The 57,671-nt window shown below is 69.4% G+C and carries 52 protein-coding genes and 1 tRNA gene (2 of these 53 running past the window's edge); 38 read left to right on the top strand and 15 right to left on the bottom strand.

Features of this window, described 5'->3' with window-relative positions:
* From AORI_RS74175 to AORI_RS74160, 4 genes are all read right to left on the bottom strand, one after another.
* On the bottom strand, nt 1-722 hold the 5' portion of the coding sequence (locus AORI_RS74175) for an acyl-CoA dehydrogenase family protein (RefSeq protein WP_016336917.1). It extends 448 nt beyond the left edge of the window; 722 of the gene's 1,170 nt are visible here — the first part of the coding sequence; the start codon lies at nt 720-722; its stop codon lies beyond the left edge, outside the window.
* A gap of 76 nt (nt 723-798) precedes the next feature.
* Nucleotides 799-2,199 carry a cation:proton antiporter domain-containing protein gene (locus AORI_RS74170; protein WP_016336916.1) on the bottom strand — a complete coding sequence of 467 codons (1,401 nt, stop codon included), beginning with the start codon at nt 2,197-2,199 and terminating at the stop codon, nt 799-801.
* Between the two features lie 11 nt (nt 2,200-2,210).
* Nucleotides 2,211-3,476 (bottom strand): NAD(P)/FAD-dependent oxidoreductase, encoded by a 1,266-nt coding sequence (locus AORI_RS74165; RefSeq protein WP_016336915.1) that lies wholly within the window; start codon nt 3,474-3,476, stop codon nt 2,211-2,213.
* A 38-nt stretch (nt 3,477-3,514) separates the two neighbouring features.
* Complete coding sequence (locus tag AORI_RS74160) at nt 3,515-4,903, bottom strand: NAD(P)/FAD-dependent oxidoreductase (RefSeq protein ID WP_016336914.1); 1,389 nt, start codon at nt 4,901-4,903, stop codon at nt 3,515-3,517.
* 204 nt (nt 4,904-5,107) lie between these two features.
* Between AORI_RS74160 and AORI_RS74155 the strand changes: the two genes are divergently transcribed.
* The 4 genes from AORI_RS74155 to AORI_RS74140 all read left to right on the top strand — a co-directional run bounded on the left by AORI_RS74155 (nt 5,108) and on the right by AORI_RS74140 (nt 10,693).
* Nucleotides 5,108-6,502 (top strand): NAD(P)/FAD-dependent oxidoreductase, encoded by a 1,395-nt coding sequence (locus AORI_RS74155; protein ID WP_016336913.1) that lies wholly within the window; start codon nt 5,108-5,110, stop codon nt 6,500-6,502.
* Nucleotides 6,503-6,521: 19 nt separating this feature from the next.
* Entirely contained in the window at nt 6,522-7,907 is a 1,386-nt protein-coding gene (locus tag AORI_RS74150) for an FAD-dependent oxidoreductase (protein WP_043849147.1), read from the top strand.
* A 155-nt stretch (nt 7,908-8,062) separates the two neighbouring features.
* Nucleotides 8,063-9,037 carry an alpha/beta fold hydrolase gene (locus AORI_RS74145; RefSeq protein ID WP_043849146.1) on the top strand — a complete coding sequence of 325 codons (975 nt, stop codon included), beginning with the start codon at nt 8,063-8,065 and terminating at the stop codon, nt 9,035-9,037.
* 705 nt (nt 9,038-9,742) lie between these two features.
* Nucleotides 9,743-10,693 carry an NAD-dependent epimerase/dehydratase family protein gene (locus AORI_RS74140; protein ID WP_016336910.1) on the top strand — a complete coding sequence of 317 codons (951 nt, stop codon included), beginning with the start codon at nt 9,743-9,745 and terminating at the stop codon, nt 10,691-10,693.
* A gap of 143 nt (nt 10,694-10,836) precedes the next feature.
* Here AORI_RS74140 and AORI_RS74135 read toward each other — a convergent pair whose 3' ends face one another.
* From AORI_RS74135 to AORI_RS74120, 4 genes are all read right to left on the bottom strand, one after another.
* On the bottom strand, nt 10,837-11,535 hold the full coding sequence (locus tag AORI_RS74135) for a class I SAM-dependent methyltransferase (protein WP_016336909.1): 699 nt from the start codon (nt 11,533-11,535) through the stop codon (nt 10,837-10,839).
* The gene (locus AORI_RS74130; RefSeq protein ID WP_016336908.1) at nt 11,532-12,770 is read right to left on the bottom strand and encodes a glycosyltransferase; all 1,239 of its coding nucleotides are present in this window, start codon (nt 12,768-12,770) and stop codon (nt 11,532-11,534) included. The genes AORI_RS74135 and AORI_RS74130 overlap by 4 nt, the downstream gene beginning before the upstream one ends.
* 6 nt (nt 12,771-12,776) lie before the next feature.
* Nucleotides 12,777-14,777: an ArnT family glycosyltransferase gene (locus tag AORI_RS74125; protein WP_016336907.1), complete on the bottom strand. Its 2,001-nt coding sequence runs from the start codon at nt 14,775-14,777 to the stop codon at nt 12,777-12,779.
* Between the two features lie 155 nt (nt 14,778-14,932).
* Nucleotides 14,933-16,120 carry a cytochrome P450 family protein gene (locus tag AORI_RS74120; RefSeq protein ID WP_016336906.1) on the bottom strand — a complete coding sequence of 396 codons (1,188 nt, stop codon included), beginning with the start codon at nt 16,118-16,120 and terminating at the stop codon, nt 14,933-14,935.
* Between the two features lie 246 nt (nt 16,121-16,366).
* Here AORI_RS74120 and AORI_RS74115 point away from each other — a divergent pair, with 246 nt between their 5' ends.
* Complete coding sequence (locus tag AORI_RS74115; protein ID WP_016336905.1) at nt 16,367-16,786, top strand: enediyne antibiotic chromoprotein; 420 nt, start codon at nt 16,367-16,369, stop codon at nt 16,784-16,786.
* A 168-nt stretch (nt 16,787-16,954) separates the two neighbouring features.
* Here AORI_RS74115 and AORI_RS74110 read toward each other — a convergent pair whose 3' ends face one another.
* Genes AORI_RS74110 through AORI_RS74100 form a run of 3 tightly spaced genes read right to left on the bottom strand, consistent with a single transcriptional unit; the run spans nt 16,955 to nt 20,205 of the window.
* Nucleotides 16,955-18,049, bottom strand: a complete 1,095-nt coding sequence (locus tag AORI_RS74110) for an LLM class flavin-dependent oxidoreductase (protein WP_016336904.1) — start codon at nt 18,047-18,049, stop codon at nt 16,955-16,957.
* Nucleotides 18,046-19,044, bottom strand: a complete 999-nt coding sequence (locus tag AORI_RS74105; protein WP_016336903.1) for an acyl-CoA dehydrogenase family protein — start codon at nt 19,042-19,044, stop codon at nt 18,046-18,048. Before AORI_RS74105 ends, AORI_RS74110 begins: the two co-directional genes overlap by 4 nt.
* 9 nt (nt 19,045-19,053) lie before the next feature.
* Nucleotides 19,054-20,205 carry an acyl-CoA dehydrogenase family protein gene (locus tag AORI_RS74100; protein ID WP_043849145.1) on the bottom strand — a complete coding sequence of 384 codons (1,152 nt, stop codon included), beginning with the start codon at nt 20,203-20,205 and terminating at the stop codon, nt 19,054-19,056.
* A gap of 167 nt (nt 20,206-20,372) precedes the next feature.
* Between AORI_RS74100 and AORI_RS74095 the strand changes: the two genes are divergently transcribed.
* The 22 genes from AORI_RS74095 to AORI_RS84075 all read left to right on the top strand — a co-directional run bounded on the left by AORI_RS74095 (nt 20,373) and on the right by AORI_RS84075 (nt 41,751).
* Nucleotides 20,373-21,512: a steroid 3-ketoacyl-CoA thiolase gene (locus AORI_RS74095; RefSeq protein WP_016336901.1), complete on the top strand. Its 1,140-nt coding sequence runs from the start codon at nt 20,373-20,375 to the stop codon at nt 21,510-21,512.
* A gap of 2 nt (nt 21,513-21,514) precedes the next feature.
* Entirely contained in the window at nt 21,515-22,726 is a 1,212-nt protein-coding gene (locus AORI_RS74090; RefSeq protein WP_016336900.1) for a CaiB/BaiF CoA transferase family protein, read from the top strand.
* Between the two features lie 37 nt (nt 22,727-22,763).
* Nucleotides 22,764-23,504 carry a 3-oxoacyl-[acyl-carrier-protein] reductase gene (gene fabG / locus AORI_RS74085; RefSeq protein ID WP_016336899.1) on the top strand — a complete coding sequence of 247 codons (741 nt, stop codon included), beginning with the start codon at nt 22,764-22,766 and terminating at the stop codon, nt 23,502-23,504.
* Complete coding sequence (locus AORI_RS74080; RefSeq protein ID WP_016336898.1) at nt 23,501-23,887, top strand: ApeI family dehydratase; 387 nt, start codon at nt 23,501-23,503, stop codon at nt 23,885-23,887. Before fabG ends, AORI_RS74080 begins: the two co-directional genes overlap by 4 nt.
* A complete protein-coding gene (locus AORI_RS74075) occupies nt 23,884-24,348 on the top strand; it encodes a 3-hydroxyacyl-ACP dehydratase FabZ family protein (protein WP_016336897.1) in 465 nt (154 codons plus the stop codon). The genes AORI_RS74080 and AORI_RS74075 overlap by 4 nt, the downstream gene beginning before the upstream one ends.
* Nucleotides 24,349-24,382: 34 nt before the next feature.
* Nucleotides 24,383-24,637, top strand: coding sequence for an acyl carrier protein (locus AORI_RS74070; protein WP_005155526.1), 255 nt, complete (start codon nt 24,383-24,385; stop codon nt 24,635-24,637).
* Nucleotides 24,638-24,640: 3 nt separating this feature from the next.
* Nucleotides 24,641-25,843: a beta-ketoacyl-[acyl-carrier-protein] synthase family protein gene (locus tag AORI_RS74065; protein ID WP_016336896.1), complete on the top strand. Its 1,203-nt coding sequence runs from the start codon at nt 24,641-24,643 to the stop codon at nt 25,841-25,843.
* On the top strand, nt 25,840-26,952 hold the full coding sequence (locus AORI_RS74060) for a beta-ketoacyl synthase N-terminal-like domain-containing protein (RefSeq protein ID WP_016336895.1): 1,113 nt from the start codon (nt 25,840-25,842) through the stop codon (nt 26,950-26,952). The genes AORI_RS74065 and AORI_RS74060 overlap by 4 nt, the downstream gene beginning before the upstream one ends.
* Complete coding sequence (locus tag AORI_RS74055; protein ID WP_016336894.1) at nt 26,930-28,045, top strand: beta-ketoacyl synthase N-terminal-like domain-containing protein; 1,116 nt, start codon at nt 26,930-26,932, stop codon at nt 28,043-28,045. Before AORI_RS74060 ends, AORI_RS74055 begins: the two co-directional genes overlap by 23 nt.
* A complete protein-coding gene (locus tag AORI_RS74050) occupies nt 28,042-28,881 on the top strand; it encodes a beta-ketoacyl synthase N-terminal-like domain-containing protein (RefSeq protein ID WP_016336893.1) in 840 nt (279 codons plus the stop codon). Before AORI_RS74055 ends, AORI_RS74050 begins: the two co-directional genes overlap by 4 nt.
* Entirely contained in the window at nt 28,878-29,675 is a 798-nt protein-coding gene (locus AORI_RS74045; RefSeq protein ID WP_016336892.1) for an alpha/beta fold hydrolase, read from the top strand. The genes AORI_RS74050 and AORI_RS74045 overlap by 4 nt, the downstream gene beginning before the upstream one ends.
* Nucleotides 29,672-30,592 (top strand): thioesterase family protein, encoded by a 921-nt coding sequence (locus AORI_RS74040; protein WP_016336891.1) that lies wholly within the window; start codon nt 29,672-29,674, stop codon nt 30,590-30,592. The genes AORI_RS74045 and AORI_RS74040 overlap by 4 nt, the downstream gene beginning before the upstream one ends.
* Nucleotides 30,589-31,221: a 2-hydroxychromene-2-carboxylate isomerase gene (locus AORI_RS74035; protein ID WP_016336890.1), complete on the top strand. Its 633-nt coding sequence runs from the start codon at nt 30,589-30,591 to the stop codon at nt 31,219-31,221. The genes AORI_RS74040 and AORI_RS74035 overlap by 4 nt, the downstream gene beginning before the upstream one ends.
* Nucleotides 31,218-31,340: a hypothetical protein gene (locus AORI_RS84650; RefSeq protein WP_255355367.1), complete on the top strand. Its 123-nt coding sequence runs from the start codon at nt 31,218-31,220 to the stop codon at nt 31,338-31,340. The genes AORI_RS74035 and AORI_RS84650 overlap by 4 nt, the downstream gene beginning before the upstream one ends.
* Nucleotides 31,337-32,065, top strand: a complete 729-nt coding sequence (locus AORI_RS74030; protein WP_016336889.1) for a class II aldolase/adducin family protein — start codon at nt 31,337-31,339, stop codon at nt 32,063-32,065. The genes AORI_RS84650 and AORI_RS74030 overlap by 4 nt, the downstream gene beginning before the upstream one ends.
* 10 nt (nt 32,066-32,075) lie before the next feature.
* Nucleotides 32,076-34,853: a cytochrome P450 gene (locus AORI_RS74025; RefSeq protein ID WP_016336888.1), complete on the top strand. Its 2,778-nt coding sequence runs from the start codon at nt 32,076-32,078 to the stop codon at nt 34,851-34,853.
* Between the two features lie 23 nt (nt 34,854-34,876).
* Complete coding sequence (locus tag AORI_RS74020; protein WP_016336887.1) at nt 34,877-36,547, top strand: (2,3-dihydroxybenzoyl)adenylate synthase; 1,671 nt, start codon at nt 34,877-34,879, stop codon at nt 36,545-36,547.
* 344 nt (nt 36,548-36,891) lie between these two features.
* Nucleotides 36,892-38,214, top strand: a complete 1,323-nt coding sequence (locus AORI_RS74015; protein ID WP_016336886.1) for an acyltransferase family protein — start codon at nt 36,892-36,894, stop codon at nt 38,212-38,214.
* Between the two features lie 75 nt (nt 38,215-38,289).
* Nucleotides 38,290-40,029, top strand: a complete 1,740-nt coding sequence (locus AORI_RS74010) for a CoA transferase (protein ID WP_016336885.1) — start codon at nt 38,290-38,292, stop codon at nt 40,027-40,029.
* On the top strand, nt 40,026-41,243 hold the full coding sequence (locus AORI_RS74005) for an aminotransferase class V-fold PLP-dependent enzyme (RefSeq protein WP_016336884.1): 1,218 nt from the start codon (nt 40,026-40,028) through the stop codon (nt 41,241-41,243). The genes AORI_RS74010 and AORI_RS74005 overlap by 4 nt, the downstream gene beginning before the upstream one ends.
* A 26-nt stretch (nt 41,244-41,269) precedes the next feature.
* Nucleotides 41,270-41,551 carry a hypothetical protein gene (locus AORI_RS74000; protein ID WP_016336883.1) on the top strand — a complete coding sequence of 94 codons (282 nt, stop codon included), beginning with the start codon at nt 41,270-41,272 and terminating at the stop codon, nt 41,549-41,551.
* Nucleotides 41,552-41,556: 5 nt separating this feature from the next.
* Nucleotides 41,557-41,751, top strand: coding sequence for an ankyrin repeat domain-containing protein (locus AORI_RS84075; RefSeq protein ID WP_016336882.1), 195 nt, complete (start codon nt 41,557-41,559; stop codon nt 41,749-41,751).
* 166 nt (nt 41,752-41,917) lie between these two features.
* Here AORI_RS84075 and AORI_RS73990 read toward each other — a convergent pair.
* Nucleotides 41,918-41,990 (bottom strand) — tRNA-Arg (locus AORI_RS73990).
* 184 nt (nt 41,991-42,174) lie between these two features.
* On the opposite strand from AORI_RS73990, the gene AORI_RS73985 reads away from it, so the two are divergent.
* Both AORI_RS73985 and AORI_RS73980 read left to right on the top strand, forming a co-directional pair.
* A complete protein-coding gene (locus AORI_RS73985; protein ID WP_420806993.1) occupies nt 42,175-43,302 on the top strand; it encodes an epoxide hydrolase family protein in 1,128 nt (375 codons plus the stop codon).
* Between the two features lie 151 nt (nt 43,303-43,453).
* Nucleotides 43,454-44,371, top strand: coding sequence for a cation diffusion facilitator family transporter (locus AORI_RS73980; protein WP_016336880.1), 918 nt, complete (start codon nt 43,454-43,456; stop codon nt 44,369-44,371).
* Nucleotides 44,372-44,403: 32 nt separating this feature from the next.
* Here the strand turns inward: AORI_RS73980 and AORI_RS73975 are convergent, their stop codons facing one another.
* Together AORI_RS73975 and AORI_RS73970 are read right to left on the bottom strand one after the other, a co-directional pair.
* Nucleotides 44,404-45,102: a DUF305 domain-containing protein gene (locus AORI_RS73975; protein ID WP_016336879.1), complete on the bottom strand. Its 699-nt coding sequence runs from the start codon at nt 45,100-45,102 to the stop codon at nt 44,404-44,406.
* An 8-nt stretch (nt 45,103-45,110) separates the two neighbouring features.
* Complete coding sequence (locus AORI_RS73970) at nt 45,111-45,902, bottom strand: DUF3105 domain-containing protein (RefSeq protein ID WP_016336878.1); 792 nt, start codon at nt 45,900-45,902, stop codon at nt 45,111-45,113.
* Nucleotides 45,903-46,105: 203 nt separating this feature from the next.
* On the opposite strand from AORI_RS73970, the gene argS reads away from it, so the two are divergent.
* From argS to AORI_RS73935, 7 genes are all read left to right on the top strand, one after another.
* On the top strand, nt 46,106-47,761 hold the full coding sequence (gene argS / locus AORI_RS73965) for an arginine--tRNA ligase (protein ID WP_016336877.1): 1,656 nt from the start codon (nt 46,106-46,108) through the stop codon (nt 47,759-47,761).
* Nucleotides 47,762-47,767: 6 nt separating this feature from the next.
* Entirely contained in the window at nt 47,768-49,201 is a 1,434-nt protein-coding gene (gene lysA, locus AORI_RS73960; protein ID WP_016336876.1) for a diaminopimelate decarboxylase, read from the top strand.
* A 3-nt stretch (nt 49,202-49,204) separates the two neighbouring features.
* A complete protein-coding gene (locus AORI_RS73955) occupies nt 49,205-50,515 on the top strand; it encodes a homoserine dehydrogenase (protein ID WP_043848355.1) in 1,311 nt (436 codons plus the stop codon).
* A complete protein-coding gene (thrC, locus tag AORI_RS73950) occupies nt 50,512-51,573 on the top strand; it encodes a threonine synthase (protein WP_016336874.1) in 1,062 nt (353 codons plus the stop codon). The genes AORI_RS73955 and thrC overlap by 4 nt, the downstream gene beginning before the upstream one ends.
* Nucleotides 51,570-52,451: a homoserine kinase gene (thrB, locus tag AORI_RS73945; protein WP_016336873.1), complete on the top strand. Its 882-nt coding sequence runs from the start codon at nt 51,570-51,572 to the stop codon at nt 52,449-52,451. The genes thrC and thrB overlap by 4 nt, the downstream gene beginning before the upstream one ends.
* A 419-nt stretch (nt 52,452-52,870) precedes the next feature.
* Complete coding sequence (gene rho, locus AORI_RS73940) at nt 52,871-54,826, top strand: transcription termination factor Rho (protein WP_016336872.1); 1,956 nt, start codon at nt 52,871-52,873, stop codon at nt 54,824-54,826.
* A gap of 81 nt (nt 54,827-54,907) precedes the next feature.
* Nucleotides 54,908-55,465 (top strand): AAA family ATPase, encoded by a 558-nt coding sequence (locus tag AORI_RS73935; RefSeq protein ID WP_016336871.1) that lies wholly within the window; start codon nt 54,908-54,910, stop codon nt 55,463-55,465.
* Nucleotides 55,466-55,697: 232 nt separating this feature from the next.
* Here AORI_RS73935 and AORI_RS73930 read toward each other — a convergent pair whose 3' ends face one another.
* Complete coding sequence (locus AORI_RS73930) at nt 55,698-56,234, bottom strand: hypothetical protein (RefSeq protein ID WP_016336870.1); 537 nt, start codon at nt 56,232-56,234, stop codon at nt 55,698-55,700.
* A gap of 222 nt (nt 56,235-56,456) precedes the next feature.
* Here AORI_RS73930 and rpmE point away from each other — a divergent pair, with 222 nt between their 5' ends.
* Nucleotides 56,457-56,684 carry a 50S ribosomal protein L31 gene (rpmE, locus tag AORI_RS73925; protein ID WP_007028345.1) on the top strand — a complete coding sequence of 76 codons (228 nt, stop codon included), beginning with the start codon at nt 56,457-56,459 and terminating at the stop codon, nt 56,682-56,684.
* A gap of 81 nt (nt 56,685-56,765) precedes the next feature.
* Nucleotides 56,766-57,671, top strand: partial view of a peptide chain release factor 1 gene (gene prfA / locus AORI_RS73920; protein ID WP_016336869.1) — the 5' portion only. The gene runs 165 nt beyond the window's last position; 906 of the gene's 1,071 nt are visible here — the first part of the coding sequence; the start codon lies at nt 56,766-56,768; the stop codon falls past the right edge of the window.

The raw sequence follows: 57,671 nt of genomic DNA, 5'->3' as shown, positions 1-57,671 counted from the left end.
ACCAGTGTGCCCACCGAAGACGCCGAGGCGACCGGGAGCAGCGGCGCCCGGTAGATCGAGGACGACGCCCCGCCCTGGCCTTCGAGCACCGCCGGCAGCGGGAGCACCCGCTCCGCGGGGATGAAGACGTCCTGGGCCACGGTCGAAACGCTGCCGGTGCCGCGCAGGCCCGAGGTGTCCCAGTCGTCCACGATCAGCAGGTCCGAGATCGGCACCAGCGCCATGATCGGGTACGGCTCACCCTCCGGCGGCACGAGGATCGCGATGATCTCCTGCCACTGCGCGTGCAGGGCCCCGCTGATGAAGCCCCACTTGCCGTTCACCACGACCCCGCCGTCGACCGGCGCGGCCATCGCGGACGGGCTCAGCGTGCCGCAGACGCGCACGTCCGGGGTGGCGAACACCTCGTCCTGCACCGCCTCCGGGAACTGGCAGGCCATCCAGGTCGGGATCCAGTACACCGAGGCCACCCAGGAGGTCGAGCCGTCGGCCCGGCCGATCTCGGTGGCGACGTCGACCAGGGTGCGGGTGTCGGCCTCGTAGCCGCCGTAACGCTTGGGGCGGCGCAGCTTGAAGACGCCGGCCTCGGCCAGTGCTTCGATGGATTCCTCGTGCACCCGCCGGTTCTGTTCCTGCCAGGCCGAGTGCTTCTTCAGTGCGGGTGCCAGTTCGGCCACGCGGCGAACCAGTTCCTCCCGCGTCGGAACATCGGTGCTCGACACCTTGACCTCCTAGATCGTCGACTGGTCCAGCTTCGCAGCGGGCGGACGCCGGGTCGTCTTCCCGTTTGCCGGGGCGTCAGGCCGCCGCACGTTCGGAGGTGCGGCCGGGGAAATCCACCACGTTCCGGCCGTCGCGGCGGCCGAACCAGGTCGCCAGCGGCGCCGCCATCGCGGTCGAGACCAGCGCCATGATCACCAGCATGGTGAACAACGTCGGGGACAGCACGCCGAGGTCGAGCCCGATGTTGAGCACCACCAGCTCGGTCAGGCCGCGGCAGTTCATCAGCGCGCCCACCTGCAGCGACCGGTTCCAGTTCTCGCCGACCGCCCGCGCGGCCAGCGCCGAGCCGCCGAACTTGCCGGCGACGGCCACGAGCAGGATCGCGGCACACCAGAGCCACGCGCCGCCGCCGGAAAGCAGGCCGAGGTCGGTGCGCAGTCCGCTGTAGGCGAAGAACAACGGCAGCATCAACGCCGTCGTCAGCCCGCCCGCCTTGTCGTGCAGCCAGGTCGCCATCGGGTTGTCCCGGGGGAACACCACGCCGAACACGAACGCGCCGAACATCGCGTGCACGCCGATCCACTCGGTGGCCATGGCGCACAACAGCACCCCGACCACCGAAAGCGGCGCGACCCGGTGCAGCCGCGCCGCCGAAGCCCCGGCCACGAACTTCCGCAGCAGCGGCCGGACCACCAGGCCGAGCAGCGCCACGAACGCCGCGGTGAGCACGACCGTCAGCACCACCCCAACCAGCGACGACGCCGTGGTCAGCGCGATCACCAGCGCCAGCAGGCTCCACGCGGTCACGTCGTCGACCACGGCGCAGGTCAGCGCCACCACGCCGATCTCGCTGCGGAACAGCCCGATCTCGTGCAGGATCCGCACCAGCACCGGCAACGCCGTGATGCTCATCGACACCCCGAAGAACAGCGCGAACGGCAGGAATCCGCCGCCTGTCCCGAACCGGGTGTAGGCGAGCATCGCGAGCCCGACGCCGAGCAGGAACGGCAGCGCGATGCTGACGTGACTGACGACCAGCGCGAGCCGTCCGCGGCCGCGCAGCAGCCTGGTATTGAGTTCCAGCCCGGCGAGGAACACGAAGAAGATCACGCCGAGCTGCGCCACGACATTCAGTTGCGGCACCACCGCCTTCGGGAGCAGCACGGCCGCGCCCGAAGGCCACAACGCGCCGAGCACCGACGGGCCGAGCAGGATGCCCGCGGTGATCTCGCCGATCACCGCGGGCTGCCCGATCCGCTGGGCGAGCCACCCCACCACCTTGCAGACACCGATCACCACGGTGATCGCCAGCAGCAGCTGCACCAGCGAAGGCCCGGTCGCCTCCTTCGCGACGGCAGCCTCGACGCCGCCTTCGCCCTGCCCCAGCAGGACGATCGCGGCCACGACGGGGACCACGACCAGTCCTATGTAGACCAACAGCGCCCGGCGGCCGGGACGGCGTTCGATCTCCACCATGTCCCTTCCGCTCAGGGTTCGGTGACGTTCGCGACCAGATCGTCGAGGTTGATCTTCAACAGCGGGTGCTTGCCCGACAGCCCGGAGATCAGCGTGACGAAGTCGGTGCTGGGGGCGTGGAGCTGCTCCGGGTCGACGATTTCCTGCGCGAGGTCGTAGTAGTACTCCTTGTACTTCGTCCGGTCGTAGAACCGCTCGACGAAATTGCGGATCTCGTCGAAGAAGGCCCGGTAGTTCCCGGCGTACCGGTCGAGCGCCTTCTCCTCGATGGCCGGGTGCTCCAGGATCCGGTTGACCACTTTGGACAGTGAGCTGCCCGCGAGCGTGGCCAGCGCGACCCCGGTGGAGAACAGCGGGTCGACGAACGCGGCCGCGTCACCGACGAGCACCCAGCCGTCGCCGTAGAAGGTTTCGTTGGTGTAGGACCAGTCCCGCGCCGTCCGGTACCCGGCGTGCTGACGGGCGTTGGCCAGCAGCCCCTTGAGCCGGGTGGTCTTGTCCCGCTCCCGCAGGAAGAGCTGCTCCAGCGACTGGTCGTCGGCGTTCGCGAGATCCGACTTGGTCACGTAGCCGACGCTCATCGTGCCCTTGTCGATCGGGATACCCCAGAACCAGCCGTCGGCGGTGCCTTCGATGAGGATGTTGGTCCACTCGTCACCGGGAAGCCGGTCGCAGTTGTCGTAGTAGGTCCAGACCGCGACGTTGCGGAGCTCGTTGTGCCAGGTGATGTCGCTGAACTTCCGGCCGATCACCCGCGACTGGCCGGACGCGTCGACGACGAGCGACGCGCTGGCCTCGTAGTCTCCTGCCGAGCCCCGCAGGGTGAACCGGACGCCGGTGACGCGGCCGGTGTCGGACTGGATCACGTCCTTGACCGTCGTCTCCTCCACGACGTACGCGCCGAGCTCACGGGCGCGGTCGAGGATCAGCGTGTCCAGGTCGGCGCGGCGCGTGTGGTAGGCGTAGGTGCCTTCCGCGGCCTTCATGAACGAGAAGTTCCATGGCACGTCCCGGTTACCCCACACCAGGCTGCCGCCGTACTTGCGCTCGAAACCGCGGGCCTCCATGCGGTCGAGCAGGTCCAGCTCCTGCAACGGGCGCATGCCGACCGGGATCAGGGATTCGCCGATGTGGTAGCGGGGAAAGCGTTCGCGTTCGAGGACCAGGACCGTACGCCCCTCTTTCGCGAGGAGACCGGCGCAGGTCGCGCCCGCCGGGCCGCCGCCGATGACGATGACGTCGAACCGCTCGGGCATACCGTGGAGCGTGGCTGACATGAGAAACCCTTCCTGGGCCGATGGAGGAGTGGAGGCGCTCACGCGCGTCGGATGCCGATGTGCGGCTCGTAGCTCAGGTACAGCCCGTTGATCGCCTTCTCGGGCTTCTCCGGAGCCTGCTTGTGCTCGTGGACGCGGTTGAGGTTGTCCAGCGGGTTGTGCTTGCCGCTCTCCTCGCCGAGCAGGTGGCCCTGGATCCGGCGGTAGACCTCTTCGGTGTCCTCGAGGTCGGCGATACCGGTGACGAACCGGTCGAACGCCGCCTGCACGTCCATCCCTTCCCAGTCCTTTTCGGACAGTTGCTGTGCGCGGAAGAAGTGGTGCTCCTTGCCGCGGTAGCTCTCGTAGAAGGTGGACACCAGCACCAGCAGCCGCTCGTAGGCGCGGCGGTAGACGACCTCGTAGAAGTCCCAGGCCTCGCGTTCGCCGATCTCGCCGCGGATGACGCTGCTGATCGCGGCGGTGCCGATCAGGGCGCTGTAGGTGCCCAGGTGCACACCGGTCGACAGCAGCGGGTCGAGGAAGCAGGCTGCGTCGCCGGCGAGCAGGAAACCGGGGCCCTGGAACCGCTCGGCCGCGTACGAATAGTCCTGCTCGACCTTGACCTCGGTGACCTGCTCGGCCTCGATGAGCAGCTGCTGTATCGCCGGACAGTCGCCGATCGCCTTGTGGTACACCGGATCCACGCCGCCGAGTTCGTTGCGCGCGGCGTTGAAGGAATCCCTCCCGGTGACCAGCCCGACGCTCATCGTGCCGTCGGGCAGCGGGATCCCCCAGAACCACCCGTCGCCGACCGAGGCGACGGTGATCGCGCCGCTCGGCCCGCGGTCGAGCTGCTTCGCGTCCTTCCAGTACGACCAGGCGGCCACGTTGCGGAAGACGTTGTGGAACTTGCGGTTCTTCAGGTACTTGGTGGCCATCACGCCGCCGCGGCCGGAGGCGTCGACGAGGTAGTCGAACTCGATCCGCCCGCTGTTGGCCGGGTTCTTCGCCTCGGCCCAGTGCGCCGCGACGGGGCGGTCGCCGTCGAAGTCGAGCTTCTTCACCGCGATGCCCTCGGTGACGTCGACGCCGACCTCGCGCGCGTGGTCGAGGAGGATCTTGTCGAAGTCGGCGCGGATGACCTGCCACGCGCTGGTGCTGCCGTCGCGGCCGTGCGGCCGGAAGCGCACTTCCCATTCCTCGGGGCCCCAGAAGTAGTAGGCGCCGCCCTTGGGCTGGAACCCGGCCGCGGCGATCTTGTCCCAGACCCCGAGCCGCTCCAGGATCGGACGGCACGAAGGCAGCAGCGATTCGCCGATGTGATAGCGCGGGAAGTGATCCCGCTCGAGAAGAGTGACCTCGAAGCCCTCTTTGGCCAGAAGCCCGGCCGCGGTGGAGCCCGCCGGTCCACCGCCGATCACGAGGATCTGGGTCGTTGCGCGCATGACACCTCTCCAACTACGCCGACAGCCGGAATTACCTGCCCGAAGCTAACAACCGCGAATGGAGATCCACTCAAGAACCGGTTGCCCTGTAACGCTTTCCCGAAAAAGCAGTCGAAGAGACGCTGCCGGCCGGAAGGCGGACGACGATTCTTCCCGTGTCGGACTCCGACGGCCCGGCCGAAGACCTAATGGAGGAATCCCGCGATGGGCGAATACCTTGGCGAACGCGCCGTCGTGCTCGGCGGCGGCATGGCCGGCCTGCTGACCGCCCGCGTACTTTCGGAACGCTACCGCTCCGTCGTGATCGTCGAGCGTGACACGATCGTCGGCGTCACCGGCACCCGCCGCGGTGTGCCGCAGGCGCATCACGCGCACGCGCTGCTCGCACGCGGCCAGCAGATCCTCGAAGACCTCTTCCCCGGCCTGCAGGCCGAGCTGACCGCCGACGGCATCCCCAGCGGTGACCTGTCCGGCAGCCTGCGCTGGTACTTCAACGGGAAACGGTTGCAGCAGAAGAAGTCCGGCCTGCTCAGCGTGTCCGCGACCCGCCCGGAGCTCGAAGAGCACGTCCGCGGCCGTGTCGTCGCACTACCGAACGTCGAGGTCCGCGAGCGCACGGTGATCCAGTCGCTGGTCGCGACCGGCGACCACTCGCGCGTCACCGGTGTCCGTGTGACCGGCGAGGAAGCCGAGCCCGAGACGCTGCTCGCCGACCTGATCGTCGACGCCACCGGCCGCGGCAGTCGTTCGTCGGTGTGGCTGGAGGAACTCGGCTACGAGCGCCCGGCCGAGGAGAAGATCAAGATCGACCTCGCCTACACCTCGCGGCTGTTCGAGCTGGACACCGACCCGTTCGGCGACGACCTGGCGATCAACCCGGTCGCCTCGCCCGCCAACCCGCGTGGCGCCTTCTTCGTGAACCTGCCGGGGAACGTGGCCTTGCTGTCGCAGACCGGACTGCTCGGGGATCACCCGCCGCGTGACGCCAAGGGATTCCTCGAGTTCGCCAAGACACTCGACGCGCCCGAGATCTATCGGGCCGTGCGCAACGCGAAGCCGATCAGCGAGATCGCCAGCTTCAAGGTGCCCGCCAGCGTCCGCCGCCGGTTCGACAAGCTGCGCCGCTTCCCCGAGGGCCTGCTCGTGATCGGGGACGGCGTCTGCGCGTTCAACCCGGTGTACGGCCAGGGCATGACCGTCGCGGCCATGGAGGCCGCCCAGCTGGCCACGCATCTCGACGCGGGCGGCGTGCGGCCGCTGCGGTTCTTCAAGGAGATCAGCCCGATCATCGACGTGCCGTGGGACATCTCGGCGGGCGGCGACCTCGCCTTCCCCGGTGTCGAGGGCCCGCGGCCGCTGAAGGTCAAGATGGGCAACGCCTACATGGCGAAGCTGCACTCCGCGGCGACCGTCGACGGCCGGTTCACCGAGGCGTTCTTCCGGGCCGCGGGCCTGGTCGACCCGCCGACCGCGCTGATGCGGCCGAGCCTGGTGGTCGGCGTGCTGCGCACCGCTCGGCGCGTCAAGGCGGCGGCGCCGCTCACCACCACGGCCACGATCGGTCAGGTCCCGCCCGCGTCCGACGACCTCGCGGCCTGAGCACCAAGGAGCCATGGTCATGAACGAACCCGTCGGCAAACGCGCGGTGGTGATCGGCGGCAGCGTCGCCGGCACCCTGGCGGCGAGAGTGCTTTCCGAGTTCTATCGCGAGGTCGTGGTCGTCGACCGCGACGAGGTGCTGGGCGTGGACAAGCCGCGGCGCGGCACCCCGCACACCTGGCACGCGCACGGACTGCACGCGCGCGGCTACTTCATCCTCGAAGAGCTCTTCCCGAACCTGCTCTGCGAACTGCGGGACTCCGGGATCCCGGTCGGCGATCTCGCGCGGATGAAGTGGTACTTCAACGGGAAGCAGGTGGAACCGGCCGACAGCGGGCTGCCGTCGATCACCGCGCTGCGCCCGGTGCTGGAGCATCATCTGCGCGAGCGCACGGCTGCACTGCCGAACGTCACCTACCGCGAACGCACCGACGTCCACGGCCTGCTCGCCACGCGTGCGGGCAACCGGATCGTCGGGGTCCGCGTGCAGGCGCGCGACGGTTCGGCGGAGGAACGGCTCGGCGCGGACCTGGTCGTCGACGCCTCCGGACGCGGTTCGCGGACGCCGGTGTGGCTGGAGGAACTGGGCTTCGAACGGCCGTCCGAGGAACGTGTGAAGATCGGGCTGGCGTACACCACGCGGATGTTCCGCAAACGGCCGGAGATGTTCGACGGCTGGCAGTCGATCAACCCGGTCGCCTCGCCCGAGCATCCGCGAGGCGCGTTCTTCGGGCAGGTGAACGAGAACGAGTGCATCCTTTCGCTCACCGGGATCCTCGGCGACCACCCGCCGACCGACGCGCGCGGCTACCTCGACTACGTGAAGTCGCTGCCCGCGCCGGAGATCTACGAAGCGGTGAAGGACGCCCAGCCGTTGATCGAGCCGGTGACGTTCAAGTTCCCGGCGAGCTCCCGGCGGCGTTACGAACGGCTCAAGCGGTTCCCGGAACGGCTTTTCGTGCTCGGTGACGCGTTCTGCAGCTTCAACCCGGTGTACGGCCAGGGAATGACCGTCGCGTCGATGGAGGCCATGGCGCTGCGTGCGCATCTTTCGCGAAGGTCCGAACCGGACTCGCGGCGGTTCCTGCGCGAGATCGGCAAGGTCGTCGACAACCCGTGGGAGATCTCGACCAGCGGTGACCTCGACTTCCCCGGCGCGGAAGGGAAGCGGACGCTGAAGGTCAAGATGGGCAACGCGTACATGGCGAAACTCCAGTACGCGGCGACGATCGATCCGGACGTCACGGCGGCGTTCATGCGGGTGGCCGGGCTGGTCGATCCGCCCACCGCGCTGATGAAACCGGGCCTGATGCTGAAGGTGCTGCGGGCCAACCGGCGACGTCCCGCCCCTCAGGCGACGGTGACCGAGCTGCCGCGTGCCGATCGCGAATCGCGCGCTGCCTGAATAACCTCGTGAGCGGTAAGGACGGTTAGAACCGTCCTTACCGCTCACGAGGTTTCTTTTTCTTTCCTCCGCAAACAGCGAGATGCGTCGGCCTGCTCTTCCGGCTGATCATTGAGGTGTCAATGACCATTTCCCTGGCGGTGGGAGAGAAATTCATGCGCAAGTTCAAGAGGGTCATGACCGCGCTGGCCGCGGTCGCGGCGGTGGTACTGCTGGGGGGAACGGCGACGGGGGCGGCGGCGAACACGGGGTGGAGGCATTCGGACGCGGCGCTCGCCCGCTCCCTGCCGGGCGGGTTCCAGAGCTCCTACGCCGACGTCAACGGTGTCCGTCTGCATTACGTGGCCGGTGGTTCCGGCAGCCCGGTGGTGCTGCTTCCCGGCTGGCCGCAGACCTGGTGGGCGTTCCACAAGGTGATGCCGGCACTGGCCGAGCGCCATCGCGTGATCGCCGTCGACCTGCGGGGGATGGGCGGATCGTCGAAGCCGCAGTCGGGCTATGACAAGGAGACGCTGGCCGCCGACATCCACGCGTTGCTGGCCAAACTCGGGTACGCCAAGGCGGATCTGGTCGGCCACGACATCGGCGCGATGGTCGCGCACAGCTATGGGATCAAGTACCCGCAGGCGGTCGGGAAGCTGGCGCTGATGGACGTGGTCGCTCCCGACAAGAGCCTTTACCAGCTGCCTTTGCTGCCCAGCGCGCCCGGCCAGTTCTCGCCGTGGTGGTGGACGTTCAACCAGCTGCAAGGCCTGCCGGAGCAACTCGTCTCGGGCCGCTCGCGGTACGTCGTGGACACGATGATCGACCAGCTCTCGGTGGTGCCGTCGGCGGTGGACGACTTCGACCGGAGCGTCTACGCACGGGCCTACTACACGCGTGAGGCCGTCCGGGCCGGGAACGGCTGGTACCGGACGCTGAACCAGGACATCGCGGCCGGCTCGGCGTACGGGAAGCTCACCATGCCGGTACTGGGCCTCGCCGGGGAGTTCAACCACCAGTACTTCGTCCAGGTGATGCCGTCGAAGGCGGTGGATCCGCAGGTGGTCAAGATCGCCGGGGCGGGGCACTACCTTTCCGAGGAACAGCCCGCTCAGGTCATCGGCTCGCTGACGAAGTTCCTGGGCTGAAACCGAAGGCCACGTGGCTTGCGTCGACCTCGGACGGGTCTTGAGCCCGGCCATGCCCCAGTGTCCACTGTGGTCACCTCTCGGCGGCTGAATGTCCGATTAATGACGACATGGGCGATTCTTTCGAGGGGTCGTGAGTGGTAAAGGTCGTTCTAACCCTCTTTGCCACTCACGACGCCCACCTGCAACTGCGCACAGTGCCCAAATCGGGCAACGCGATCCATGCTGACGTCCCTTGTGGACAGTCGTGTCCCGGTCCGCTACCGGTGACCTTATCCGGCTTGACTGATCAGACCGGCATCCGCTAAAGACCACCTTGAGTCACATGGTAGTGGGTTCTATTGAGCGGCAAGGCAAAGTGGCGTGGTCGCGGACGGGTCGCTGGTGGGGTGAAGGCTCCCTTCGCCGCGTCTGATGCAGTGAAGGGAGCCTTCACCCCGGTCACTCACCCGCGCCGTCCACCTCACCTCCGGCGTCCGTGTCGCGAAAGCTGGGCATCGGTGGCAAGCTGCGCGCCGAAGACTCCATCACGCCACCTTTGACGTTTCCCTCAAGATCAACTCAAGCGATGTGGCATCGGGCTGAAACCGCCTCCCGATACTGCCTTTCGGGGCAGTATTGGAGGCGTCCGGGAAGAGCCGCCGATGGGATTCTGCGAAAAGGAAAGTCCTGGAATTCCCAGCCTATCGGGAAAAGGTGGCTAAAATGAAGGTTGGTGTTACCGGTGGCACCGGGTTCATCGGGCGCTACGTCTGCGAGGAGCTCGCCGCACGAGGGCATACGCCGGTCGTGTTCGACCATCGTGGCGAGGGGGACGGCGGGCCGTGGGAGGTCATGCTGGGCGACATCCGCGACGCGACGGCGCTGACCGAGCTCGCCGCGCATTGCGACGGGATCATCCACCTGGCGGCCGTGCTGGGCACCCAGGAGACGATCACCAATCCGCGGCCCGCGGTGGAGACCAACGTCATGGGCGGCCTGAACTTCCTCGAGGCCGTCGCCCAGTACGACCTGCCCGGTGTGTACATCTGCGTCGGCAACCACTGGATGAACAACAGCTATTCGATTTCGAAGACGACGGTCGAGCGGTTCGTCCGCATGTTCAACGCCGACCGCGGCACCCGCGTGAACTGCGTCCGCGCGGTGAACGCCTACGGCCCGCGCCAGAAGGCCGCGCCGCCGTTCGCCGCGGGGAAGGTCCGCAAGATCACCCCGGCGCTGATCTGCCGGGCGCTGTCCGGGATGCCGGTGGAGCTCTACGGCGGCGGACGGCAGATCTCGGACATGGTGTGGGTCGGCGACGTCGCCCGCACGCTGGTGGCCTCCCTGGAGGCCGCCGCCGAGGGGCGGGTGCTGGAGGACACGGTCGAGATCGGGCCGGCCGATTCGGTCACCATCCGCGAGGTGGCGGAGCTGGTGATCGACCTGTGCGAGCAGCGCGGCCACTCGCGGGTGGGCATCACCGACCTGCCGATGCGGCCCGGTGAGACGCCGAACACGCCGGTCACGGCGGACGTCTCGACCCTGCTCACGGTCGGCATCGAGCCGGAATCCCTTGTCACGCTCGAAGAAGGCATGGCGAAGACGGTGGACTGGTACCTCGAGCACCGCGGTACCGCCTGGGACGTGCCTGGGCCCGGTCTTCGCGCTGCCTGAGCGGTCGGGCCTTGACGCGAAAGCCACTTTCGCAACGTTCAACGTTGCGAAAGTGGCTTTCGCAACGTCCAGGACCCCTGAAGCGCGTGAAGGCCCCCTTCCCTCGGCTCAGCCGAGGGAAGGGGGCCTTCACGCGCAAACCGTCAGGGCTTGTGCGCCTTCAGGATCAACGAGACACCGCGCCGCGAGCGGGTCGGCAGGTAACGCTCGGCCGTGACGATCGCGGTCAGGGCCCGGTTGACCAGCCAAGGAGTGTGCTCGTTGAGCTCGTTGCCGCGCGCCGTGCGCCGCCGCAGCGCCACCACCGGCCGCAGCAGGACGTTCCAGCTCCACAGCTCCTCGACGACGAAGCCGGCGTCCTCCATGACCTTCCGCAGCGAAGCCCGGTCGTACCGCCGCACGTGGTGCACCGCGACGTCGTGCGCCGACCACAGGTCCATTCCGGACGGGACGCTGATCAGCGCGGAGCCGCCGGGCCGCAGCACCCGGAACAGCTCGGCGGCGGCCTGGTCGTCCTCCCGGATGTGTTCGAGGATCTCGAACGCCACCACCAGATCGAACGACGAGGACGGCAGCGGCAGGTCACGGGCGTCGGCGTGGATCGCGTCGAGACCGCGTGAGCGCGCGATCTCGACGGCGTTCTCGTCGTAGTCCGTGGCGACGACGTCCCAGCCGCGCGAGCGCAGCACCCGCGTGTTGCCGCCGCCCGCCGCGCCGATGTCGAGCGCGCGGCCGGGCGGCCCGAGCCGCTTCAGTTCGTCGGCGAGCAGATGCCGCTTCTCCCGGAACCACCAGTGGCGGTCCTCCATCTCGGTGATCCGGGCGACGTCCTCCGTCTTCACCGGCTCTCCTTCCGATGCCGGGCGAAGACCCAGCGGTCGAGGGCCACGAACCGCAGCAGCGTCATCAGCCCGTAGGCGACGATGAGCACGAGCAGTTCGACGACCGGCCCCGAGCCGGGGGCGATCAGATGCAGCCCGGTCACGGCCAGCGTGGTCAGCAGATACGTGGTGGCGAACAGGATCGCGGCCCGGGTGTGCAGGCCGAGCCGGTGCCCGCCGCCGCGGTTGAACGTCCAGCGCCGGTTCGCCTCGGTGTTGGCCACCCCGACGAGCACCAGCGCGACCAGGTTCGCCCCCGCCGGCGTCAGCGGGACACGCAACGGGAGGTACAGAAGCGTGTACAGCACTGTCGAAATGACACCGATCACCGCGAACCCGAGGAATTTCGCGAGGGTCGCGGCCCGCGGCTCGGCGAGCACGGCGTCCGGATGGGTGGCGCGCAACTGCGGGATCTCCGGCACGTCCACCCGTCCTCTCCCGGCGGCGATCGCCCGGCCCACGCGGACCAGGCCCTTCAGGTTCCCCATCGCGGTCTGGGTGACCTTGACCCGCGAATCGACGTCCTCGACCCAGTCCAGCGGCACCTCGTGCACCCGCAGGCCGTTGTGCTCGGCCAGCATCAGCATCTCGGTGTCGAAGAACCAGTGGTCGTCCTCGACCGCCTCCAGCAGCCCGGCCACCGCGTCGCGCCGGGCCGCCTTGAATCCGGCGGACGTGTCGGTGCTGCGCAGCCCGAACACATGCCGCGTGATCGCGTTGTAGGTACGGGACACGATCTCGCGTTTGAGGCTGCGGCGGATCCGCGAGCCCCGGCCGAGCCGGGTCCCGATGGTGATCTCGCAGTGCCCGCTGACCAGCGGCGCGATCAGGGGGAGCAGGCTCTCCAAACCGGTCGAGAGATCGACGTCCATGTAGGCGACGATGTCGGCGGTACTCGATCCCCAGGTCGCCTTGATCGCCGCGCCCCGGCCGCGGACCGGGATCCGCCGCGCGGAGATGCGCGGATTCCGCTCGGCCAGTTCGGTGGCGATCTCCCAGGTCCGGTCGGTACTGCCGTTGTCGGCGATGGTGATCGACCAGGGGAACGGGAAGTCGTCGCCGAGGTACGCGCTCAGCGTGGTGATGCAGCCCAGCAGGGCGCGTTCCTCGTTGAGCACCGGGATCACGATCTCGACGGTCGCCGTCGTGCGGCTTCCCGGAACGACACGGGGTGCCGCGGTGAGTTCAGCCGTCATGGGGCATCACGCTCCCGGCTTGCAGTCGAACAAGGCGGAGGTGAAACCCATCCACGGGTTGGCGGTGTAGGCGGGCGGCGGGATCCGCACGCAGTTGCGCACCACCCAGTCCTTGCGCGCCAGCGCGGTCGGGCTGTCGTAGGCGAACCCACCGAACAGGACGTACCGCAGCTGTCCACTGTGGACGGCGTCGGCGAGGCCGCCGGCGGTCGGCATCGGCATGGTGCCGACGAAACCGCCCATCGGCATCACGGACAGGCCCGCCCGGATGTAGGGCGAGGCACCGGTGCCGCCGACCGTGGCCAGATCGAAGCGCTCGCCGCGCTTGTTGGCCTTGAGGAAGCCGAGAAGCTTCGGGTCGGCGTCGGAGGGCATCATCTGGAACATGATCGGCGGGGGCAGCGGCATGGCCTGTCCGCCTGCCGCGCCGGGCTTCGGGCCGCCCGCCATGAGCTTGGTCAGGTCGATGCCGGTCGAGAGCGCGTTCGGGTTCGGGCCCGCGAGGGGGTTGAAGTTCTGGAACATCGCCGTGCGCGGATCCGTCGGCGGCTGGAAGGTGGGCGCCGCCCACGCGACCGGCCCGGCCAGCAGCGCGACCCCGGCGACGGCACCGGTCACGACGGCGAACTTCCCGGTACGGCGCACGAGCACCAGCACCGCGGCGGCGACGGCGGCGATCGCGACGACGGGCCGCAGCCACGGCACGTAGTCACTGGAGCGGTTCATCAGCACGAACGCCCAGGCGCCGGTGGCGAGCAGGCCGACCGGCAGGGCCCACGTGAAGCGGCGATCCGTCCAGGCGAGGTGCAGGCCTGCCGCGGCGATCGCGGCGATGGCGGGCGCCAGGATGCTCGTGTAGTACGGGTGGATGCTCTGCGAGAAGCTGAGCGCGCCGGCGAAGAGGACGAGCCAGCCACCCCACAGCAGCCAGCCCGCGCGCGTCTTGTCCGTGCGCGGCGCGCGGCCCGCGGCGACCAGGCCGACGACGAGCAGCAGCACGGCCAGCGGCAGCAGCCACGAGATCTGGCCGCCGATCAGGTCGTTGAACAGCCGGAAGACGCCGGTTTCGCCGCCCTGGTCGACCGGCGTGACCTTGCCGTCGGGCAGGACGGGCAGCTCGGCCGACTTCCCGGCCTTCGCGGCGTCCGCGCGGTCGAAGAGGTTGTAGGACCAGACCATCTGCCACACCGAGTTCGAGGTGCTGCCGTCCATGTACGGGCGGGAACCCGCCGGGGTCAGCCCGACGATCAGCATCCAGATCGACGACACCGCGGCGGTGACCGCTCCGGCGCCGAGCAGGTGCAGCACCCGCCGTCCCGGCGAGGCCGGCGCGGCGACGAGGTAGACGATCCCGAGCACCGGGAGGATGGCCAGTGCCATGGCGAGTTTGATGTGGAAGCCGACGCCGACGAGCGCGGCGGTGAGCAGCAGCCAGCGAGGGGACGCCTTCTCCAGCGCGCGCCAGAACGCGTAGGTCGCGACGAGCAGCGTCAGGATCAGCGTCGAGTCGGGCAGGTTGACCCGGGTTCCCGCGATCGTGATCGGGGTCGCGGCGAGCAGCACCGCGGCCAGCGCGGCGGGCGCGTGCCCGGCCCAGCGGCGCACGAGCACGAACAGCACGTACACCGAGACGGCTCCGGCGATGACGCCGGGCAGCAGCAGCGCCCAGGTCTCGTAACCGAAGACACGGACGGAAAGCGCCTGGAGCCAGAGCGCGCCGGGTGCCTTGTCGACACTCATGAACCCGGCGGGATCGTAGGCCCCGTAAAGGAAGTTGTGCCAGTTCGCGGACATGCTGCGCACCGCGGCGGCGTACGCGTAGTGCGCGGCGTTCCCGCCGATACCCCACCCGTAGGCGACGCCGGCGACGAGCGCGCTCAGGACGGCGATGCGCTTGGCGGCCAGTGCCGACAGCCCCGTCTTGGTCTTCTTCTTCGGCGTCCGCGCGGGCGGGGCGGCGCCCCGTGGCGGGGCGCTCGTGACCGGGGTGCCTAGGTCTTGGGACACGTTCTACTCCCTTCCCAGGAATAGGAGATGACGCGGCTCACGGACGTGAGATACGCACCGCGAATTCGTGATCGTCTCAAAAAGTGTCGCACCACGGTTTCGCGCGCGTCTTATCCCAGCCTGCTGGTTTTAACCGGACGGTCCTTTGAGGACAGTCACCGGCGCAGACGGACGGGAAGGGATTCGAGGCCGTGCATCACCATGCTGACGCGCCAGCGGAGACTCTCCGCGGGGACGGCCGCGCGCAGTTCCGGGAATCGCGTGAGCAGGGCCGAGAGCGCGATTCCGCCTTCGAGCCGGGCCATCGGCGCGCCGAGGCAGTGGTGGATGCCGTGTCCGAAGGCGAGCTGCGGATTGTCCGCGCGGTCGAGTGCCAAGGTGTCCGCGCCGGGGAACCGGGCGGGATCGCGGTTGGCGGCCAGCAAGGACACGATGACCAGCGAACCGGCCGGGATCGTCACGCCGCCGAGCTCGACTTCCTCGTTGGCGTAACGCATCGCCGCGTGCACAGGGCTCTCGTAACGCAGGAATTCCTCGACCGCGGCGGGCATCCCGTCCGGGTTCGCGCGCAACGCGGCGAGCTGTGCCGGGTTCTCGAGCAGGGCGAGGGTGGCGTTGCCGATGAGGTGGACGGTGGTCTCGTGCCCGGCGATGAGCAGGAGGAAGACCATCGACGTCAGCTCGTGTTCGGTGAGCCGGTCTTCGCCGTCGTGCACCGTGACGAGCGCCGAAAGCAGGTCGGTGCCGGGGTTCGCGCGTTTCTCGGCGAGGAGTTTCCTGACATAGCGCAGCATTTCGGCGGCGGCCGCGTCGAGTTCGTCGACGGGCAGCGCGCTGGCGGTGAGGATCTCGGTCCAGCCGTGGAAGGCGCCCGCCTCGTCTTCGGGCACGCCGAGCATCTCCGTGAGGATGCGGATCGGCAGCGGAAGGGCGAGCGCCTTGATCAGGTCGACCTCGTCGAAATCGGCGACGGCGTCGAGGAGTTCGGCCGTGATGGCCTCGATCCTGGGGCGCAGCTGGGCGATCCGGCGCACGGTGAACGCGGCGGACACCAGCTTCCTGAGCCTGGTGTGGTCCGGCGGATCGAGGTTCAGCATATGCGTGTTCATGCCGAGCCGGACGTCCTCGGACAGCCCGCGCCGATCGCCGACGGCGCCCGTGCGCCCGCTCAGCCCGGGATGCGCGAGCGCCTGGCGGACCTCGGCGTAGCCGCTCACCAGCCAGCCGGCGGTGCCGGAGGAGAGGGTGATCCTGCGGACCGGGCCGCTTTCGCGCAGTGCGGCGTAGGCGGCGTGCCTTTCTGGCGCGCCCCCGAACAGGAAATCGGAGCTGGAAGAGGTCACCGAATCAGGTTCCCGTGCGCGCCGCCGTGCCTTCTTCTCCTGACTTGCCCGCCGCCTATGAATAACGCACGAAGCGCGCGAGTTTATTGCACCTTTTTTCTTACGGCCTACTCGAAAACTGCTCGAAGAAATGGTTGACGATCTACGTTCGATGATCGTAACGTTGTTACCAGGACGCCGGGGGGCAACGGAACCCGCGCCTGGTGAAGTCGGAAAATTCCCAGCAATGAATCGGAGTTGATTACTGTGTCCGCAAAGCTTGCCGCCAAGTTCGCCGGTTCCGCCATCGCCGCTCTCGGCCTGATGGCCGTCGTCGCGCCGGGTGCCTCGGCCGCCGCGGCCGTGACGGTGACGCCGTCGTCGGGGCTCTCGGACGGTGCGGTGGTCCAGGTGACCGGAACCGGGCTGACGCCGGGCGCGACCTATCGCGTCGGCGAATGCGCCCAGGACGCGACGGGCCAGTTCCCTTGCAGCCCTTCGCAGCAGTCGCTGGTCGCTGACGCGGCCGGCAAGATCTCGGCCTCGGTCACCGTGCAGAAGAACTTCACCGGCGTGCTGCCCGACGGCAGCAGCTACGGCGCGGTGGACTGCACGGCCATCACCTGCGTCGTCGGCCTCGGTGACGCCGCCGGCAACGGTGGCGGCGTGATCATCAGCTTCAGCTGACGCTGACGCGAAAGCGGCGATGAAGGAATTGGGACGTCGCGTGTCCCAATTCCTTCATCGCCGGGTAAGCCTACTTCAGATGTCGCGATCGCGGAACTCGCGTGTTTCGCCTCCAATCACGCGAGTTCCGGCTCCAATCACGCGAATCACGCCGACGAGCACGGAAACTCAGAGCGTTTCCGCGAGCAGCCCCCGCTTACGCAGCAGCGGCATGACGCCTTCCCCGAAGGTATATGCCTCTTCGAGATGCGGCTGAGCGGAAAGGATCAGGTGGTCGAGGCCGAGCGCGTGGTACTCCTCGATCCGTTCGGCCACTTCCTCGTGGCTGCCCACCAGCGCCGTGCCGACGCCGGGGCGCACCAGACCGTAGCCCGCCCAGACGTTGGGGTGGATCTCCAGTGAGTCGGTGCGGCCGGCGTGCAGGGCCGCCATCCGCCGCTGGCCCTCGGATTCGGTGGCGGCGAAGCGTTCCTGCGCCTGCCGGATCCGGGCCGGGTCCATCCCGGCGAGCAGCTGGTCGGCCACCTTCCAGGCTTCGGCGGAGGTGTCGCGGCTGATCACGTGGAATCGCGTGCCGAAGCGCAGCGAACGCCCCAATGCCTCCGCTCGTTCCCGCGACCGGGCGAGGTGCGAGGCCATCGCCGACGGCGTTTCGCCCCACATCAGCAGCACGTCCGCCTGCGCGGCCGCGACCTCCAGCGCGGCCGACGAAGAACCGCCGAGAAACAGGGTCGGCCGCACCGGATGCGGCCGCGCGACCATCCCGGCCTTCAACGTGTAATGCGTGCCCGAGAAGTCGAATCGCGAACCCGGCCAAGCCTGCCGGAAGACGTCCATGAACTCGCCGGTGCGCGCGTACCGCTGGTCGTGGTCGAGCCAGTCGCCGTAGCGGCGCTGCTCGTCGGGGTCCCCGCCGGTCACGATGTTCAGCAGCAGCCGCGAATCGGAGACGCGCTGGAAGGTCGCCGCGGTCTGCGCGGCCAGCAGCGGCGAGATGAACCCCGGGCGCAGCGCGATCATGAACTTCACCGACCGCGTCGCACCCACGAGTGCCGAGGCGACCACCCACGGGTCCTCGCAGAACAACCCGAACGGCGTGAGCATCCCGGTGAACCCGAAGCGATCCGCGGCGAGCGCGACCTGCGTCAGGTATTCGAGGTCCGGCTCGCGACGGGCGCCTGGGGCCGCGACGCCGTCGGCGGTCTTGGCGATCTCCCGTCCGTCGCCGTGTGACGGCAGGAACCAGTGCAGTTGCAGGCTCATGAGTGCTCCCCGAACAGTGAGTGCGCGATCGCTTCCAAACCTCCCGAGGCGAGTCCCGCCTCCAGCCACAGCGCGCGCCGGAACCAGCGGTGCAGCGGGAACTCCCAGGTGACGCCCATGCCGCCGCAGACCTGGATCGCCGTCTCGCAGACGGAGACCGCCGCGCGGCTCGCGGCGTGGGCGGCGCAGGCGACCGCTTCGGTGCTGGGGGTGACAGCGGCGCGGTAGGCCAGCGAACGCGCGAGCTCGACCTCGGCGTAACCGTCGGCGAGCTGCTGGCTCACCGCCTGGAACGACCCGATGGGGCGATCGAACTGCGACCGCGTCTTCGCGTGGTCGACGGCGATCGCCAGCGCCCGGTCGGCGACGCCGATGGCCTCGCCCGCGAGCAGCGTGGTCGCCCGGCTCCGGATCGCGGCGAGCAGCGGCGCGGCGGAAGGCGGCCCGGCGAGCAGCCTGCCCGCGGCACCGGCCAGCGCGACGTCCGACGCCGCCCGGAGCGGATCGACGCCGTCGCGCGCGGAAAGCGAAACAGCGGCGGGGTCGACGCCGAACAGTGCCACCCCGGCCGGAGTGCGAGCCGCGACCACGATCTCCGCGGCGACGTCGGCGTGCAGGACGGCCTGCACCGCGCCGTCCAGCCGCCAGCCGTCGTCGCGGCGGGTCGCGCGGCAGGTACCGGAGCCGTCGGCGAGCGTCGCCGGGCCGGGGAGTCCGACTCCCGCGGCGCGGTACACCGGCAAGGCGAGCCCGGTCGTGGCGAACCAGGGCACCGGATGCAGGACGCGCCCGCCTTCCTCGGCCAGCAGGACGAGTTCGGCCAGGCCGAGGTCCGGATCCAGCCAGCCCTGCCGGACCAGCTCCGGCCAGGCGGCCAGGTCCTGCCCGCCCTCGTCGGCCAGCGACCCGATCCGCTCGAAGCCGTACGTGTTCTCGAGGTAGGTGCGGGCAGCGGCCTTGAGCCAGGCTTGATCCTCGGTCAACGCGAAGTCCATCGGTCGCCCCTAACGTGATTTCGGCAGGCCCAAGACCCGCTCCGCGACGATGCCGCGAAGGATCTCCGACGTCCCGCCCTCGATGCTGTTGGCCCGGCTGCGCAACCGCTGGTGCTGCCAATAGCCGCCCCAGAAGGCGTCGGTCCCGTCGGCCGCCGCGCCCGCGCCGAGCAGCCGCAGCGCGAGCGCGCTCACCCGCTGGTTCGCCTGCGACCAGCGCAGTTTCAGGATCGAGCTCTCCGGCCCGGGCTCGCCGGTCCGTTCCATCGCGGCCAGCGCGCGGTAGCCGGTGAACCGCAGGCCCTGCAGGTCGACGTACAGCTCGGCGATCTCGGCTCGGACGCGGGGGTCGGCGCCGCACGCCTTGGCAGTCTTGACCAGCCTGTCGAGCTGCACGGACAGCCGGGCGGTGAGGGTGATGCCGAACGTGCCGCGTTCGTGCGCGAGCGTGGTCAGCGCGACCCGCCAGCCCTGCCCTGGCTCGCCGAGTACGCAGTGGTCGGGGATTTCGACGCCGCTCAACAGGATCTGGTTGAAGTCGGTGTCGCCGGAAAGCTGACGCAGCGGCCGCACCTCGACGCCGGGCGCGCGCATGTCGAGCAGGAAACAGGTCAGGCCGCGGTGTTTGGCCGCGTCCGGATCGGTGCGGGCGAGCAGCAGGCAGTGGTCGGCCAAATGGGCGTAGGAGGACCAGACCTTTTCACCGTCGACGACGTAGCCGCCCTCGACTCGGCGGGCCCGGGTACGCACCGAGGCGAGATCCGAGCCGGCGTCCGGCTCGGAGAAGCCCTGGCAGAAGATCGTTTCCCCGGAAAGGATCCGGGGGAGGTGCTCGGCCTTCTGCGCGTCCGTTCCATAGTGGACGATCGCGGGGCCGACCATGCCGAGCCCGATCACCCCGGCGTGGTCCGGCGCCTCGGCCAGCGCGCTCTCCTCGGCGTAGATGGCTTGGTACGACGGGGAAAGACCGCGGCCACCGTGCGCGGCGGGCCAGGTCAGACCGGCGTATCCGGCCGCGTGCAACGCCTTGCTCCAGGCGCGCAGTTCGTCGGCGGACCACGCGCGAGGCGCGCTCGGCGTGGCTTCGGGTAACTGTTCGGCGAGCCAGGCTTTCAGGCCCGCCCGGAATGCCGCTTGATCTTCGCTGTCGTCCAGCCGCATGTACGCACCATAGCCAGCGCCGATGATCGTGAGGGGATGCGCGAACCATTCCCGCAACTACGGAGAACCCCCGGTCGGCACCGCAATCCGAGAGACGTTCCCCCGTCGTGGGCCGCACCACGATGGGGAAGCCGGGCACCGCGTCCGGTGGAGAGGCAGGTACCCGCGTGGCCGCGCTGAACGACCGGACCCCGGTCATCGTCTCCGCCGTCCGCACCCCGCTCGGCAAACGCGGCGGGGTGCTCGCCGGGCTCAAGGCCGTCGAGCTGATGCGGCACGTCCAGCTGGAGGTCATCGCCCGCGCCGGCATCGAACCCGGCGACGTCGAGCAGATCATCGGCGGCTGCGTGACCCAGTCCGGCGAGCAGAGCCTCAACGTCACCCGCAACGCCTGGCTCAACTCCGGGCACGACCCGGCCGTCGGTTGCTCCACAGTGGACGTTTCCTGTGGCTCGGCCCAGCAGGCGAACCACCTGATCTCCGCGCTGATCGCCGCGGACGCCATCGACACCGGGATCGCTTGCGGCGTCGAGTCGATGAGCCGGGTGCCGATCGGGACGAACCTCTACCAGGGGCCCGGGCACTACAAGACTGCCGACTACCCGTGGGAAGACCCGCCGAAGGCCCAGTTCGGCGGTGCCGAGCGGATCGCCGCTCGGGAGGGCATCGGGCGCGCGGACGCCGACGACTACGGCCTCCTTTCCCAGCAGCGGGCGGCGCGGGCGTGGGAAGAAGGCCGGTTCGATCGCGAGGTCTCCCCGGTCGATTCGGTCACACGCGACGAAGGCGTCCGCGACACCACGCTCGAAGGGCTCGCCGCGTTGCGCCCCAATGTCGAGGGCGCCGTCCACACCGCCGGATCGACTTCCCAGATCTCCGACGGCGCCGCCGCCATTCTCTGGATGTCGTACGGGAAGGCCCGCGCACTGGGCCTGACCCCGCGGGCGCGGCTGGTCGGCCAGGTCGTCACCGGCGCGGATCCGTACTACCTGCTCGACGGGCCCGTGGTCGCCACCGAACGCGTACTGCGCAAGACCGGGCGCCGACTGTCCGATGTGGACATCTGCGAGGTCAACGAGGCGTTCGCCGGGGTGGTGCTGAACTGGGCCAAGGCGCACGGCGCGGACATCGACCGCGTCAACGTCAACGGCGGCGCCATCGCCCTCGGCCATCCGCTCGGCGCGACCGGGACCCGGCTGCTGGTGACGGCACTGCACGAACTCGAACGCACCGACACCTCCACCGCGCTGATCACCATGTGCTGCGGCGGTTCGCTCGGCACCGCCTCACTGCTGGAAAGGCTTTGACCATGCGCGAAGAAGACTTCTTCCGCCGGGCGCGCGCCGGTTCGGTCGGCCCGCTGGAAGGCGTGCGCGTCCTGGACGTGACGAAGGTCTGGTCCGGCCCGCTCGCCACCTGTGTCATGGCGGACATGGGGGCCGACGTCGTCCGCGTCGAACTCGCCGACGGCCACGACGGCGAGGTGCCGCCGAACATCCCCGGCACCGGCCTGTCGTGGTTCCGGGAGACCGTGCACCGCAACAAACGCAGCGCGGGGCTGGATCTGCGTGACGACGTCGACCGCGCCCGGTTCCTGGAACTGGTGGCGCACGCGGACATCGTGGTCGAGAACTACAAGCCCGGGACGCTCGACGGCTGGGGCGCCGGATACGAGGCCTGCCGCGCGGTGCGCGAGGACATCGTGTTCGTGTCGGTGTCCGGCTTCGGGCAGTACGGCCCGAAGTCGCATCTGCCCGCCTATGATCCCGCGATCCAGGCCGCGGCCGGCTGGATGTCGCTCAATGGTCTGCCGGAAGGCCCGCCGGTGCGCGCGCCGACGTTCCTCGCCGACGAGCTGGCCGGCCTGCACGCGGCGATCGGCGGTCTCGCCGCGCTGGCGCACCGAAACAGGACCGGTGAGGGACAGCACGTCGACGTGTCCATGGTGGACTGTCTGCTCGCCAGCAGCAGCGGCTTGCCGACGCTCGCCGCGGCGGGCGCACCGCCGCAGCGGCTCGGCAACGAGACGGACTTCGTCGTCCCGGCCAACGTCTACGCGTGTGCCGACGGCCATTTGTATCTCGCCGTCGCCATCAACCGGCATTGGCGCGCGCTCGCCGAGATCATCGGCAGGCCGGAGCTCGGCCGCGCCGAGGGGTTCGGCACGGCGCCCGAACGGCTGGCCAACCGGGACGCGGTCAACGCGATCGTCGCGGGCTGGTGCGCGGGACGTCCACTGGCCGAGGCGCTCGAAGTGCTGAACGGCCGGGGCCTGGTCGCCGCGCCGGTGCGCACGCTCACCGAGGCCGTCGCGGACGAACACGTCAAGGCGCGCGCGATGTTGCAGGAAACGGTGCTGAGCAACGGATCCGTCGCGCCGATCGTCGGGCCCGCGGTGAAGTTCTCCCGTACTCCGACGAAGGTCCGTCGTGGTGCGCCGCGGCCGGGCGCGGATACCGAAGAAGTGCTTTCGGAGCTCGCGGCAAACGATGAGAAGAACAGTTTGCGCCGCGCTTCATAAAATGAAAACAAAGTGTGCTGGAAAACGAGGAGGCGTCGTGGCGGAGCACCACCGGGCCCTGATCACCGGGGCTTCACGAGGGATCGGCCGGGCCGTGGCGCTGCGGCTGGCCCAGGAGGGCTACGCCGTCGCCGGCTGTTTTTCGAAAGCGAGCGCGGCGTCGGCGGAAACCGAAGAGGACATCGCCGCGATCGGGGTTCCCTCCTATTTCGCGGAATGCGATGTCACCGATTCCGAAGCCGTCGAGCGATTCGTGAAGGACGCCGAAGAGAAACTCGGCACGATCGATCTGCTGGTCAACAACGCCGGTATCACCAAGGACAGCCCGCTGGTGCTCGCCAACGCCGAGGACTGGCACGCGGTGCTCGACACGAACCTCACCGGCACCTGGAACTTCTGCCGTGCCATGGCCTTCCGGTTCATGAAGAACCGCGGCGGCGTCGTGGTCAACATGTCCTCGGTCGCCGGCGTCTACGGCCACGCGGGCCAGACCGCCTACTCCGCCAGCAAGGCCGGGATCATCGGCTTCAGCAAGTCGCTGGCCAAGGAGGTCGCCGGGCACGGCGTCCGGGTCAACGTCGTCGCGCCCGGCTTCATCGAGACGGACATGACGGGCGCCCTCGGCGACAAGCAGCGCGCCAAGGCGCTGACCCAGATCCCGGTCAAGCGGTTCGGCACCGGGGAGGACGTCGCCGAACTCGTCGCGTTCCTGGTCTCCGACCGCGCCTCCTACATCACCGGTCAGGTGCTGCAGGTCGACGGGGGGATCACGCTGTGACCGGGCTTCCCGACTACGCCGCGCCGTTGCGGGCGGTCGACCTGCTGGACGTCCGTGCGTGCGGGGACGACCTCGAGCTGGTCGCCCAGATCACCGTGGACGGCAAGGAACCCAATCTGCGCGGGCATTTCCCCGGCCAGGCCGTGTACCCCGGCATCTTCGTCATCGAGACGCTGGAACAGGCGATGCGCGAGGCCGCGAACGCCCGGCTGCGCACCGTCCGGTCAGTCCGCTTCCTCGCCCCGGTGCTCGACGGCGATCGCATGGTCCTCACGGCCACCGCGAAGCGCACCGAGGACGGCTGGGACGTCACCGGGAAGGCAGCCCTCGGCGAGACGACGACGGCCAAGATCCGGGCCACTTTCGAAGAGGAGGCGGAATGACCGAGCATCACGACATCCGGGTCCTGCTCCCGCAGCGGTATCCGCTGCTGCTGGTGGACCGCGTGCTGGAACTGGTCCCCGGCGAGTCGATCGTGACGATCAAGGCGGTCACCGGCACCGAGCCGTGCTACGCGGGGATTCCCGACGGCGCGCCGCCGAGCCGGTACGACTACCCGAAGTCGCTGATGATCGAGTCGTTCGGCCAGAGCGCCGCGCTGCTGTGGCTCGACGGCCGCGCGCCGGTCGAGGACGACGACACGACGTTGATGTTCATCGGTGCCCGTGACTATCGGTTCACGGGTGCCGCCCGCCCTGGTGACGTGCTCCGCCACGAGGTCCGCCTGGAGTCGGTGCTGGCCGACACGGCCTTCGCCACCGGCCGGACCTGGGCCGGGGATCGCCTGATCGCCACCGTCACCACCCTGACCGCGACGCGGCGCCCTGTGCGGGCCGCGGCGTGAGAACCGCACGGGACAACGAAACCGGAGGATCGTCATGACGCAGACCGACACCCAGCTCGAGGAGCTCCGCGAGCTGGTCGCCGAGGTGCTCGAGCTCGAGCCCGAGGAACTCGAGGACAACGGGGACTTCATCGACGACTACGAGGCCGACTCCCTGCGCGCCATCGAGATCCTCGCCCGGATCGACAAGCAGTACAAGATCGAGATCCCGCAGGCCGAACTGCCCGAGCTGCGCACGCTCAAGGCGGTCAACGACGCCCTGATCCGGCACTCCGTCAAGAAGGGATGAACCGTGGCCCGCGTTGTCGTTACCGGGGTCGGCCCGGTGTCGAGCATCGGGATCGGGATCGCCGCGTTCGCCGAGGCGCTCCGCACCGGCCGATCCGGGATCTCGCCCATCACCAGCTTCGACCCGGCCGGGTTCCCGCACCGGAACGCGGGCGAGGTCCAGACCTTCGATCCGGGTGCCCAGCTCCGCCGGGTCGACCCGGCGAGCTGGGGCCGGTCCAGCCAGTTCGCGGCCAGTGCCGCGCGGCTGGCGGTGGCCGACGCCCGGCTCGACCTGACGTCGGTGACGCCGGGGCGTGCCCACGCGATCATGGGCACCACCAGCGGTGAGTCCGCGGTCGCGGAGGCGCTCACCGAGCAGATCATCGACGGCGGATTCGCCGCGCAGGACCCGGCCCTGCTGACCCAGCTGCCCGCCAACCGGCTGGCGAACGCGGTCAGCGAGGAGCTGGAGCTCGCCGGGGAGTCGCTGACCATCGCGACCGCCTGCTCGGCGAGCAACTACGCGATCGGTTACGCCTACGACCTGCTGGCCGGCGGCGAGGCCGACGTCGTCTTCGCCGGCGGCGCCGATTCGGTGTGCCGCTGGGCGCACGCCGGCTTCTACCGGCTCGGCGCGCTGGCGAAGGACGCCTGCACCCCGTTCGACAAGGATCGCGCCGGCATCCTCACCGGTGAGGGTGGTGCCGTGCTCGCACTGGAGACCTTGGAGCACGCCACGAAGCGGGGCGCCACGATCTACGCGGAACTGCTCGGGTACGGCGTCAACTGCGACGCCATCCACCCGGTCACCCCGGACGCGCCGACGGTCGCGGAATGCATGCGCATCGCGCACCGCAATTCCGGGATCTCACCGTCCGATGTGGACTACATCTGCGCGCACGGCACCGGCACGCAGGTGAACGACCTGGTCGAGAGCAAGGCGGTGCTCGAAGTGTTCGGCGAGCGTCCGCCGCCGATCAGCTCGATCAAGTCGATGCTCGGCCATACCATGGGCGCGGCCTGCGGGTTCGGGGCGATCGCCTCGACCATCGCGATCGACCGCGGTTTCCTGCCGCCCACGGTCAACTGGACCACCGAAGACCCGGAGCTGGGTGTCGACCCGGTGCCGAACGCGGCCAGGGCGGCGAACGTGCGGGTGGTCCAGAACGACGGTTTCGCCTTCGGTGGCAACAACGCCATCGTGATGTTGGGAGCGCCAGAATGAGCGGTGTGGTGGTGACCGGCTGGAGCGCGCTGACCTCCGCGGGCGTCGGCGTGGACGCGCTGGCGAAGCGGCTCGAGCTGGCCGAGGCCGGTCAAGTCCAGAAGGGCCAGGAGATCGGCGATCTCTACGAGGAGCCCTTACCCGCGGCGAACGGGCACTTCCTGCCGAGCTTCAGCCCGCGGGAGCATCTGGGACGCAAGGGAACCAGCACCTACGACCGGGCCACCGGGCTCGCCGTGGTGTGCTGCCAGGAGGCGCTGCGCGAGGCCGGGGTCACCCTCGACGACGAGGTCCGGCCGCGGATCGGTGTGGTGCTCGGGACCTCGCTGGGCAGTTTCAAGTCCACCAGCGACTACACGCGCGAGACCCTCGTGCAGGAGAAGCCGTACCTGGTCAACCCGATGCTGTTCCCGAACACGGTGATGAACTGCGCCGCCGGCCAGGTCGCCATCCGGTTCGGGCTGCGCGGGGTGAACACCACCATCGCGGGCGGCACGCTCGGTTTTCTCAACGCCCTGCGTTACGCGGGCAACGCCATCGACCGTGGCCACGTCGACGTCGTGGTCGCCGGCGCGGTGGAGGAGTTCACGCCGCACCGCGCGTGGTCGACGCATCTGACCGGGGCGACCGAGGCCGTCGCCGCCGGTGAGGCGGCCGGGATGTTCGTGCTGGCCAAGGAGGACACGCCGGAGTGGGCGGGAACGCGGCGGCGCGCCGGCGTCCTCGCGGTCGCCACGGCGTACGGGCCGGGCGGTGGTGACGCCGCTGAAACCGCGCTCGCCGGATGTGTGCACCGGGTGCTGGCGAAGGCTGGTACGAATCCGTCCGAAGTGTCCACTGTGTACACAGGCGAGGCCGACGACGGCGACTGGCGTGAGTACGGCCCGATCGTCCGGGCACTCGGCCATCGTCCGGAACGGGTCATGGTCAAGCGGCTGTTCGGCGAATGCGACGCGGCTTCGGGTGCGGTGGCGCTCGGTGTCCTGCTCGCCGAAGAGCGCGATGCCCGGCCCGGCGGGCTGTGCCTGCTCACCGCACGGGGCGCGGACGGCGCTGTCGGCGCCGCCATCGTGAGGAGGTACGCCGATGGCGGTCCTGATCGCGGGTAGCGCGGTGCGCACCTGCCTCGGTTCGGGAGCGGAGACGTTCGAGGGCCTGCTTCGCGGCGCCTGCGGCGTCTCACCGCTCCGGTACGGCGATCCGGAGAAGCTGAATGTCGCCTATGGCTACCATGCCGACCTGGCCGACGAGCCGTTCCGCGCGGGACGGCTCCTCGCCGAGTGCCTGAAGGAAGCCGTCGCACAGTCCGGTGTGGACACCGCCACCCAGCGGGTCGCCGTCCTCGTCGGCACGGGGCTGCGTGAGCTGTCCGCGGTGGAACGGCTGGCGCTCACCGGGGAGACCGTGTCCGCCGATCGGCTGGACTTCGCCGACGTCGTGGCCGGGGCACTGCCCGGCGTCACGGACGTGACCACGGTCGTCAACGCGTGCAGCGCGGGCGGCCACGTGCTCGCGCTCGCGCAGGATCTGCTGGAACTGGGCGAATGCGACGCCGTCGTGGTGGCCGCCGCGGACGCGATGACGCGGTCGATGCTCGCCATGGTCGGCCGCGTCGCCGAGGAACCGACTGAGCGGGTGCGCCCGTTCGACCGCGACCGCACCGGCGTGCTCCTCGGCGAGGGCGCGGCGGTGCTCGTCGTCGTGCCCGGGACCTGGGACGGCCCGGCGCTCGGCAAGGTCACCGCGACCGGCCTCTCCTGCGACGCCTACCACGCCACGGCGCCGGACATCGAGGGCATCGCCCGCGCGATGTCCGACGCCTACACGCGTGCGGGCCGCATACCGTCCGATGTGGACGTGGTGGTGGCGCACGCGACCGGCACCGCGCTCAACGACCCGGTCGAATGCAACGCGCTGCGCAAGGTCGTCCTCGGTGGCGGCGGGAACCCGCTCGTCACCGCGGTCAAGGGCGCCACGGGGCACACTTCCGGCAGCGCCGCACTGGTCAATGTGGACGTCGCGCTGCGGATTTTCGCCTCCGGCGAGATTCCCGCGGTCACCGGCCTTTCCGAACCGCTCGACGAGGCGACCGGACTGCGCCTGGTCATCGGCGAAGCCGTCGCCGCCCGGCCGGAACTGGTACAGGTCAACGCGTTCGGCTTCGGCGGGGTCAACGCCGTCACACTGCTGGAGCGGGCATGACCGGCCGCGCGGGCGAGACCCGCCTGCTCCTCACGGGCTGGAGCCTGCACCTGCCGGGGATCGCGGAGTTCGACGGCGCGCCGCCGGAGAAGGCCGCCACCGTCCTCGGACGGAAAGGCCTGCTGTACAAGGAACCCTCGACCCGGTTGGCGTTGTGCGCGGTCCATCGCGCGCTCGGCTGGGAGCCGGGGCAGCGGGCAGGCGGGCCGATCGAAACCGGCACCGCGGTGGTCGCGTGCAGCAACCTCGGCAACGTCGAGACGGTCGCGAAGGTCACGCGCGCGGTCGAGGCGGAAGGCGGCCGGGCGGTGAGCGTGCTCGACGCGCCCAACGTCTCGCCGAACGTCGTGGCCAGCACGGTCGCGCTGTGGTTCGGTTTCGGCGGCCCGAACCTGATGCTGTGCTCCGGCAGCACGGCCGGGCACGCCGGCCTGCGGATGGCGAGCCTGCTGCTGCGCTCCGGCCGGGCGACGCGGGTGGTGCTCGTCGGGGCCGAGCCCGACGACGAGATCGCCTCGATCCTGCACGACGGGCCGCTGCGCGCGGGGAGCGCGTGCGCGATCCTCGAGCCCTGGCGCGAAAACTCCGGGCACGTCGTCGTCGACGTCGCCCCAAGCGAGGCCGTGCGGCGCACGGTCGGCCCCGGTGGCTTCGACGTCAAGGAACGGTGGGGCGACTTCTACGGCGCGCACGGGGTCGTGGAGCTCGCGCTCGCCGCCCACCTCGCCGTCACGGAAGGCGAAGGCCGCGTGGGCATCGGCCCGCGGCGTCCGGACGGCGGGCCGTCGGTTTCGGTCACCGTCACCGAGCAGAGCGATGAGATGGGGTTCCGGTGAACGGTTCGGCGGTGAAGGCGCACACGCTCGCGCCCGGCAGGCCCGGTGCGCCGCTGGTGCTGTTCGCGCACGGGATGGAAGGCCACTGGAAGAGCTGGACGCCGCTGGCCGCGCACCTCGATCAGGGCTACCGGATCGTTTCGCTGGAGCTGCCGTGGAAGGCGGGCAACGACTTCCGCTGGCGTAACCGCTCCTTCGGCAAATGGCTCGGGGACGGGCTGGAGATGGTCGGCGCCACCCCAGACGTCCTCGTGGCGCATTCGTTCGGCGCCAACGCCGCATTGGAGCTGATGTGCGCGCTCGACCCGCGCGTCGGTTCGTCGGTGGCGTTGTTCTGCCCCTTCTACCGCCTGCCCCGCTACGAGGTGACCTGGCGGATGTTCGAACGCTCGCGCGAGACGTTCACCGCCCACGTCGGCGAGGGTGTCCGCGCGCGGCTCGGCAAACGAGCGGCCTCGCTGGACCCCGAGGTCGTCGACGGCATGGTCAAGATCGCGCTGAACCGGGCCGGCCCGCTCGGCTTCGCGGCGGTGTTCGACCGCTACGCCGCGAGCGCCGACCTCCAGCTCGGCAACGTCGAGATCCCGACGAAGGTGCTGGTGGGCGGCCTGGACCCGACGCTGCCCGCCGAGTCCGCGCGCGTCCTCGCCGACGGCATGCCGGGCGCGACGCTGCACACGCTCGACCGCGGTGACCACTTCTTCCACGTCCGCTACGCCCGGTACGCCGCGGCCGAGGTGACCGGCCTCGTCGAAGACGTCCGGACCCTTCCGAAGGTAGGTGAACTCCGATGACCGCAGTCCTGCGGCCAACCCGGACCGTCACGCACGGCCGCCCCGCGTTCGAGGGCGCCAACATCCGCACCTGGATCGGTTTCAAGCACTTCATGTACCTCGTCGAGCAGGGTGTCCTGCAGTGGCTGCGTGACCAGGGCAAGAGTGCGCGCGATCTGTTCCTCGAGCACGGTCTCGGCGCGGAGATCGTGGACTGCTCGGTGCAGCTGCCCGCGGTGCTGGAACTCGACGACGAGGTCGAGGTCGAGGTCACGCCCGGGCGCGGCGACAAGCTGAACGTCCAGCTCTCGGTGGTCCGCGGCGGCGAGAAGGTCACCGTGCTGCGCGGCAAGGTCACGGTCGCGCTGGTCCGCGAACGGGCGGCCGACGCGAGGGCCGCCGCTCCCGAGGCACTGGCGCATCTGGAAGTCCCGGCGCTGAAGTCCATTGTGGAGCGGATCGCGATCCCGGCCGGGGAGACCGCCGAGTCGGTGCTGACCGCGTCGCCGGGCGCGTTCCTGTGGTCGTGGCGTGCCCCGTACTTCTACTGCCACTACTCCGACCGCGTCCAGCACTCCGGTTTCGTCCGGACGCTGGAGGAGGTCGTCGACCGGTACCTGGCCGACCGCGGCATCTCCGTCGGCCGCATGCTGACCGAACGCGACTGGATCCCGGTCGTCTCCCGGGCCAGGGTGCGGCTGCTGGAGGACGCGCGGATGGAGGAGACGGTGCACACCGTCTTCACCGTCACCGACATCCTGCGCGGGGTCATGTTCGACGGCCGCATGGACTGCTATGTCCAACGTGGACAGGAGCTCGTCCCGGTCGCCACCGCCCAGATCCTGCACGGCTACGCCATCGCGGCCGGGCCGGGCGCGGGCGGCATGGCCGAACTGGACGAGGGTGTCGTGCACGCGCTGATCGGGGACCGGACGTGAGCCGGCCCGCCAAGCTGTACTTCTCGCTGCGCAGCCCGTACAGCTGGCTCGCGATCAACAAGCTGCGCGACGAGGTGCCCGGCGCCCTCGAACAGCTGGAGTGCTACCCGTACTGGGATCCGGACACGGTGACCGGCGCCGGCCTCGACGAGCGCGGCGGCGAGTTCCACTACGTGCAGATGAGCCGTGCGAAGCATCTGTACATGCTGATGGACACCAAACGGATCGCCGAGGCGCAGGGCCGCAAGATGGCCTGGCCGATCGACATCGAACCGTGGTGGGAGCTGCCGCATCTGGCCTGGCTGCGGGCACGCCGCGAGGGTGTCGAGTGGCCGTTCTACGACGCGCTGAACGAGGCGCGCTGGGGCCGCGGCGACAACATCTGCGAGCCCGACGTCGTGCGGGCGGCGGCCGAGCAGGCCGGGCTCGATCCGGAGCTGGCCGTCGGCGCGGTCGACGACCCGGAGATCCGCGCCGAGGGCGTCGATTGCCTCTACCAGGCCTATCTCGACGACATCTTCGGCATCCCGTACTTCAAATGGGGCCGCCACCGCTACTGGGGATTCGACCGGCTGGACGGCTTCCTCGGGGTCTGGCGGCCGACGGTGCGAGAGGAGCGAGCGGCATGAGCGAGGACCAGGAAGCCACGGTCACCGAGCTGCCCACCGACCAGTGGTACGGCGTGCCGTCCGAACTGCTGGACGAGGGCGCCGCCTACGACTGGGACAGCCCGGGCGGCTGCGGATGAGAACCGTCGAGGAGGAACGGCTCTACCGCAAACAACGGCTGGCGGCGACCATGCGGCTGTTCGCGGTACGCGGTTTCGACGAGGGCGCGGGCGGGCACGTGACCGCCCGCGACCCCGGCGATCCGGACCGGTTCTGGATCAACCCGTTCGGTGTCCACTTCGGACACGTGCGGGTCAGCGACCTGCTGCTGGTGGACGGCCGGGGTGAGATCGTCGAGGGCGACGGGCGGATCAACCCGGCCGGGTTCGTCATCCATTCGCATGTCCACGCCGCGCGGCCCGACGTCGTCGCGGTCGCGCACGCGCATTCCACCTACGGGCGCGCGTGGGCGGCGCTCGGCCGCAAGCTCGACCCGATCACCCAGGACGCGTGCGCGTTCTACGAGGACCACGAGGTCTTCGACGAATTCGGCGGCGTGGTGCTGGATTCCGACGAGGGCAAGCGGATCGCGGTCCGGCTCGGCACGGGCAAGGCGGTGATCCTGCGCAACCACGGGCTGCTCACGGTCGGCGGCACGGTACAGGAGGCGGCCTGGTGGTTCACCACCATGGACAGCTCGTGTCACGTGCAGTTGCTCGCGGAGGCGGCCGGGAACCCGGTGCGGATCGAGCCAGAGGTCGCGCGGCACACCGCGTCGACCATCGGGACGCCGGGGATGGGGCGGCTCAATTTCCGCCCGTTGTACGCCGATCTGGTGCGGCGCCAACCGGATTTGCTCGACTGAGGGGAAGGTCATGCCGGCTCTACTGAACGACTACATCGCCGAGGGCGGTGCCGGGACCGCGATCGTCGACGAGGCGGGCGCGGTCGGCTGGCGCCTGCTGGGGGAGCGGGTGAACCGCTGGATCGCCCTGCTGCGGGACCGCGGGCTCGGCGAGGGAGACCGGCTGGCCTGTGTGCTCGGTAATCGCCGAGAGACCTTCGAGGTCCTGCTGGCGTGCTTGCATTCCGGGATCACCGTGGTGCCGATCAACTGGCATCTCACCGATCCCGAGATCGCCTACATAGTCTCGGATTCCGGCAGCAAGGCCTTGGTCGTCGAGCCCTCGTACGCCGATACGGCGGGCCGCGCGGTGGCCCGGTCCACCGGGGAATGCACGACGCTGCTGGTCACCGGCTCCATGGCCGAGTCCGGATTCGAAGCGGTGGAACCGTTGCTGGCCCTGATGTCCGCGGCCGAGCCCGAAGGACAGACCTGCGGTGCCACGATGTTGTACACGTCGGGGACCACCGGGGCGCCCAAAGGCGTGGTGAACGGCCTGTTCGTGGTCGGCGCGCCGTTCTCCAGGGTGGCGAAGCTGACGCGGTACGCGCACGTCGTCCTCGACGTCCCGTCGCGTGAACGGTGCCTGCTCGACGGGCCCTGGTACCACTCGTCCCAGCTTTTCTTCTCGCTGCTCGGGCTCCTGCTCGGCTCGACACTGGTGATCCGCCGGTCCTTCGATCCCGAGTCCACTTTGGACATCATCGACCGGGAGCGGATCACCGCCGCGCATCTGGTGCCGACCCAGTTCATCCGCCTGCTGCGGCTGCCCGCCGAGGTTCGTGAGCGGTTCTCGGGGGCGAGCCTCGGGCGCGTGTGGCACGGCGGCGGGCCGTGCTCGCCGGACGTCAAACGCCGGATGATCGACTGGTGGGGCCCCGTGCTGACGGAGTACTACGGCGCCACGGAGGGCGGCGCCGTCACGCTCACCGGCTCGCGCGACTGGCTCGCGCACCCCGGCAGCGTCGGCAAGGCCGTGCCGCCGAACGAGATCGTGATCCTCGGCGAGGACGGCACTCCGCAACCGCCGGGCGCCACCGGGCAGGTGTTCGTCCGCCGGGCCAAGGGGCAGAGCTTCTCGTATCACAACGCGCCCGAGAAGACGCGGTCCGCGCATCTGGAGCCGGGCACCTTCACCTTCGGCGACGTCGGCCACCTCGACGAGGACGGTTTCCTCTATCTCACCGGGCGCGCGCAGGACATGATCGTCTCCGGCGGGGTGAACGTCTACCCGGCCGAGATCGAGGCCGTGCTGATCAACCACCCCGCGGTCCAGGACGTCGCGGTGATCGGCGTCCCCGACGACGAGTTCGGCGAGCGCGTCGCGGCCGTCGTGGAGGTCACCGCCGACGCGCCCGAAGACCTGTTCGCCGTGCTGGACCCGTTCTGCCGCAAGTCGTTGGCGGGGTTCAAGACACCGAGGTCGTACCACGTCATCCCGCGGCTGCCCCGTGAGGCGACCGGCAAGCTCCGCAAGGACGTACTGCGCAAGAGCTTCGCGGCGATCGGGATCGAGCGGCCCGACATCGCGCACCCCGCGACGTTCGCCGACGGCGTGCCGCACGCGGAGTTCGCCCGCCGCCGGGAGACCGAGCCGGTGGCGTGGACCCCGGAACCATTGCTGACCAGGCATTCCAGCGCCGGCAGTACCACCCAGCGCGGTTCCGGCTACTGGGCGGTGACCCGCTACGACGACGTCTACTCGGTGTCGCGGCGCCCGGAGGAGTTCTCGTCCGCGGCCAAGGGTGCCTTCCTGCCCGACCCGCGCACCCCGGGCGATCTCAAGCAGACCCGGCAACTGCTGGTCAGCATGGACGGCCCCGAGCACGTCCGGATCCGCCGCCTGGTCGCGACGGTGTTCACGCCCAAGTCGGTCCGCGGGCTGAGCGACAGCATCGCCGGGCACGCCCGGCGGCTGGTGGAGAAGGTCACCGACGGCGCGGAGTTCGACGCCGTCGCCGACTTCGCCGCCGAGCTGCCGCTCCTGGTCCTCTGCGACCTGCTCGGATTCCCGCCGGAGGACCGGCACCTGCTCTACCGCTGGAGCAACGCGCTGGTCGGCTTCGACGATCCGGAGTTCGGTAGCGGCGACGTCGAGGCCTACCGCCGGACGTTCGCGGAGGCGTTCGCCTACGCGATGAAGCTCGGCCTGAACCGGCGCGAAACCCCGACCGACGACCTGATCAGCCGTCTGGTCAACGCGGAGTTCGACGGGAAACGCCTGTCGGACCGGGAGTTCTGCAGCTTCTGGCTGCTGCTGGTGGTCGCGGGCAACGAGACCACCCGTCACCTGATCTCCGGTTCGCTGGAGGCACTGGTGAACAACCCGGCCGAACGCGACCGGCTGGTGTCCGGCGAGGTCCCGGTGGCCACCGCGGTCGACGAGCTGATCCGCTGGGTCACGCCGATCATGCAGTTCCGCCGCACCGCCGTGCGGGACACCGAGATCGCCGGGCAGCCGGTGGCCGAGGGCGACAAGGTCGTCGTCTACTACACCTCGGCCAACCGCGATCCGGCCGTGTTCACCGACCCGGACCGCCTCGACCTCGGCCGCGACCCGAATCCGCACCTGTCCTTCGGTATCGGCCCGCATTTCTGTCTCGGCGCGCATCTGGCCCGGCTGGAGATGGCGACGCTGCTGACCGAACTGCTGCCGCATCTCTCGCGCCTGCGCCTGACCGGGCCGGTGACCCGGCTCGAGTCGAACTTCGTCAACGGCGCCAAATCCATGCCCGCCCGCTTCGGATGAGTCCACGAGAAAGGGAGGCCGTCGTGCCCTCGAAACCTGTCCAGCCGAGCCGCGCGGGGACGGTCCCCTGGCCCGCCGACCTCGTCGAGCGTTACGTCGCCGAAGGGCACTGGAAGGGCCAGGCGCTCGCCTCGCGCTTCGTGGCCGCCGCCGACGCGACCCCGGACGCAGAGGCACTGACCGACGGCGGCTTCCGGCTGACGTACGCCGAACTCCTGTCCCGTGTGGACGGTGCCGCCCAGCGGCTGCGGGCGCTGGGACTCCGGCCCGACGACCGGCTCCTGGTCCAGCTGCCCAACGGCTGGGAGTTCGTGGTGCTGACGCTGGCGTGCTTCCGGCTCGGTGTCATCCCGGTGATGGCGCTGATCCAGCACCGCAGGCACGAACTGTCCTACCTTGCCGAGCTGTCCGAGGCGCGCGCGATCGCCGTGCCGGACCGGGTGAAGGACTTCGACCACCAGGAGCTGGCGGCCGGGATCGCCGCCGGGGCCGAGACCATCGAGCACGTCATCGTCGCCGGTGACGTCCGCGACGGGCACGTGGACCTGCGTGCGCTGTGCGCCCCGGCTTCGGATCCGGCCGCGGCGCGCGCCGAACTGGACGCGCTGACGCCCGACCCGCGATCGGTCGCGCTGCTGATCCTTTCCGGCGGCACGACGGGGCTGCCGAAGCTCATCGCACGCACCCACGACGACTACGCCTGCTATGTCGACGGATCCGCCGACGCGTTCGGTTTCGACGCGTCGTCGGTTTATCTCGCCGTGCTGCCGTTCGGGCACAACTACCCGCTGAGCGCGATCCTCGGCGTGCTGTGGGCAGGCGGGCGCGTGGTCGTCTCGCCGTCGCCGTCCCCGCGGGACTCGCTGGGCGCGATCGAAGCCGAACGCGCGACCGTGACGTCGGTGGTGCCGGCGATCGTGGTGCGCTGGCTCGAATACCGCGAGGCCGACAAGCAGCACGACCTGTCGTCGTTCAAGGTGCTGACGCTGGGCGCCGCGCGGTTGCAGGATCAGCTGGTCCGCCAGATCAGCACGGTGTTCGGCTGTACGCTGCAGCAGGGCTACGGGATGGCGGAGGGGCTGACCAACCTCACCCGGCTGGACGACCCGTTCGACATCACCTGCGACACCCAGGGCCGCCCGATCAACCCCGCCGACGAACTGCGCGTCGTCGACCCCGACGGTAACCCGGTCCCGCCGGACGAGCAGGGCGAGCTGATCACCCGCGGCCCGTACACGATCCGCGGCTACTACCGCGCGCCCGAACACAACGAGCGCGCTTTCACCCCGGACGGGTGGTACCGCACGGGTGACGTCGTGCGGCTGCGGCCGGACGGCTACGTCGTCGTCGAAGGGCGCACCAAGGACGTGATCAACCGCGGCGGCGAGAAGATCGCGGCCGAGGAGGTCGAATCCTTCGCCTACCAGCTCGATTCGGTGGAGATGGCGGCCTCGGTCGCGATGCCGGACCCGGTGCTCGGCGAGCGCGGCTGCCTCTACGTGGTGCCGACGCCCGGCACCTCCGTCGCCCTGCAGGACGTCATCGACGTCATGGAGACGGCGGGGGTCGCCCGGTTCAAACTCCCCGAACGGCTGGTGATCGTCGACGCGATGCCGCGCACCCCGATCGGCAAGATCGACAAAAAGGTGCTGCGGGCGGACATCGCGCGACGGCTCGAAGAAGAAGCCGCCTGACACCTGCTCGTGAGTGGTGGCAGGTTGTGAAAGCCACTTTCGCAACCTGCCGCAACCGTTGAAGAGAAGGCCGGACCGTGTCCTGTTCGTGGGCTGAAGGCTCCCTTCGCCGCATCAGACTCGGCGAAGGGAGCCTTCAGCCCACGCCCGACAGCGACAAACCGCGCAGCCGGGTACTCACGACCTTTTTTCACGACGCGCATTCTCGCAGAATGGAATAAGACGAGCCCGTCCCCACAATGCGAAGCTTGCAGTGCAGCCGGTTTCCGGCCCGGGTTCCGCCGCGTGACGTGGAAATGCTCGAACGCGGTTCACCCCCATCGCTTTGGGAGAAAGGACGCACAATGAGCGTTACCGCAACGCGGCAAGGCGGGCCGCCCGCAGCCGCGGAAAAGCCGGCCAAACAACGCTATCTGGCCGTCGACGGCCTGCGCGGGGTTTGCGCGCTGGCCCTGCTCTTCACGCATGTCGCGATGATCGCGGGGGTGCTGGGCACCAAGGAACTCGGTGGCACGATCGCTTCGACCAGCGCCGTCGGCGGGTTCTTCACCGGCGGCCTCCAGATCTTCGCGGGCGTTTTCTTCGTGCTCACGGGCATGTTCGTCTACCAGGGGTTCGCGAAGTCGGTCATCAACGGAACCCCGCGCAAACGCGAAGGCACGGTCATCCGCCGTGTGCTGCGCCTGCTCCCCGCGTACTACGTGATGTACTTCGTGGTCCTCATCGCGCTGAACCTCCAGCAGATCGACAGCGTGTGGGACGTCTTCCGGCCGTTGGCGCTGCTGCACATCTACGACTGGGACGGCTGGAGCAACGGCATGGAGATCACCTGGACCGTGCCGGACATGGCACAGTTCTATCTCCTGCTGCCGCTGCTGGCCTGGGCGACCTTCAAGTTCGCTTCCCGCGGCAAGACCGCCCGGGCGCGGGCGTACCGGATGATGCTTCCCGTGCCGCTGCTGTTCGCCGCCGGTATCGCCTGGCTGCTGTACTCGCAGATGAACGGTCTCGGCACCCGCGCCCTGTTCTGGTACCCGATGGGCCTGATGCCGGAGGTCGCGATCGGCATGGTCATCGCGATCTGGCTGGAACTGCAGAAGGCCTCGCCGAACGAGGCACCCAAGCTGCTCACCTTCGCCGGCCGCCACCGCGTCCTGTTCCTGGGCATCGCGCTCACCTGCTTGCTGATCAACTGCGCTCGTCCCGGCAGTGAAATCGGCATGGACGATTACTACAGTCTCACCGCATTAGGGATCTTCTACGGACTCTTGGCCATTCTTTCGGCGAGCCTGTTGCTTTCGATGGTCGCACCCGGACCCGAGTCGCGCGTGATCCGCGCCGTGTTCACCAACCGGGTGATCCTGTTCGTCGGCAAGATCTCCTACGGCGTCTACCTGTGGCAGTTCGCGGTGATGCACTTCTACCTGCAGAAGCCGAACGCCTACTTCAACGGGGAACCGATGCCGTTGATGCTGATCCGCGCCGGCACCGGCTTCTGGGAACTGCAGCTGGTCACCCTGGTCGGCACGATCATCCTGTCGACGATCTCGTACTACGTGCTGGAACGTCCGTTGATGAACTGGGGCGAGCGGGTCATCAAGCGCCGTGCCGCCCGCAAGGCCGCGGCCGCGCTGCCGCGGCAGCGTGAGGAATCGGTCCCGGTCTAGTCCCTTGCTCCTCGATCCGCCGGCCTGGTGTCCGCCACAAGCGGACGCCAGGCCGTTCCAGCATGGAGGTTCGCCGTGTCGTTTTCCGCGCCCTTGAAGGGTTTCCACGCCCAGCTCCCCGGATCCGGCCCGGTCGTCGAGACGATTCTCGACCGGCTGCGGATGCTGGATGCCGACGTCGGTGGCGGGCCGCCCGGTCTATTCGGCCTGAGCGGGCCGGGCGTCTCGGTCGAGGCCAGTCCGCGCGAGCCGTTCCCGGAGAACCTCGTACAGGCCGACTGCGGGATCATGGCGCTGCACGGTCGTTCCGAGGCGCAGCCGCGGCCACTGGGTGTCGACTACGTTTCGATCCTCACCGGGATCGCCACCGTCCAGGGCATGCTGGCCGCGACTTTAGCTCAACTGCGCGGAAATCCCGTGGCCCGCATCGAGCTCGACGCGAACGGCGTCGCGTTGCTCGCCGTCGGGCAGTACATCGCCGCGGCCACCGCGGACGAGGATCCCGAGGGCTACGAAGACCTGCCGTCGACGGCGCGGCCGCCGTTCGTCTCCGCCGACGGGATCGCGTTCGAGGTCGAGTCCTTCAGTGGTGAGGCCTGGCAGGGATTCTGGTCCTCGCTGGGGGCGCCGGAGCGCGCGATCGCGCGAGGCTGGCGGCCGTTCCTCCTCCGTTATGAGCGCGCGTCGGCGGTGCTTCCGCGCGAGCTGCACGAGGCGGTCGAGTCCACGTCGTTCGAGGAGATCCGCGCGGTCGCCGCGTCGACCGGGATGCACGTCTGTCCTGTTCGGACAGTGTCGGAACGGCGCGCCGACCCGGACGCGGGCTTGCCGCCGTGGACACTACGCGCCGGACGGGCGGCACCGCCGGCATCCGGTTCCGGCGCCGGTCTGCCGCTCGCCGGGATCCACGTCGTCGAGTCGACCCGCCGCGTGCAGGGCCCGCTGGCGACCCGGTTGCTGTCGTTGCTCGGCGCGACCGTCACCCGGATCGAACCGCCGGGTGGCGACCCGCTGCGGGGTATGCCGCCGATGGCGGGCGACTGCTCGGCGAAGTTCCGCGTGCTCAACGACGGCAAGCGGATCGCCGAGATCGACTTCAAATCCGCGGCGGGCCGCGACGAGGTCATGGACCTGATCCGCGACGCCGACGTGTTCCTGCACAACTGGGCACCGGGCAAGGACGTCGAACTCGGCCTGGACGCGGCGGCGATGCACGCGGTGAACCCCGGGCTGGTCTACGCGGCCGCGTGCGGCTGGGGCGACGCGCTGGGGACGCGGCCGCCCGCCGGTACGGACTACATGGTCCAGGCCTACTCCGGGGTGGCCGACGCGCTGACGCCCGCAGGCGAACCGCCGCGCCCGACGTTGATGATCATGGTGGACATCGCGGGCGGATTCGTTTCGGCGGAAGGGATCGTGGCCGCGCTGGTGGCCCGTCAGCGCACCGGCCGGGGCGGCTCGGTCACGACGTCGCTGCTCGCGGCGGCCGACGCCCTCCTGCGCGAGCCGTCACCCGCCGCCGTCGACGGTGTCTTCGCCGCGGCCGATGGGCTCCTCGCGATCGTGACCGAAGACGTCGAAGCCCTGTGCTCGAAGCTGGACATTCCCGTGCCGCCGCCGGAAGAACTGGCGGACGCGATCACCAAGGCGCTGGGCACGCGGCCGATGGCGGACTGGGAAGGCAGGCTGGGCTCGATCGCGGTGCCGGTCCGGCGGGATCTGGGCAGCCTCGTCTCCCGTCATCCCGCGCGGTTCGAGAGAAACGGCTGCGCGATCGCCGTTTCGCCGTGGATCTTCGGAGGAGCTTCGTCATGAGTGGGAACACACTGGGTGTGCTGGGCTCCGACGTCAAGGTGGGGCTGGCCGACGGGACGAAGATCGCCTACGCCAACCTGGACTACGCGGCCAGCGCGCCCTGCCTGCGCGAAGTGGCCGACGTCGTGGGAGAACTGCTCCCGCTCTACGCGAGCGTGCACCGGGGCGCGGGCGCGCTTTCCCAGCTGTGCACGGAAAAGTACGAACTCGCCCGGGCGTCCGTCACCGCGTTCCTCGGCTGCCGCGCCGACGACGTGGTCGTGTTCACCCGCAACACCACCGACGCGCTGAACCTGCTGGCTCACGCCGTTCCGCCGGACACCGTGGTCGTCACGTTCGAAGGCGAGCATCACGCGAACCTCTTGCCATGGAACGAAGTCGTCCGGCTCCCGGCACCCTCTTCACCGGAGAGCGCGGTTTCCGCCGTCGAGACCGCCCTCGCCGCGCAGACCGCCGGACATCCGATCCTGCTGGCCGTCACCGGCGCGTCCAACGTGACCGGCGAGGTCTGGCCACTCGCCGACCTGGCCGCCACCGCCCACCGCTTCGGCGCCCGCATCGCGGTCGACGCCGCCCAGCTCGCGCCGCACCGGCGGATCGACGTCGCCGCACTCGGCCTCGACTACGTGGCCTTCTCCGGACACAAGCTGTACGCCCCCTTCGGCGTCGGCGTACTCGCGGGCCGCGCCGACTGGCTGGACCGCGCGCGGCCGTACCTCGCGGGCGGCGGGGCCACCGCCCACGTCGGGGACAGACCCGGCGACGTCGACTGGGCGACCGGCGCCGCAAGACACGAGGCGGGCTCCCCGAACGTCATCGGCGCGGTGGCGCTGGCGGCCGCGTGCGATGCCCTCGCCGCGGCGGACCTGGAGGCGCTCCAAGCCGACGAAGACGCACTCACGACCCGTCTGCACGACGGCCTGGCGGAAATCCCCGCGGTCCGGATCCTGGGCCGCGGCTGGCCGGACAGGCTGGGCATCGTGTCGTTCACCGTCGACGGCATCGAGACGCGCACCGTGTCCACCCGGCTGGCCGAGGAATTCGGCATCGGCGTCCGCGACGGCCTGTTCTGCGCCCACCCGTTCACCCGGCGGCTGCTGGACCAGGCGGGCGCGACCGCGCCGACGGCGGTGCGGGCGAGTATCGGCATCGGCACGACGTCCGAGCACATCGACCGCCTGATCGCCGGCGTCCGGGCCATCGCCGGGTCCTGAGCGCCGGACTCGATAGGGTACGCGTCGTGATCGAGGCGAGAGAAGTGGCCGAGGCTCTCTCTGTTCACGGGGGCGGCCCGCCGATGATCGCTATCTTGAGCCGTTCGCAGAGGTATTTCCGAATGTGTGGAAGGGTTTTCCTGTGCAAGGTTCGTGACGCCTACGCGAAGGCTGATCCGACCTATGTCAACGTTTTGCCGGATCTGGCCGCCTCCGACCAGGATTTCTGCCTGGCGGCCAATGCCGAGCTTGTCTCTTTGCTGGACTCGATAAAAAGTATCGAGTCCGTTCCAGGACACTGGGTGTGAACGATATGAGCCCTGCTCACCGGGCGGTCGAGATGTGCGACCTTCCGCTGCTTCGTGAGCTCCTCGACGGCGGCGCCGACATCCACGAAGAGCATGACGGGCTCACGTTGCTGCACCATGCCATCGACGTCGAGATCGACAGTCATACGCAGACGGGCGAGCCGCTGCACGTGGACGTCACGGCTTACTTGCTGGCGTGAGGAGCGGACCCGAAGCGTCGTTCCGATGGTGGTTGTGGCGTCAGCGCTGAGCACATAGCCTTCGTAAGCCGTCATTGGCTGGCTTCGGCCCTCTTCGAGGCATGGGCGTCCAGGCCCTGATGAGATGTCGTGAATGACGGAGCGCTGAAAACGCCGTCCAACTGTGTGCCCTCGGCAGGATTCGAACCTGCGACACCTGCCTCCGGAGGGCAGTGCTCTATCCCCTGAGCTACGAGGGCGTTGCCGCCTGGGCGACGTTGAAAGCTTAGCGCATGTCCCCGGGGGCTCTCGCGAGTGGTGGTCGTTAACCGGCGTGATGCTCGCCGAGGCGACCAGGGACCCCGCTGACCAGGTCTTTCGCAAGAGTGAGCCGGTGGGCGGCCGAAATGCGTAGCGTTGGTGACACCGACGAACTGGGAGGACCTGGTGATCGAACCGTTCGAGGTGAGGATCCCCGAATCCGACATCGAAGACCTGCGCACCCGGCTGCGCGCGACGCGCTGGCCCGAGCCGGCCACTGTCGACGACTGGGATCAGGGTGTCCCGCTGGAGTTCGCGCGGGAGTTGTGCCGGTACTGGGCCGAGGACTACGACTTCGGGCTGGCCGCCCGGGTCAACGCTTTCCCGGGCTTCAAGACCACTGTGGACGGTCTCGGGATCCACTTCCTGCACGTTCGCTCGCCGGAGCCGGACGCGACGCCGCTCGTGCTCACGCACGGCTGGCCGGGGTCGGTCGTGGAGTTCCTCGACGTGCTCGGGCCGCTGACCGACCCCGCCGCGCACGGGGGCGATCCCGCGGACGCGGTCCACGTCGTGGCGCCGTCGCTGCCGGGGTTCGGCTGGAGCGGCAAACCGTCGTCGACGGGCTGGAACGTCGAGCGCATCGCCCGGGCCTGGGACGAGCTGATGGGGCGGCTCGGGTACGAGCGTTACGTCGCGCAGGGCGGCGACTGGGGCTCTGGCGTGGCGAACATGCTCGCCAAGATCGTCCCGGAGCGGCTGATCGGCGTCCACGTGAACATGGCGGGCGTCCCGTACGACGAGTCCGTGCTGGGCGAGCCGACGGCGGAGGAGAAGGCGGCGATCGGTGACCTCGCGCGGTTCCGCGCCGTCGGGTCCGCGTACGCGCAGCAGCAGGCCACGCGTCCGCAGACGGTCGGCTACGGGCTCACCGACTCGCCGGTGGGGCAGGCCGTGTGGATCGCCGAGAAGTTCTGGGAGTGGACCGACAACGACGGCACGCTGGAGAGCGCGCTGTCCTGGCGGCAAATGCTCGACGCGATCTCCGTCTACTGGTTCACCGGCACGGCGGCCTCGTCGGCGCGGATCTACTGGGAGAGCAAGGAGCGCGACGTCTCGGCCGTTGAAGTTCCTTCGGGTATCTCCATCTTCCCGCGCGAGATCATCCGGCCGTCCCGGCGCTGGGCGGAGCTGCGCTACACCGATCTTCGCTGGTACGAGGTGCTGGACAAGGGCGGGCATTTCGCCGCGTTCGAGCAACCCGAGGCCTTCGTCGGCCAGTTGCGGGGGTTCCTCCGGTCGCTTCGGTAGCGGTGCGTGGCGGTTCCAGGTTTCGGGAAGGCCCTCCTGGGGGATGGCTTCCTTGTGTGGCTTAAGACATGGTGAACTTAGGCTCACCTGTATTGCACATATGCGCATGTGACAATATATTCGGCCTGTCGACTTCACGAGAGGCGGAGCAATGGGTCACGGGCACGGGCATGGGACGGCCGCGCCGTCGAGCGCGTCAGGCCGCTACCTCAAGAGCCTGACGATCGCGCTGGTCATCGGCGCCGGCTTCATGGTCATGGAGTTCGTCGTCGGGTTCGCCACCGGCTCGCTCGCGCTGATCTCCGACGCCGCGCACATGTTCACCGACGTCCTCGGTGTCGGCATGGCGCTGGCGGCGATCCTGCTCGCCCGGCGGAGTGGCCCGACGCTGACCCGCACCTTCGGCTTCTATCGCGCCGAAGTGCTCGCGGCCCTGGGCAACGCCATCCTGTTGTTCGGCGTCGCGGGCTACGTCCTGGTCGAGGCCATCGGCCGGATCAGCGACCCGCCCGCCGTGCCCGGCCTGCCCGTCCTGCTGGCCGCGGCCGCGGGCCTCGTCGCGAACATCGCCTCCTTCATGATCCTGCGCAAGGGCGCGGAGGAGAGCATCAACGTCCGGGGCGCGTACCTCGAAGTCCTCGCCGACCTGATCGGCTCCGTCGGTGTGCTGCTGAGCGGCGCGATCACGCTGCTGACCGGCTGGCGCTACGCCGACCCGATCATCGGTGTCGCGATCGGCCTGTTCGTCCTGCCCCGCACCTACGCCCTCGCCCGGCGTGCGCTGCGGATCCTCTTCCAGCACGCGCCCAAGGGGGTCGACGTCGCCGGGATCCAGGCCGAACTCGGCGGACTGAAGGGCGTCGAGGACGTCCACGACCTGCACGTCTGGACGCTGACTTCGGGGATGGAGGTCGCTTCGGCGCACCTCACCATCGCGCCGACCGTCGAGCAGGCCGAGGTGCTCACCGAGGCGCAGAACCTCCTGGCGAACCGCTACTCCATCGAGCACGCGACCCTGCAGATAGAAGTGCCCCAGTGCGCGAAACGCTGCCAGGAACTCTCCTGGTAGACCCCCTCCGCGCATTCAGAGGACGAAATGCGTCAGGCGGGGAGGGGCGCGGCGCCGCGCTCTTGGAGCATTCCCTTCATCAGGGTGATCTCGGCGCCCTGCGAGACGAGCATGCTCTGGGTCAGCGACTTCACGTCCGCGATCGACGTGTGATCGTGGCCGTACTGGGCCATCGCCGTCCCGCCTTCGTGGTGCCGCAGCATCAGCTGAAGAAAGAAGACGTCCATCTCCTTGCCGGTCAGCGACCGCAGCTTGGCCAGTTCGGCCGACGTCGCCATCCCCGGCATCGGTGCGCCGTTCGACGGCTTCATGTCGCCGCCACCGTGCCCGCCGTGGCCGGACATCGGCTCGGTCATCCAGGTCATGTAGGCGCCGGTCGCCTGCTCGGGCTGGCCCCACAGGCCGAGCCAGCCCTTCATCCGGCCGACCTGCCCGGTCTGCGTGCGCTCGATGTCGAACGCGAGGGTCTTGATCGCCGGATCGGTCGTGTGGTCCCGCGCCCAGCCCGCCATGGTGACGGCCTGGAGATGGTGCACCGACATGTCCTGCGCGAAGCCGACCTCGACCGAGCCCGTGCCCGGGGTCTTCTGCTCCGGCTCGGAGTCGATCAGCCTGGTCGTCAGCGCGCCGAGGCCGAAGCCGAGGATCAGCATGACGACCAGGGCGGCCCCGATCACCAGCCATCGGCTCTTGGCCGACCGTGACACGTCTTCCTGGAGATCGGGGTCCACTTGGCTCACTACTTGCTCGCGGGCGCCGAGGGCTGGGTCGCGGGCGCGGACGGCTGGCCGGCGCCGGGCTGGTCCGGCTGTGTGCCCGCGCTGCCCTTGTAGTCCATCGGCTTCGCGTCCGGCCCCGGCGGGGTCGGGTCGAAGTCGCCCGGCTCGATCTGCGCGTCGCAGGTGGCGTCACGCTCGGGGTACGCGCCGAACGGGTTGGTGCGCAGCGCGGCGACGAACTGGTCGATCCGCTCGTCGGAGGCGGAGTCCAGCTTCAGCTGGTGCCCCCACGACTGCAACGAGATCGGCTTGTCCAGGTTCGGGTACGGCGACATCACCATGTACGGCTTGCCCTCGACACGCACCTTCAGCAGGTCCAGCGCCTCGCCGGTGATCTGCGCCGGGTTGTAGGCGATCCAGACCGCGCCGTGCTCGAGACCGTGGACCATGTTCTCGTTGCGGACGGCCTTCTCGTAGACGACGCCGTTGCACGCGGCCCAGGCCTGGTCGTGCGGGCCGCCGAAGGGCGGAGTCTTGTCGTAGGCGACGCGCTCGGCGGCGCTGACGTGCACGGAGCCCTCGTACGTGGCCGTGGTCACGCCGGCGATCCGCTTGGAGGGGTCCGGGTCCTGCTGCGAGGGCGCGAAGGCGGCCGCGGCCTCCTCGCGGGACTTCTGATCGCGCTTGGGCGCCGAAGCGACCATGTAATAGGTGACCACCGAGGCAGCCAGGACGACGATCGCGACGACGGCGATGATCGTGCCCCAGGGCGTGCCCTTCTTGGACACGACGGAACTACGGGCGGCCTTCATGGCGTTCTTCGACGACGCGCCCTTTTTTCTGGTTGTCCCGTTAGCCATGGCTCCTGCGTTCTCCGAAGGGGGTGGTCCCTGCGCGGGCCAGTGTAGAGACCGCGCGTCTGATCACCGTGAACAGTTCGAAGATCACCGGCTTGGCTCACACCTTCCGGCGGTCGCTGCGAAGCCCGGACCAGGTCACACCTAGAATTCCGCGAGTGACTCCCGCAGCTCTCGCCGACCTGGTCCGTAACTCCGCCGTGCAGGTTCTCACCGCGCGCGGCCTCGACGATTCCGTGCTGCCGGAGAAGGTGACGATCGAGCGTCCCCGCAATCCCGAGCACGGCGATTACGCGACCAACCTGGCGCTGCAGGTGGCCAAGAAGGCGGGCATGAAGCCCCGCGACTTCGCCGACGCGCTGGCCGAGGCGCTCTCGGCCACCGACGGCATCGACTCGGCCGAGGTCGCCGGGCCGGGCTTCCTCAACCTGCGGCTCGCCGCCGACGCGCAGGGCCAGATCGTCCAGCAGGTGCTCGACGCCGGCGAGAAGTACGGCCTCGGCGACGCGCTGGCGGGCGTCAAGATCAACCTCGAGTTCGTTTCGGCGAACCCGACCGGCCCGATCCACCTCGGCGGCACCCGCTGGGCCGCGGTGGGCGACGCGCTGGGCCGCGTGCTGTCCGCGCAGGGCGGCCTGGTCACCCGGGAGTACTACTTCAACGACCACGGCGCGCAGATCGACCGCTTCGTGCGTTCCCTGATCGCCGCCGCCAAGGGCGAGCCCGCCCCCGAGGACGGCTACGCGGGCGGCTACATCAACGACATCGCCGCCGAGGTCATCCGCCAGGAGCCGAGCGCGCTCTCGCTGCCCGACGACGAGCGGGCCGAGACCTTCCGCCGGGTCGGCATCGGGCTGATGTTCACCGAGATCAAGCAGAGCCTCCACGAGTTCGGCACCGATTTCGACGTCTACTTCCACGAGAACTCGCTGCACGAGTCCGGCGCCGTGGCGTCCTCGGTCCAGCAGCTGAAGGACTCCGGGAACCTGTACTTCGAGGACGGCGCCTGGTGGCTCAAGTCCAAAGAGCACGGCGACGACAAGGACCGCGTCGTCATCAAGAAGGACGGCAACCCGGCCTACATCGCCGGTGACCTCGCCTACTTCCAGGACAAGCGGAAGCGCGGTTTCGACCTCTGCATCTACATGCTGGGCGCGGACCACCACGGCTACATCGCCCGGCTCAAGGCCGCGGCGGCCGCCTTCGGTGACGACCCGGCCGTCGTCGAGGTGCTGATCGGCCAGATGGTCAACCTGGTCTCCGAGGGCAAACCGGTCCGGATGAGCAAGCGCGCCGGCACCGTGATCACCATGGAGGACCTCGTCGGCACCGTCGGTGTGGACGCGGCCCGCTACGAGCTGATCCGCTACTCGGTCGATTCCACTTTGGACATCGACCTCGACCTGCTTCGCAAGCACTCCAACGACAACCCGGTGTACTACGTCCAGTACGCCCACGCCCGGCTGGCCTCGTTGCAGCGCAACGCCGCCGACCTCGGGCTGAAATCCGATGGCGCCGTCGACTTCGGACTGCTTACGCTGCCCGCCGAGGGCGATCTGATCCGCACGATCGGCGAATTCCCGACCGTCCTCCGCCGGGCCGCACAGCTGCGCGAACCGCACCGCGTCGCCCGGTACCTCGAAGAACTCGCCGGCGCGTACCACAAGTTCTACACGGTCGGCCGTGTTCTCCCCCAGGGCGACGAGGAGGCCACCCCCCTCACGTTCGCCCGGCTCGCGCTGTGCCAGGCCGCCCGCCAGGTGCTGGCGAACGGCCTCAACGTGCTCGGTGTCTCTGCTCCGGAACGGATGTAACCCAGAATGGCTCACCCCGCGGGCCCCCGCCACGCCGACGTCTACCCCCACGCCGACGCCTCCGGTTTCCCGCCGTCGAGTCCCGAGGAACTCGACAGGCTGTACCCGAAAGTCTGGCCCCGCAACACTTTCCGCGGCGGTGACGGCGTCGTCCGCATCGCGGGTGTCGACGTCCGCGAACTCGCCGAGAAATACGGCACGCCGCTGTTCGTCGTCGACGAGGCTGACTTCAAGTCCCGGTGTGCCGACTACGCCGAGGCGTTCGACGACCCGGCGCTCGTGCACTACGCGTCCAAGGCGTTCCTGTCCATCGAGATCGCCCGCTGGGTGGCCGAGCAGGGGCTGAGCCTGGACGTCTGCAGCGGTGGCGAACTCGCCGTCGCGCAGCGCGCGAACTTCCCGGCGGAGCGGATCACCTTCCACGGCAACAACAAGTCGCTGTCCGAGCTGGAAGCCGCCGTCGAAGCGGGGGTCGGCACGGTCGTCGTCGACTCCTACTACGAGATCGCGCGGCTGGCCGACGTCGCCGCCCGGCACGACGTCGTGCAGAACGTCCTCATCCGGGTGACCGTCGGCGTCGAGGCGCACACGCACGAGTTCATCGCGACCGCGCACGAGGACCAGAAGTTCGGTTTCTCGCTGGCTTCCGGTGACGCCGCCGAGGCCGTGCGTCGCGTGCTCAACGCGCCGTCGCTCAAGCTGATCGGCCTGCACAGCCACATCGGTTCGCAGATCTTCGACGCCGACGGTTTCGAGGTCGCGGCCCGCCGCGTGGTCGGCCTGCTGGCCGAACTCGCCAAGGAGCACGGTTCCGATCTGCTCGACCAGCTGTCGATCGTCGACCTCGGCGGTGGTTTCGGTATCGCCTACACCGACAAGGACAACCCGCCGCCGCCCGCGCAGATGATCACGCAGATCCGCGAGATCGTCCGCAAGGAATGCGAGTACGCGGGCCTTCCGGTGCCGAAGATCGCCGGCGAGCCCGGCCGCGCCATCGCCGGTCCCGGCACGATCACGTTGTACGAGGTCGGCACCATCAAGGACGTCTCGCTCGGCGACAAGGCCGCCCGGCGCTACGTCAGCGTCGACGGCGGCATGAGCGACAACATCCGCACCGCCCTCTACGACGCGGTGTACGACTGCCGTCTCGTATCCCGGTCGGCCGACGACGACGGGGACGGCCAGGCGAGCGCCGCGCTGTCCCGGGTCGTGGGAAAACACTGTGAGTCCGGCGACATCGTCGTCCGTGACTGCTGGCTCCCCGACACCCTTGCTCCCGGCGACCTGCTCGCCGTGGCGGCCACCGGGGCGTACTGCTACTCGATGGCCAGCGGGTACAACCGGCAGCCGCGGCCCGCGGTGGTGGCCGTGCGCAACGGCAGCGCCCGCGTGCTGCTGCGGCGGGAGACGACGGACGACATGCTGCGCCTGGAGGTCTAGCAAGTGTCTACTGTGGACGGACGCGTGATCAAGGTCGCCCTGCTGGGCTGCGGGACGGTCGGTGGCGAAGTGGTCCGGCTGCTCACCGAGCAGGCCGAGGAGCTGGCCGCCAGGGCGGGCGCCAGGGTGGAGCTGGCGGGTATCGCGGTGCGGCGCCCCGACAAGCACCCCGAGCTGCCGCCGGAGCTGGTGACCTCCGACGTGACGAAGCTCGTGACCTCCCCGGACGTCGACGTCGTCGTCGAACTGGTCGGCGGTATCGAGCCGGTGCGGCAGTGGCTGCTCGACGCGCTCAAAGCCGGGAAATCCGTTGTCACGGCGAACAAAGCGCTGCTGGCCGAGCATTCCGCGGAGCTGTTCGAGGCCGCCGACGCCGCGGGCGCCGATCTGTACTTCGAGGCGGCCGTGGCCGGGGCGATCCCGCTGCTGCGCCCGCTGCGCGAATCGCTGGCCGGTGACCGCATCACCCGCGTGATGGGCATCGTCAACGGCACCACCAACTACATCCTGTCCGCGATGGACTCCACCGGCGCCGGCTACGCGGAAACGCTGGAAGAGGCCAGCAGGCTCGGCTACGCGGAGGCGGACCCGACGGCCGACGTCGACGGCTACGACGCGGCGTCCAAGGCCGCGATCCTCGCCTCGCTCGCGTTCCACACCCGGGTGACCGCGTCCGACGTGCACCGCGAGGGCATCGCCGACGTCACCGCGTCGGATCTCGCCGCGGCGAACGTGCTGGGCCGCACGGTGAAACTGCTCGCCATCTGCGAGCGCGTCACCGCCGACGACGGCACCGAATCCGTTTCGGCGCGCGTGCATCCGGTGATGATCCCGCGCGGTCACCAGCTCGCCGGGGTGGGCGGCGCGTACAACGCCGTCTACGTCGAGGCCGACGCCGCCGGTGAGCTCATGTTCTACGGTCAGGGCGCCGGTGGCGCGCCGACCGCGAGTGCCGTGCTCGGCGACCTCGTCGCGGTGGCTCGAAACCGGGTCGTCGGCGGCCGTGGCCCGCGCGAATCCGCGCACGCCGCGCTCCCGGTCAGGCCGATGGGCCAGACGCCGACGCGGTACCACGTCAGTCTCGACGTGGCCGATCGAGCGGGCGTCCTCGCCCAGGTGGCCCAGGCGTTCGCCGGGCACGGTGTCAGCATCGCCGCCGTGCGTCAGCGCGACGCGAACGACACGGCCAGCCTGGTCGTGGTCACCCACCTGGCGCCGGACGCGGCATTGCGGTCCACTGTGGACGACATTGCCGAACTCGATGTGGTGAACCAGGTCGTCAGTGTGATGCGTGTGGAAGGCGAAGACCAGTGATTTCCCAACCGTGGCCGGGGATCATCCAGGCTTATCCGGACCGGATCCCGGTCCCCTCCGGTGCGAAGGTGATCACGCTCGGCGAAGGCAACACGCCGCTGCTGCCCGCCCCGCACCTCTCGGAACTGACCGGCTGCGAGGTCCACCTCAAGGTCGAAGGCGCGAACCCGACCGGGTCGTTCAAGGACCGCGGGATGACCGTGGCCATCACACACGCGCTCGCCAGCGGGCTCAAGGCGGTCATCTGCGCCTCCACCGGCAACACGTCGGCGTCGGCCGCGGCGTACGCGGCCCGCGCCGGGCTCACCTGCGCGGTGCTCGTCCCGCAGGGCAAGATCGCGATGGGCAAACTCGCCCAGGCCGTCCTGCACGGCGCGCGGATCCTGCAGGTGGACGGCAACTTCGACGACTGCCTCGAACTCGCGCAGAAAACCGCGATCGACTACCCGGTGACCCTGGTCAACTCGGTCAACCCGGTGCGCATCGCCGGCCAGAAGTCGGCCGCGTTCGAGATCTGCGACGTGCTCGGCCGGGCACCGGACATCCACTGCCTGCCGGTCGGCAACGCGGGCAACATCACCGCCTACTGGGCCGGGTATTCCGAGTACGCGGGCGACGGTGTGGTGAAGAACACCCCGCGGATGTTCGGCTTCCAGGCGGCCGGTGCCGCGCCTCTCGTGCACGGCGAACCGGTGGCCGATCCGGACACCATCGCGACCGCGATCCGCATCGGCAGCCCCGCGTCCTGGGACGGCGCGATGAAGGCGAAGAACGCGTCCGCCGGGCTGTTCGACGCGATCACCGACGAGAAGATCCTCGAGGCGTACCGGCTGCTGGCCCGCAAGGAAGGCGTGTTCGTGGAGCCCGCCTCGGCGACCAGCGTCGCCGGCCTGCTCGCCACGGCCGCCGACGGCCGTCTGCCCAAGGGCTCGACCGTTGTGTGCACCGTCACGGGACACGGTCTGAAGGACCCGGCCACGGCGCTGGAGGGCAACGTCGAGGTCGAGCCGCTCGCCGTCGACCCGACCGCCGTCGCCGCCGCGCTGGACCTGCGATGACGCTGCTCAAGATCAAGGTCCCGGCGTCTTCGGCGAACCTCGGCCCGGGGTTCGACGCGCTCGGCCTGGCGCTCGCGCTGTACGACCGCGTCGAACTCCAGATCACCGACGCGGGGCTCAAGATCGAGGTGACCGACGTCGGCGCGGGCGGCGTGGACGACGTCCCGACGGACGAATCGCACCTGGTCGTGCGGGCCTTCCGGCGCGGTTGCGAGCACCTCGGCCTCCGGCCGCCCGGCCTGCACCTGAGGTGTTTCAACGCCATCCCGCACGCTCGCGGCCTCGGCTCGTCCGCGTCCGCCGTGGTGACCGGCGTCGCGGCGGCGTACGCGCTGGCTGAGAAGCCCCTGGACGACGACGCCCTGCAGTTGGCAGCCGGGTTCGAAGGACACGCGGACAACGCCGCGGCGAGCCTGCTGGGCGGCTTCGTGGTGGCGTGGAACGAGGGCGAGCGGTTCCGCGCCGAACGGCTCCAGCCGCATCACGACATCCGGCCCGTGGTCGCCGTCCCGGCGCTGCGGTCCTCGACCGACGCCACCCGCGGGCTGCTTCCCGACCGGGTCCCGCACGCCGACGCGGCGTTCACGGCCGGTCGCGCGGCGCTCGCGGTGCACGCGCTGACCGCGCGTCCGGACCTGTTGCTCTCCGCGACCGAAGATCGGCTCCATCAGCATTACCGGGCGTCCGCGTACCCGGCGAGCAGCGAATTGGTGCGCGCGCTGCGGGCCGAAGGGGTGGCCGCGGCCATCTCCGGGGCCGGTCCGACGGTGCTCGCGCTGACCACCGGGGGAATACTCCCGGCGGGCGTCGACGTTACGTCTTTCGACGTCACCGAGCTGCCGATCGATCCGGGCGGCGTTCAGGTTGCGGCTCAGTAAAGCCTCGGTCACATGCCGGAGCCCCATCCCGCCACGCGGGGGGTGGTTGTTGCACCGGACCGTGGCGCGGTCTACCCTCGGGGGCGTTCGATCACCGTGCGTTTCCGCACCCGGTGCCGGTCCAGGTGACCAGTGTCATCCTTGGCCCGCATCCTTCGTTGATCCGCCAGTTCCGTACACCGCCTGGCAAGCGGGGAGTAGCGGATGGACGCAGGCGGGTTCCCGGTTCCGGCGGTGCCGAATTCCGCTTCCTCCGTTTGGAGGACGCAAATCCCTGTGCTGGAGGCCTTCTAGCTGTGTTCAACACGGCCGAGGAGCTGATCGCCCGTATCGGGGGCCAATTACGCCGTTTCGCAATCGGACGCGAGCGGCGGTCCGCTGATCCACCTGGAGGCGTGGATCGGTCAGGAAGGACATTTGTGAGCAACACCGATCTTTTGAGCGACGTCGAAGGTGGCGCCGCCGAGTCGAACGGCGTCGTCGCTCCCAAGCGCACGGTCGGCGGATTGACCGGCAAGACCGTCGCCGAACTGCGCTCGATCGCTGGGGACCTTGGCATCGGCGAGACGACGGGCATGCGCAAGGGCGATCTGATCGCGGCCATCCGCGAGCGCCAGGGCAAGACCAAGCGCAAGACCCCCGCCGCGGCGAGCGAAACGCTTCCGCTCGAGGGGATCGACGCACCGCGCAAGGCCCAGAAGGCCGAAGCGCCCAAGACCGAGGCCCCGAAGCAGGAGGCCCCGAAGGCGGAAGCCGCTCCGGCCGAGGCTCCTCGTGCGGAGAAGGCCGAGAAGGTTTCGGAGAACGGCTCCGCGCCCGCCGCCGAGCGGCCCGCGCAGCAGGACAACGGGGCGCCGCAGGACGGCCAGCCGCAGCAGGAAGAGGGCGGCCGCAGCCGTCGTCGCCGCGGCTCCAACCGCGCCGCGGGTTCGCCCGAGCAGGGCGGCCAGCAGCGTGAGCGCGGCGACCGGGGTGACCGCAACGAGCGGGGCGACCGTGGTGACCAGGGCGGCAACCGCCAGGGCAACCGCGACGGCCGTGGCCAGGACAACCGCCAGCGCAACCAGCAGGGCGGCGGCCAGGACAACAGCCAGCGCCAGGGCCAGGGCCCGCAGGGTGACGACGACGAGGAAGGCGGCCGTCGCGGCCGTCGCTTCCGCGACCGTCGCCGCCGGGGTTCCGGCGGTGGCCGCGAACAGGGCGGCTCGCCCGACACCGAGATCCGCGAGGACGACGTCCTGCTGCCCGTCGCGGGCATCCTGGACGTGCTCGACAACTACGCGTTCGTCCGCACCTCGGGCTACCTCGCCGGGCCGAACGACGTGTACGTCTCGCTTTCGCTGGTCCGCAAGTACGGCCTGCGCCGCGGTGACGCCATCACCGGTGTCGTGCGCCAGCCGCGTGACGGCGAGCAGCAGCGGCAGAAGTTCAACCCGCTGGTGCGCGTCGACTCGATCAACGGCCTGGAGCCGGACGAGTCCAAGCGCCGTCCCGAGTTCACCAAGCTGACCCCGCTGTACCCGAACGAGCGGCTGCGCCTCGAGACCGAGCCGCACAAGCTCACCACCCGCGTCATCGACCTGGTGATGCCGGTCGGCAAGGGGCAGCGTGCGCTGATCGTTTCGCCGCCGAAGGCCGGCAAGACGACGATCATGCAGGACATCGCGAACGCGATCTCGACGAACAACCCCGAGTGCCACCTGATGGTCGTGCTCGTGGACGAGCGTCCCGAAGAGGTCACCGACATGCAGCGGTCGGTGAAGGGTGAGGTCATCGCCTCGACCTTCGACCGCCCGCCGTCCGACCACACCTCGGTCGCGGAGCTGGCCATCGAGCGGGCGAAGCGCCTGGTCGAGATGGGCCACGACGTCGTCGTGCTGCTCGACTCGATCACCCGTCTGGGCCGTGCGTACAACCTGGCGGCCCCGGCGTCCGGCCGGATCCTCTCCGGTGGTGTCGACTCGACGGCGCTGTTCCCGCCGAAGCGTTTCCTCGGCGCGGCGCGCAACATCGAGAACGGCGGCTCGCTGACGATCTTCGCCACGACGATGGTCGAGACCGGTTCCACCGGTGACACGGTCATCTTCGAAGAGTTCAAGGGCACCGCGAACGCGGACCTCAAGCTCGACCGGAAGATCGCCGAGCGGCGCGTGTTCCCCGCGGTGGACATCAACCCGTCCGGTACCCGCAAGGAAGACCTGCTGCTTTCGCCCGACGAGCTCGCGGTCACCCACAAGCTGCACCGGGTGCTGCACGCGCTGGACTCGCAGCAGGCCATCGACCTGCTGATCTCGCGTCTGCGCAAGACGAAGACCAACATCGAGTTCCTCATGCAGGTCTCGAAGACGGCCCTCGGCTCGAACGACGACGACTGAGTTTCCGTAGCTGAACCGAAGGGGCCCTTCACCGCATCCGATGCGGTGAAGGGCCCCTTCGCTGCGTCTGATGGGGGAAGCATGGCTTCGGTGCCGGGACGGATCGTCGTGTACGGGGTCACCGGTTCGGGTAAGTCGACGCTGGCTCGGAAGCTCGCCGAGCGGACCGGGCTGCCGTGTCATTCGGTCGACGACGATCTCGCTTGGCAGCCGGGCTGGGTCCCCGTTCCGGACGAGGAACAGCGGCGTCGGGTCGCTCTCCTGGTCGCCGAGGAGCGCTGGATCATCGACGGGATGTTCGCCAAATGGCGCGACATCGCGTTGCCCCGCGCCGAACTGATCGTGGCGCTGGACTATCCGCGCTGGGTTTCGCTGAGCCGTCTGGTGCGCCGGACCGTGGTGCGCTGCGTCACCCGTCGCCGGATCTGCAACGGCAACGTCGAAACGCTGCGGGGCATGATCTCCGGCGATTCGATCATCGTGTGGCATTTCCGCTCGTTCGCGCGTAAACGGCGCACGATCCGCGGCTGGGTCGCTGACCCCGGGGTGCCGGTGGTGCGGCTGACCTCGCCGCGCGCAACCGAACGCTGGCTGGCGCTCGCGAGTGGTAATCGGGGTGAGAAGGGCGATCACTCGTGATCAGGCGGCGATCACGCGTGATCAGAGACGTAACTCGCGTGATCAGACGGCGTTCACCGTGTTCGCCGTCCGATCACGCGAGATGCGTTCCCGATCACGCGAGTTACGTCTCTGATCACCTGCGGCTCGCAGCACCCCCTGTAGCGCGTGAAGGCCCCCTTCCCTCGGCTGAGTCGAGGGAAGGGGGCCTTCACGCGCTGTCGGGGCGCTTAGCTCACGTGAGCGGAGGAGCTCAGCGGTGCGGAACCGCCGCAGGGGTCCAGCCGCGGTAGTTGTTGAAGTAGTGCACGCTCGACGCGTGGCCGATCTTGCCGCCGATGCTGGAGGCGTAGATCCCGCCGGAGCCGTCGGCGATACCGACGTGACCCCACTGGCTGATGTTCCAGTACACGAAGGAGCCCTTCGGCGGCGTCCCGGTCGTGTGCTTCGGGCTCGCGCCGTTCCAGTGCGCGTTGGCCGAGGCCCAGACGCCGGTCGTCCCGTACGCGTTCTCGACGGCCTTCTCGCAGAGGCCCTGGTACGCGGTGGAGCCCATGTGGTTCTTGAACCACTGGACGGCGCCGGCGGGCGTGCCGTCACCGGCGCCCTGGATGGCCAGGTCACCGTCGGACAGGGTGGTGAACGTTCCCGCGGCCGGGTTGATGTCGGCGGCGGTGATGGTGGCGCCCGTTTCAGGGGCCGCCCCGGCGGCCGGGGCCACGGCGAGGGCCGCGATGGCCAGCGCGGCGACGGACGCCGGCTTCGCCACCTTGGCGAGGATGCTGCGCATGATCAGTACCTCCTGTTGAGGAATCACCAACAGGAGGACAGTCCCGTGATCAAGTACAAATTTCGTACAACTCACCGTCGATAGTTGATAACTCAACGTGCTGGAATATGCCGGGGGAGGGGTGCGTTGACGCCACTGCCAGCACATCTGGCAAAATCATCCGCTGAAGTCCGGCGCCGGTTCACCCCGCTCGGGGACCCGGAGCCAACGAGAGAGGACACCATGAAAAGCGGTATTCACCCCGAGTACGTCGTCACGCACGTGAACTGTGACTGTGGCAACGAATTCACCACGCGCAGCACCAAGACCTCCGGCAACCTCCACGTCGAGATCTGCTCGAACTGCCACCCGTTCTACACCGGCAAGCAGAAGCTCATGGACACCGGCGGCCGCGTCGCGCGCTTCGAGGCTCGCTACGGCAAGCGCAAGAAGGCCGAAGACGCCAAGTAGCTTGAACGACGGCGCCTACCCGCATGTCCGGGTGGGCGCCGTTTTTCATGGTTCTGTCCGGGTCCGTTGAGAGGTGGAGTGGTGGATTCGAGTTCGCTGAAGGGTCTGCTCGAAGAGCACGCCCAGCTGGAAGAGCAGCTGGCCGACCCGTCCGTGCACGCCGACCAGGCGCGTGCCCGCAAGCTCGGCCGCCGGTACGCGGAGCTGAGCCCCGTCGTCAAGACGGTCCGCGAGCTCGACACCGCCCGCGAAGACCTCGAGACGGCGAAGGAGCTGGCCGCGGAAGACGCCGCCTTCGCGGCCGAGGCCGAGGAGATCTCCGCCAAGATCCCTGTGCTCGAGGCCAAGCTCACCGAGCTGCTCCTGCCGCGCGACCCGTACGACGGCTCCGACGTGGTCATGGAGATCAAATCGGGTGAAGGCGGTGAGGAGTCGGCGCTGTTCGCCGGCGACCTGCTGCGCATGTACCTGCGCTACGCCGAGCGTCACGGCTGGAAGGCCGAGGTGCTCGACTCGGTCGACTCGGATCTCGGCGGCTTCAAGGACGTCACCGTGTCCATCAAGAGCCGTTCGGCCGAGGCCGACGGCGTCTGGGCGCGGCTGAAGTTCGAGGGCGGGGTGCACCGCGTGCAGCGCGTGCCCGCCACCGAATCGCAGGGCCGCATCCACACCTCCGCCTCGGGCGTGCTCATCTACCCCGAACCCGAGGACGTCGAGGTCGAGATCGACCCCAACGACCTGCGGATCGACGTCTACCGTTCGTCCGGCCCCGGCGGCCAGAGCGTGAACACGACCGACTCGGCCGTGCGGATCACGCATATCCCCACCGGCGTGGTCGTCTCGTGCCAGAACGAGAAGTCGCAGATCCAGAACCGCGCCCGCGCCCTGCAGGTGCTCCAGGCCCGCCTCCAGGCGATTGCCGAGGAGGAGGCCGCCGCGAAGGCGTCGGACGCGCGCCGTTCGCAGGTCCGCACCGTCGACCGCTCC

The organism is Amycolatopsis keratiniphila (assembly GCF_000400635.2).
GTDB classification, from domain to species: Bacteria; Actinomycetota; Actinomycetes; order Mycobacteriales; family Pseudonocardiaceae; genus Amycolatopsis; species Amycolatopsis keratiniphila.
The sequence above is the reverse complement of the archived record's forward strand: the minus strand, read 5'-3'. Positions and strand labels throughout refer to the sequence as shown.

Excerpts from the sequence above, each read along its gene's own strand:
- AORI_RS74170 (WP_016336916.1), bottom strand. The coding sequence starts at position 2,199 with ATGGTGGAGATCGAACGCCGTCCCGGCCGCCGGGCGCTGTTGGTCTAC.
- AORI_RS74165 (WP_016336915.1), bottom strand. The coding sequence starts at position 3,476 with ATGTCAGCCACGCTCCACGGTATGCCCGAGCGGTTCGACGTCATCGTC.
- AORI_RS74160 (WP_016336914.1), bottom strand. The coding sequence starts at position 4,903 with ATGCGCGCAACGACCCAGATCCTCGTGATCGGCGGTGGACCGGCGGGC.
- AORI_RS74155 (WP_016336913.1), top strand. The coding sequence starts at position 5,108 with ATGGGCGAATACCTTGGCGAACGCGCCGTCGTGCTCGGCGGCGGCATG.
- AORI_RS74150 (WP_043849147.1), top strand. The coding sequence starts at position 6,522 with ATGAACGAACCCGTCGGCAAACGCGCGGTGGTGATCGGCGGCAGCGTC.
- AORI_RS74145 (WP_043849146.1), top strand. The coding sequence starts at position 8,063 with ATGCGCAAGTTCAAGAGGGTCATGACCGCGCTGGCCGCGGTCGCGGCG.
- AORI_RS74140 (WP_016336910.1), top strand. The coding sequence starts at position 9,743 with ATGAAGGTTGGTGTTACCGGTGGCACCGGGTTCATCGGGCGCTACGTC.
- AORI_RS74130 (WP_016336908.1), bottom strand. The coding sequence starts at position 12,770 with ATGACGGCTGAACTCACCGCGGCACCCCGTGTCGTTCCGGGAAGCCGC.
- AORI_RS74110 (WP_016336904.1), bottom strand. The coding sequence starts at position 18,049 with ATGAGCCTGCAACTGCACTGGTTCCTGCCGTCACACGGCGACGGACGG.
- AORI_RS74105 (WP_016336903.1), bottom strand. The coding sequence starts at position 19,044 with ATGGACTTCGCGTTGACCGAGGATCAAGCCTGGCTCAAGGCCGCTGCC.
- AORI_RS74100 (WP_043849145.1), bottom strand. The coding sequence starts at position 20,205 with ATGCGGCTGGACGACAGCGAAGATCAAGCGGCATTCCGGGCGGGCCTG.
- AORI_RS74090 (WP_016336900.1), top strand. The coding sequence starts at position 21,515 with ATGCGCGAAGAAGACTTCTTCCGCCGGGCGCGCGCCGGTTCGGTCGGC.
- AORI_RS74075 (WP_016336897.1), top strand. The coding sequence starts at position 23,884 with ATGACCGAGCATCACGACATCCGGGTCCTGCTCCCGCAGCGGTATCCG.
- AORI_RS74070 (WP_005155526.1), top strand. The coding sequence starts at position 24,383 with ATGACGCAGACCGACACCCAGCTCGAGGAGCTCCGCGAGCTGGTCGCC.
- AORI_RS74060 (WP_016336895.1), top strand. The coding sequence starts at position 25,840 with ATGAGCGGTGTGGTGGTGACCGGCTGGAGCGCGCTGACCTCCGCGGGC.
- AORI_RS74055 (WP_016336894.1), top strand. The coding sequence starts at position 26,930 with ATGGCGGTCCTGATCGCGGGTAGCGCGGTGCGCACCTGCCTCGGTTCG.
- AORI_RS74050 (WP_016336893.1), top strand. The coding sequence starts at position 28,042 with ATGACCGGCCGCGCGGGCGAGACCCGCCTGCTCCTCACGGGCTGGAGC.
- AORI_RS74040 (WP_016336891.1), top strand. The coding sequence starts at position 29,672 with ATGACCGCAGTCCTGCGGCCAACCCGGACCGTCACGCACGGCCGCCCC.
- AORI_RS84650 (WP_255355367.1), top strand. The coding sequence starts at position 31,218 with ATGAGCGAGGACCAGGAAGCCACGGTCACCGAGCTGCCCACCGACCAG.
- AORI_RS74030 (WP_016336889.1), top strand. The coding sequence starts at position 31,337 with ATGAGAACCGTCGAGGAGGAACGGCTCTACCGCAAACAACGGCTGGCG.
- AORI_RS74025 (WP_016336888.1), top strand. The coding sequence starts at position 32,076 with ATGCCGGCTCTACTGAACGACTACATCGCCGAGGGCGGTGCCGGGACC.
- AORI_RS74015 (WP_016336886.1), top strand. The coding sequence starts at position 36,892 with ATGAGCGTTACCGCAACGCGGCAAGGCGGGCCGCCCGCAGCCGCGGAA.
- AORI_RS74005 (WP_016336884.1), top strand. The coding sequence starts at position 40,026 with ATGAGTGGGAACACACTGGGTGTGCTGGGCTCCGACGTCAAGGTGGGG.
- AORI_RS84075 (WP_016336882.1), top strand. The coding sequence starts at position 41,557 with ATGAGCCCTGCTCACCGGGCGGTCGAGATGTGCGACCTTCCGCTGCTT.
- AORI_RS73980 (WP_016336880.1), top strand. The coding sequence starts at position 43,454 with ATGGGTCACGGGCACGGGCATGGGACGGCCGCGCCGTCGAGCGCGTCA.
- AORI_RS73970 (WP_016336878.1), bottom strand. The coding sequence starts at position 45,902 with ATGAAGGCCGCCCGTAGTTCCGTCGTGTCCAAGAAGGGCACGCCCTGG.
- lysA (WP_016336876.1), top strand. The coding sequence starts at position 47,768 with ATGGCTCACCCCGCGGGCCCCCGCCACGCCGACGTCTACCCCCACGCC.
- thrB (WP_016336873.1), top strand. The coding sequence starts at position 51,570 with ATGACGCTGCTCAAGATCAAGGTCCCGGCGTCTTCGGCGAACCTCGGC.
- AORI_RS73935 (WP_016336871.1), top strand. The coding sequence starts at position 54,908 with ATGGCTTCGGTGCCGGGACGGATCGTCGTGTACGGGGTCACCGGTTCG.
- AORI_RS73930 (WP_016336870.1), bottom strand. The coding sequence starts at position 56,234 with ATGCGCAGCATCCTCGCCAAGGTGGCGAAGCCGGCGTCCGTCGCCGCG.
- rpmE (WP_007028345.1), top strand. The coding sequence starts at position 56,457 with ATGAAAAGCGGTATTCACCCCGAGTACGTCGTCACGCACGTGAACTGT.